The sequence below is a fragment of the Streptomyces sp. 351MFTsu5.1 genome (assembly GCF_000383655.1).
Classification (GTDB): domain Bacteria; phylum Actinomycetota; class Actinomycetes; order Streptomycetales; family Streptomycetaceae; genus Streptomyces; species Streptomyces griseorubiginosus.
Genome location: NZ_KB911780.1, coordinates 1 through 57,671, shown reverse-complemented (window position 1 = coordinate 57,671; position 57,671 = coordinate 1). Strand labels below are relative to the sequence as shown.

The following is a 57,671-nucleotide window of genomic DNA, read 5'->3' as shown; positions in this document are numbered from 1 at the left end:
TGTCCGCCGTGCTCGTCACCACCGCCTGTACCGGCCAGGCCTCCTCCGGAGCCGACGACGACGCGTCCAAGGAGACGACCATCAACTTCTGGCACGCCTGGAGCGCGGACTCCGAGGTGGCGGGAGTGAAGGCGCTGGTCGCGGGCTTCGAGAAGGCGCACCCCAACATCCACGTCAACATCGTCGGCAACATGACCGACGACAAGATCAACCAGGCGCTGCGCACGGGCGGCCCCAAAGCCCCGGACGTCATCTCGTCGTTCACCACGAACAACGTGGGCAAGTTCTGCTCCTCGGGCGCGCTGGCCGACCTGAACCCGTTCTTCAAGAAGTCGGGCATCGACCCGGACACCACCTTCCCGGCCGCGATGAACCAGTACACGCAGTTCGACGGCGACCGCTGTGCCGCGCCGCTCCTCGGTGACGCGTACGGGCTCTACTACAACAAGACGGCGTTCCAGAAGGCCGGGATCACCAACCCGCCCAAGACCTGGTCCGAGTTCGCGACCGACGCGAAGAAGCTGACGATCCCCCAGGGCGAGTCGTACAAGCAGCTCGGGTTCATGCCGGACTACCACGGCTGGGAGACCACGACCGAGCACTACCTGGGCCAGTTCTCACCCACCTACTTCGACAAGGCGGGCAAGTCCACGATCGCCACCGACCCGGCCGTCGCCGCCGCCTTCACTCTCCAGAAGAAGCTCGTCGACGAACTCGGCGGCTACAAGAAGCTGGAGAAGTACCGCTCCGGTCTCGGCGACGAGTGGGGCCCCAAGCACCCCTTCCAGACCGGCCAGGTGGCCATGCAGCTCGACGGGGAGTGGCGGCTGGGCATGGCCGTGGACGCCAAGCCGGGCTTCGAGATCGGCGTGGCCCCGCTGCCCGTCCCGGACGACCAGGCGGACCAGTACGGCAAGGGCTACATCACCGGCACCATCGCCGGCATCGCCGCCAACAGCACCAAGCAGAACGCGGCCTGGGAGTTCCTGAAGTACATCACCACGGACACGGACGCCGTGGTCGGCTTCTCCAACGCCATCCACAACGTGCCCTCGACGCTCGCGGCCCTGAAGTCACCGAAGCTGAAGTACGACCCGCGCTTCAAGACCTTCCTGGACATCGCCGCGAACCCGCACTCGACGACCGCCCCGTCCTCGATCAACGGCGGTGTCTACCTCACCACCGTCCAGGACCTCGGCTACGCCTACGAGAGCGGCAAGGTCACCGATCTGAAGAAGGGCCTCGCCGACGCGGCCAAGCAGATCGACACGGACATCGCGCAGGCGAAGTAATGGCTGCGACGATCACCCTCGCCTCCAAGCGCCGCAGGTCGGCACTGCGGACCATCGCCTTCATGTCGCCCTGGCTGATCGGCTTCTCGGTCTTCTTCGCCTACCCGCTGATCTCCACGGTCTACTTCTCGTTCATGCACTACGACGGCTTCAGGCCGCCGACCTGGAGCGGGACGAAGAACTGGACGTACGTCTTCGAGGACTACCCCTTCTTCTGGCCCGCCCTGCGCAACACCCTGTGGCTGGTCGTGGTGATGGTGTCCCTCCGGGTCGTGTTCGGCCTCGGCGTCGGCATGCTCATCACGAAGATCAAGACGGGTACCGGCGTCTTCCGCACCCTCTTCTACCTGCCCTACCTGGCCCCGCCCGTCGCGGCCACCATGGCCTTCGCCTTCCTGCTCAACCCCGGTACGGGACCGGTCAACTCGATCCTGGAGAAGGTCGGCATCCCGGCACCGGGCTGGTTCAACGACCCCACCTGGTCCAAGCCAGCCCTCACCCTGCTCGCCCTCTGGGGCATCGGCGACCTGATGGTCATCTTCATGGCGGCACTGCTCGACGTGCCGCAGGAGCAGTACGAGGCGGCCGAGCTGGACGGGGCGTCGGCGTGGCAACGGTTCCGGTTCGTCACCCTTCCCAACATCTCACCGATCGTGATGTTCGCCGTGGTCACCGGCGTGATCCAGACCATGCAGTACTACACACAGCCGTTGATCGCCGGAAAGGTCGCCTCCGGGGTGATCCAGGGCGCGGGCACCCAGTTCGAGCCCGGCTACCCGGACAAGTCCACGCTGACCCTCCCCCAACTTGTCTACAACCTCGGCTTCCAGCGCTTCGACTACGGCTCCGCGTGTGTCGTCGCCCTCGTCCTCTTCGCCCTGTCGATGGTGTTCACCGCGTTCCTGATGCGGCGCCGGGGCGGTCTCATCCAGGCAGGTGACTGACCATGACCCAAGTACTGGACCGGCCGGTGGAGCTGAAGTCGCCGGCCTCGCCCGCCGAACGCACGGCCCGCCGCAAGGCCCTGCTGGAATGGGTGGCGATCCACTCCCTCGGCATCGCCGCCGCGCTCTTCTTCACGCTGCCCTTCGTGTTCGTGTTCCTGACCTCGCTGATGAGCGACAACCAGGCCCTCAGCCGCGATCTGATCCCGCACACCTGGGAATGGGGCAACTACCGGCGGGTCTTCGACACCCCGGGCTTCCTGACCTGGTGGCGCAACACGCTGGTCTACGCGGGACTGGGAACAGTCCTTACAGTCGTGTCGTCGGTCCCGGTGGCGTACGCGCTCGCCAAGTTCCGCTTCCGGGGCCGCAATCTCTCCCTGATGCTGGTGATCTCGATGATGATGCTGCCGCCGCAGGTCGTCATCATCCCGATGTACCTCTTCTGGGCGAAGCAGCTGGGCCTGTCGGGCACCCTGTGGCCGCTGATCGTCCCGATGGCGTTCGGGGACGCGTTCTCCATCTTCCTGCTCCGGCAGTTCCTGATGACGATCCCCAACGAGTACGTGGACGCGGCGAAGGTCGACGGCTGCGGCGACCTGCGCACCCTGCTGAAGGTCGTCGTACCGATGGCCAGGCCGGGGATCGCGGCCGTGGCGCTCTTCCAGTTCTTCTACGCCTGGAACGACTACTTCGGCCCGCAGATCTACGCCTCGGAGAACCAGAACGCCTGGACGCTCAGCTACGGCCTGGAGTCCTTCAAGGGCATGCACCACACCGACTGGAACCTGACCATGGCCGCGACCGTGCTGGTCATGGCCCCCGTGATCCTCGTGTTCTTCTTCGCACAGAAGGCGTTCGTCGAGGGCGTCACGCTGACCGGAGTGAAGGGTTAGACAAGCCATGAAACTCACCGTGGTCGGCGGAGGCTCGACCTACACCCCCGAACTCATCGACGGCTTCGCGCGGCTGCGCGACACCCTGCCCGTCGAGGAACTCGTGCTCGTCGATCCGGCCGCCGAGCGCCTGGAGCTGGTCGGCGGCCTCGCCCGGCGCATCTTCGCCCGGCAGGGGCACCCCGGCCGGATCACCACCACCCGGGACCTGGACGCGGGCGTGGACGGCGCCGACGCCGTGCTCCTCCAGCTGCGCGTCGGCGGCCAGGCGGCCCGGCAGCAGGACGAGACCTGGCCCCTGGAGTGCGGCTGCGTCGGCCAGGAGACGACCGGCGCGGGCGGCCTCGCCAAGGCGCTGCGCACGGTGCCGGTCGTCCTCGACATCGCCGAACGGGTCCGCCGCACCAACCCGGACGCCTGGATCATCGACTTCACCAACCCCGTCGGGATCGTCACCCGCGCCCTCCTCCAGGCCGGCCACAAGGCGGTCGGGCTGTGCAACGTGGCCATCGGCTTCCAGCGCAAGTTCGCCCGGCTGCTCGGCGTCAGCCCGGCCGACGTCCACCTCGACCACGTGGGCCTCAACCACCTCACCTGGGAGACGGGGGTACGGCTCGGCGGCCCCGAGGGCGAGGACGTGCTGTCCAAGCTGCTCTCCGAGCACGGTGAGGCGATCGCCGCCGACCTGCGCCTGCCGCGCCCGGTCCTGGAGCGGCTCGGCGTGGTCCCGTCGTACTACCTGCGCTACTTCTACGCACACGACGAGGTCGTACGGGAACTCGGCACCAAGCCGTCCCGGGCGGCCGAAGTGGCCGCCATGGAGGCGGAACTGCTCCGGATGTACGGCGATCCGGCCCTGGACGAGAAGCCGGAGCTGCTCGCCAAGCGCGGCGGCGCCTTCTACTCGGAGGCGGCGGTCGACCTGGCCGCCGGGCTGCTCGGCGGCGGGGGCAGCCCCTACCAGGTGGTCAACACCCTCAACCGGGGCACGCTGCCCTTCCTGCCCGACGACGCGGTGATCGAGGTGCAGGCGGCGGTGGGCCCGAAGGGTCCGACCCCGCTGCCGGTACCCACCGTGGACCCGCTGTTCGCGGGCCTGATGGCCAACGTCACCGCCTACGAGGACCTGGCGCTGACGGCCGCCCTGCACGGCGGGCGCGAGCGGGTCTTCAAGGCGCTGCTCGCCCACCCCCTCGTCGGCCAGTACGCGTACGCCGAGGGCCTCACCGACCGACTGATCGCACACAACCGGGAGCATCTCGCGTGGGCCTGACCGCATGCGTCCTCGCCGTCGACGCGGGCAACAGCAAGACCGACGTCGCGGTCGTGGCGGACGACGGACACGTCCTCGCCACGGCCCGCGGCGGCGGGTTCCGGCCGCCCGTGGTGGGCGTCGAGCCGGCCGTGGACGCCGTCGCCGACGCGGTGGGGCGGGCCTTCGCCGCGGCCGGGGTGAGCGCCGTCGGGCACGTCTCGGCATGTCTCGCCAACGCCGACTTCCCCGTCGAGGAGGAGCGGTTGGCGGCGGCCCTGCACGCGCGCGCGTGGGGCGCGAGCGTGGAGGTCCGCAACGACACCTTCGCGATCCTGCGGGCCGGCGTCACCGAACCGCGCGGGGTCGCCGTGGTGTGCGGTGCGGGCATCAACTGCGTCGGCATGCGCCCCGACGGCCGTACCGCCCGCTTCCCCGCGCTCGGCCGGATCTCCGGCGACTGGGGCGGCGGCTGGGGGCTCGCCGAGGAGGCCCTGTGGCACGCGTCCCGCGCGGAGGACGGACGGGGCGTCGACACCGACCTCGCGCGTGTGCTCCCGGCCCACTTCGGGCTGCCGTCCGTGTACGCCCTCGTCGAGGCGCTGCACCTGGAGGACATCGCCCCCGCCCGCCGTCACGAGCTGACTCCGGTGCTGTTCGCCACGGCCGCGGCGGGCGACCCGGTGGCCCGCTCCCTGGTCGACCGCCTCGCCGACGAGGTGGTGGCCATGGCGACGGTGGCGCTGACCCGCCTCGACCTCCTCGACGAGGAGACGCCGGTCCTGCTCGGCGGCAGCGTCCTGGCGGCCCGGCACCCCCAACTCGACGACGGCATCAGGGAACTGCTCGCCGAACGGGCCCCCAAGGCGGTACCGCGGGTGGTGACCGCCTCCCCCGTCCTCGGCGCCGCCCTGCTGGGCCTGGACCGGGTCGCGGCGCCCCCGGCGGCCCAGGCGCGGCTGCGGGCGTACTACGAGGCCTGAGCGAGCACCGCGTCGGCGACCTCGGAGACGGACCTGTCCGTCCCGACGTCGACGCGGGCCAGGCCCAGCCGGTCCAGGGCGGCCATCATCAGCGACTGGTACCGCACGCTCCGGGCCAGGAACTTGTCCATCAGGAACCTTTCCTGTTCCGACGCCTCGTCGTAGCGCCCGCCCGCACGGATCCGGGCGCGGACGACCGCCTCGTCGGCGGTGAGCCACACGGCGGCGGTGTACGGGACGTCCAGGGCCGCGACCCGCTCCGGCCAGAGCGCGGAGCCCTCCAGGACCAGGCCGGGACCGGCGGGGTGCTCGGCGTGCTCGGCGATCAGCTCCTCGATGCGCGGCCACAGGCGCTCGTAGTGGGCGAGGACCGAGTCGGTCAACTCGTCGACGGGCAGCGTCGCGTAGTGCTCCGCCACATGCGGCGGCACCTCCCGCTCCGGCGTGCGCCAGGGCCGCCCCGGGTGTCTCGCCAGCAGGTCCGTCGACCGGTGCTCGAAACCGAGCCGCTCGGCGACCGCCCCGGCGACCGTGGACTTACCGGTATTCGACGTTCCGCCGATCAACACCACTCGCACCCCGCGCACGACGGCGACCCTACGCGCCCCCCAGGGGGAACCGAACCGATTCCGGCGGCGTATTCATGGGCAAGGGGTGGTGCGGGGGGCGCGACCGGGCGGGCGATCCACTGCGATCCGATCAAGATCGAGTGAAGCCCGGTGCGGATGTCGGTCCCGGCAGCGATACTTGCGGCGACGGATGACCATGGGGGAGGTCAAACAGTGACACACCCGCCGAAGAGCAGCACGGCACCACCGGGTTCCGGGGTGCCCACGATGCCGTCCGTGCCACCGCAGCCGACGGGGCCGTCACCCGTCGTGCCACCACCGCCGCCCGTACCGGCGGCCGAGGTGCCCGTCCGCCGCCGTACGGCCTTCGCCGAGGGCTTCGACCAGCTGCGCGCGGCCGCCACCACCGAACCGGGCCGGCTGCGGATCATCGGCGCCGGGCTCGCCCTGCTCGTCGTCCTCTTCGGCGCGGTGACCGCCTGGCAGACCAACGACCGGGCCGTGGCCGCGGACGACGTGCTGCACAAGAGCCAGCCGCTCAGCAGCGCCGCCGCCGACATCTACCTGTACCTGGCCGACGCCAACACCACGGCCTCCAGCGGATTCCTCAGCGGTGGCCAGGAGTCGGCCGCCTCCCGCGACCGCTACGAGAGGGACATCAGCAAGGCCGCGGCCGGTCTGGTCGAGGCGGCCTCGAACTCCGACCCGGGCTCCCCGGCCGCGAAGACCGTGGCCGAGCTCAACACCCTGCTGCCGGAGTACAAGGGGCTGGTGGAGCAGGCCCGTGTGTACAACCGCCAGGGCTTCCCGGTCGGCGGCGCCTATCTGCGCTACGCCAACGAGAAGATGCAGCAGCAGATGCTTCCGAAGGCGCAGAACCTCTACACCAGCGAGAACCAGCGGCTGCGCGCCGACTACGCCGGCGCCACGCCCTACCCGTGGGCCGCGATCGGCCTCGGCGTCCTCGCGCTCGCCGGCCTGGCCTGGGCCCAGCACCGCAACTACCGGCGCACCAACCGGGTCCTCAACCACGGCCTGGTCGCCGCCACCGCGACGGCCACGGTGGTCCTGCTGTGGCTGGTCGTCGGCCACGGCTTCGCGCGCGCGGGCCTGAACGCCTCCTACGACCACGGCGTGCGCTCGCTCAACGTGCTGCACGACGCCCGGATCGCCTCCCTGAAGGCACGCGGCAACGAGAACCTCACCCTGGTGTCCCGCGGCGCGGAGACGAAGGTGGTGACGGACGCCCAGGGCAAGGAGACCACCTACGACGCCTACGACTACGCCTTCAACCAGAACATGGACGCTCTCGGCAAGGGTCTCGCCACGGCGTCGAAGCTGGCCGACGACACCGTGGGCAGGAAGCCGGTCACGGAGGCCGAGGGCAACATGGCGGTGTGGAAGCAGCGCCACAGGACCGCCCGCGACCGGGACAACGACGGCAACTACAAGGCGGCGCTGGACCAGGTCATAGGTGACAAGGGCGCGACGCGCGAGTGCTTCGACAGCGTCGACCACAACCTCGACCTCGCCCTGAAGCACGAGGAGAAGGAGTTCAGGCGGTCGGCGGACGACGGCCTGGGTGCGATGACCGGCCTGTCCGCGGGAGCCGCCGTCCTGGCCGTGCTGGGCGCCGCCGGCGCGGTCCTCGGCATCGGGCGCAGGCTGTCGGAGTACCGGTGAGAGGGGGCGTGACGATGCGGATACGTGGACGGGTGCGGACCGGTCTCGAGGGCTGGGGCGGCGTCGGAGCGATGGCGGCCGTGTGCGCCCTGGTGCTCGCCCTCGCCCTGCTGCTGCCGCTGGCCCGCTCCCAGGGCGACGGCGGCACCGGCGGCTCCGAGCTGGCCCACGCCCAGCAGGCGGCGGACGGCAAGGCGTGCGACGACCCGGCGAAGAAGGCGCACCCCGAGTACCAGACCCTGTCCCCGTCGGGCCAGGACGGCGCGACCATAGAGAGGATCAAGGCCCGCAAGGGCGCGCAGCGCAAGCTGTGGGTCGGGATCGACCAGAACAGCTACCGCTGGGGCTACCGCAACCCCAACGGCGGGCCCGGCGCCGACCTCGAGGGCTTCGACATCGACCTGGTGCACCGGATCGCGCAGGACATCCTCGGCGACCCGAACGCCGTGCTGTTCAAGGCGATCCCCACCAACCAGCGCATCCCGGCGATCCAGAAGGGCTACGTGGACATGGTCGTCCGCACGATGACGATCAACTGCAAGCGCCTGGACGACGTGGCGTTCTCCGCGCCGTACTTCAAGACCGGTCAGCAGGTCCTCGCCCCCAAGTCCTCGGCCGTCAAGGGCTACGACGGCACCCTGGCCGGGAAGAAGGTCTGCGTGGCGGCGGGCTCGACCGCCTTCTCCCAGCTGGAGGACGACGAGGGCACGAAGAAGTACGTCGCCGCGAAGGACATCAGGACCGTCCCCAACCAGCTGGACTGCCTCGTCCGGCTCCAGCTCGGCGAGGTCGACGCCGTGGTCACGGACGGCGCGCTGGGCGCCAGCCAGGCCGCCCAGGACCCGACGGTCGAGCTGAAGGGCACCGCCCCCTTCACCACCGAGTACTACGGCGTGGCGATGAAGAGCGACGCCGACGATCTGGTGCGGCGGGTCAACCAGATCCTGGTGGACTACCGCAAGGACACCGCCGACGGCTGGCAGGCCTCGTACGACAGGTGGCTGTCCGCCACACTGGACAAGAGCTCGGCGGAGTCGCAGCCGCCGCCCCCGAAGTACTTGCGCAAGAGCTGACGAACGGCCGAAGACGAACAACCACTGGGCAACCCTTCAGCAGCGAGAGGTGATCGATGGGCGTCACGGGACCCCCCGGGCCGGTGATGGACCGGGACGAGGTGGACCGTGCGCTGGCGCGGCTCGGCGCGGAGCACGAGGCCATCGAGACCTCGCTCCTCGCTCTCCAGGACCACGCGGGCCGCAGACTCCTGGAAGGTGCCGACCTCACCGGCGTGACCAAGGAGCGCTGGGAGTCCGCCGACGCCTCGATCACCCTGCTGTGGGCGTACTTCGACGCGTACTCGGACGCCCTGCGTGCGGCCCGCGAGATCCGCTCCCGGCGCCGCTGGTCCAGCCGTGAGGACCTGGTGGAGCTGACCGAACTGCTGCGCGGCGAGGGGGTGACGGTCGCGGGCTCCGCCACCGCCACGGCCAACGCGCCCACTCTCCAGGGCAGTTCGAGCAAGCTCAGCGAACAGTTCACGCTCGTCACCCTCGTGGAGCGGATGAACGAGCTGTACGCCACGAGCCTGGACATCGTCGTCGCCGCCGACGCGGTGTGGTCGGCGCTGCCCGCCCGCATAGACCTGCTGTCCGCCGAACTCCAGCGCACCCGCAGGCTCGCGCACTCCGTCGGCGTCCGCCCCGGCGAACACCCGGCCGGCGACGACCTGGAGCGCATCACCCGCACCCTGACCTCGCTGCGCGAGCAGGTGATCTCCGACCCGCTCGCCTTCTGGCAGCGGGCCCAGGGCAGTTCGGCGCCGGGCGGCGGCCGGCCGGACACCACGGCGTACGACCGCGAGGCGCGGGCCCTGGAGGAGGTGCGCCGGGAGATCGACGCCGTGCTCACCGTCCGGCAGGACGCGGAGGCCCGCCTGGTCAAGCTGCGGGACGTGCTCTCCCGCGCGGACCGCACGCTCGCCGAGGCGCGTACCGCGCGCGGGGAGGTCCTCGCCAAGATCGCCGCCACCGAGGTGCCGGTCGTCAGCGGGCCGCCGACCGCACTCCAGGAGCAGTTGGCGACCGCCGCCGAGTACCGCAGACACGCCCAGTGGCACCGCCTGTCCCCGCTCCTGGAGTCCCTCGAGCAGAAGGCGGAGGACGAACTGCTGCGCGCCCGCGAGTCGTTGACGGCCGTCACCGCGCCGCTCGCGGTCCGCGCGGAGCTGCGCGGCCGGCTCGACGCCTACAAGGCGAAGGTCGCCCGGCACGGCCTGGCCGAGGACCCCTTCCTGATCGAGCGCTACGACGCGGCCCGACGGATGCTGTGGAGCGCGCCCTGCGACCTCAGGGTCGCCGAACAGGCCGTGCTGCGGTACCAGCACGCGGCGGCCGAACTGCTGAGCCCGCCTCGGGTGCCACAGCAGAGCGGTCCCGAGGACAGCAGGGGGGAGTCGACGTCATGAGTCAGGAACAGCAGCCATGCCAGCGGCCCGGCTGCGAGGGCACGTACGAGGACATGGGCGGCGGGGAGCTGTACTGCGACACCTGCGGCCTCGCGCCGGTGGTCTCGGGGAGCGGCCGCGCCGGCTCGGTGCCCAGCGGCACCACGGGCGAGGGCGGGGACTCCCGGAGCAGCGGCGGTTCCCGCCCCACCGGCCGCGGTTCCTCACGTACGTCGTCGCACTCGTCGAAGTCCCGGCGCTCGGTGTCGGGACGGCTGTCGCGCTCGGTCTCGGGGAAGTCCACGGGCCGTTCCGTGTCGGTGCGCAGCTCCGGCTCGTCGGCGGGTTCGACCGGGCGCGGCCGGCTCGGCGCGGGCCTGGTCGAGGTGCCCGGGGTGCCGCGGCCCGACCCGCGGGTGATGGTCCTGGAGAACCCGGAGGTGCCCGAGCGCAAGCGGTTCTGCTCGCGCTCCGACTGCGGGGCGCCGGTGGGCCGTTCGCGCGGGGACCGGTCCGGACGCACGGAGGGCTTCTGCACCAAGTGCGGCCACCCGTACTCCTTCGTGCCGAAGCTGCGGTCCGGCGACATCGTGCACGGCCAGTACGAGGTCGCGGGCTGCCTGGCGCACGGCGGCCTCGGCTGGGTCTACCTCGCCGTGGACCGCGCGGTGTCCGACCGCTGGGTGGTCCTCAAGGGCCTGCTGGACACCGGCGACCAGGACGCGATGGCGGCGGCGATCTCCGAGCGGCGCTTCCTCGCGGAGATCGAGCACGCCAACATCGTGCGGATCTACAACTTCGTCGAACACCTCGACCAGCGCACCGGCTCCCTCGACGGCTACATCGTCATGGAGTACGTCGGCGGCAAGTCGCTCAAGGAGATCGCCAACGGCCGCCGCTCGGCCGACGGCAAGCGGGACCCGCTGCCGGTGGAGCAGGCGTGCGCGTACGGCATCGAGGCCCTGGAGGCGCTCGGCCACCTGCACAGCCGCAACCTGCTGTACTGCGACTTCAAGGTCGACAACGCCATCCAGACCGAGGACCAGCTCAAGCTCATCGACATGGGCGCGGTGCGCCGGATGGACGACGACGAGTCGGCCATCTACGGCACGGTCGGCTACCAGGCCCCCGAGGTCGCGGACGTCGGCCCGTCCATCGCCTCCGACCTCTACACCGTCGGCCGCACCCTCGCGGTCCTGACCTTCGACTTCCAGGGCTACACCAACGTCTTCGTCGACTCGCTGCCCGACCCCGACCACATCGAGGTCTTCCGCCAGTACGAGTCCTTCTACCGGCTGCTGGTGCGCGCCACCGACCCGGACCCGGCCCGTCGTTTCGCCTCGGCCCAGGAGATGGCGGAGCAGCTGACGGGCGTGCTGCGCGAGGTCGTCTCGCTCCAGACCGGGCGGGCCAGGCCTTCCCTGTCCACCCTCTTCGGTCCCGAAGTACGGGTCACGGACACGGAGTTGTGCCCGAGGCTGGAGGAGGACGTGTCCCGGCTCGGGGCGCGGGTGGCCCCGCAGGGCCGCTGGGGTCGCAGAACGGCCGCGGGACGTCCCGCCCTTCCCGCGAGCACCGCGAGCCCCGCAGGCAACGGGAGCACCGCGGGCGCCCCCGCCTCCGAGCGCCCCGGCGCCCCCGCCCCCAAGGCGCTCGTCAAGCCGGTCGACGCGCCCGCCGCCGCGCTGGCCCTGCCCGTCCCGCACGTCGACCCCACCGACCCCAACGCCGGTTTCCTCGCCGGGCTCATGACGACCGCGCCCGCCGAGCTCCTCGGCGCCCTCTCGGCCGCGCCGGCCCCGTCCGCGGAGACACGGCTGCGGCAGGTGCGGGCCTGGCTGGAGAACGGCGACGCGCACACCGCCGACGAGGCGTTGCGGCACCTGGAGGACGAACGGCCCGACGACTGGCGCGTGGTCTGGTACCGGGGCGTCGCGGCCCTGGTGACCGGCGACCACGAGGCCGCGGCCCTGGCCTTCGACGCGATCTACGACGCCTTCCCGGGCGAGCCCGCGCCCAAGCTCGCCCTCGGCCTGTGCGCGGAGGTGCTGGGCCAGCTCGACAACGCCGCCGAGTACTACCGGCTGGTCTGGTCGACCGACCCCAGCTATGTGAGCGCCGCGTTCGGCCTGGCCCGCGTCCACCTCGCCACCGGGGACCGCCGTAGTGCCGTACGGACGCTGGAGTCGGTCCCCGAGTCCTCCATCCACTACACCGCCGCCCGGGTCGCAGCCGTCCGCGCACGGCTGCGAGGCCGCACCGCGACCGCGGGGGACGTACCCTTCCTGGACGACCTGACCGCCGCCGCCGGGCAGGTCGAGGCGCTGGACGCGTACGGACTGGATCCGGCGCGGCGCGAGCAGTTGTCCGCGGAGGTGCTGGGCTCGGCCCTGGACTGGATACTCTCCGGTGGCCAGGATCCCGGGTCCCCCGCCGCCGGGGGACGGGCGCTGCTCGGCAGCGGACTGGACGAGCGAGGACTGCGCTTCGGCCTGGAGCGTTCGTACCGCACGCTGGCCCGGTTGGCGCGGGGCGGCGAGGAGAGGATCGACCTGGTGGAACGAGCAAACCGTTACCGCCCCCGGACGTGGGTGTAGTTGATGTCGCAGATGCCCCAGCTGTCCGCCTGCCCGAGCTGTGAGGAGCCCCTCGAGTCGGGTGACCGTTTCTGCGGTGCGTGCGGATACGACCTGTCCGCCGTGCCGGCACGGCCGGACGACAGCCCGACGCTCGCCATGAACGGCGTCCCGCCGGGAGCCGCCTGGCCCGGGGAGGTGCTCCCCGCGGCGGAGGTCCACCGGCCGGCCGGCCCGCCCGGCTCCGGCCCGTCCGGCCACCAACTGCCCGCGCCGCCCCCGCAGTCGGGGCCGGTCGTGGGATCGCCCGTCTCGCCCGTCACCGGGGTGCGCTTCGACCGGGCTCCGGAGCCGGACGAGTACCCCCTCCAGGCGCCGGACCCGCGGGTGGCCGCGGGCGGGGCCACCCCTGCCGAAGGAACCAAGGTGTGCGTGGCCTGCCGGGCCGGCCGCGTCGACGACGACGGCTACTGCGAGAACTGCGGGCACGCCCAGCCCCGTGAGCGCGACCACATGGAGCAGGAGACCGGGCCGATCGCCGCGGTGAGCGACCGCGGTCTGCGCCACCACCGCAACGAGGACGCGTTCAGCCTCGGCACCGCGGTGCTGCCCGACGGCGCGCCCGCGACCTTCGCGGTCGTCTGCGACGGCGTGTCCTCGGCGACCCGCCCCGACGACGCCTCGCTGGCCGCCTCCCGGGCCGCCGCCGAGGCCCTTCAGGCGGCCCTGCCCCAGGGCACCCACCCGCAGCAGGCCCTGCACGAGGCGATCGTCGCGGCCTCCCGCGCGGTCAACTCCCTGGCCGGCGAGCCCGCCACGGCCCGCGAGCACCAGCCGCACCAGAACGCCCCGGCGTGCACGATCGTCGCCTCGGTCGTCACCCCGAGCCTGCTGGTCGTCGGCTGGGTCGGCGACAGCCGGGTCTACTGGGTGCCCACGGACCGCAGTTCACCCCCGGCCCGGCTCACCGAGGACGACTCCTGGGCCGCGCAGATGGTCGCCGCGGGCCTGATGAACGAGGCCGAGGCGTACGCCGACGAGCGCGCCCACGCGATCACCGGCTGGCTGGGCGCGGACGCCTACGAACTGGACCCGCACACCGCTTCCTTCAAGCCGGACCGGCCTGGTGTGGTGGTGGTGTGCACCGACGGTCTGTGGAACTACGCGGAGGCGGCGGAGGAGATGGCGGAGGCCGTGCCGGCCGATGCCGCCGCGCGCCCGCTGCACAGCGCCCGGGTCCTGGTGGGCCACGCCCTGGACGGCGGGGGCCACGACAACGTAACAGTGGCCGTCGTGCCGTTCCCGACCCCCTCGCAGGGGGCAGGATCGGCCTGAGGCCGAAAGCACGCACGGGGATGCCTCGCGGGCCGGAGGGGACCGGTCCGCCATCAGTCAGCACTCCGACGTGGGGTGCGCGAGGGGGATTTGAGTAGGCATGGCCAATTTCTCGAAGTCGAACGTGCCGCAGTTCTCGCTGGACGTCTACCAGAACGAGTACCTGCCCGAGGGCGGCCGCGAGGTCAACGCGATCGTCACGGTGACCGCGACCGGCGGCGGCACGATCGGAAGCGCGGCCGCCGCGCCCCATCTGTGGTCGGCGGGCCAGGGCCCGTCCGCCGCGGTGGCGCTGATGGTCGACTGCTCGGGCTCCATGGACTACCCGCCGACGAAGATGCGCAACGCCCGTGACGCCACGGCCGCCGCGATCGACACCCTGCGGGACGGGGTGCACTTCTCGGTGATCGGCGGCACCCATGTGGCCAAGGAGGTGTATCCCGGCGGCGGCAGGCTCGCGGTCGCCGACGCCACCACCCGCGACCAGGCCAAGCAGGCCCTGCGCAAGCTCAGCGCGGGCGGCGGTACGGCCATCGGCACCTGGCTGCGGCTCGCCGACCGGCTGCTGTCCTCGGCGGACGTCGGCATCCGGCACGGCATCCTGCTCACCGACGGCCGCAACGAGCACGAGTCGCCCGAGGACCTCAAGGCCGCCCTGGACGCCTGTGCCGGTCGTTTCACCTGTGACGCACGGGGCGTGGGCACCGACTGGGAAGTGAAAGAAGTCACAGGGATCGCCTCCGCCCTGCTCGGCTCGGCCGACATCGTCGCCGACCCGGCCGGGCTGGCCGACGACTTCACGCAGATGATGGAGGCGGCGATGGGCAAGGAGGTCGCGGACGTCGCCCTGCGGGTGTGGACCCCGGTCGGCACCACGATCAAGTTCGTCAAGCAGGTCGCGCCCACCGTCGAGGAGCTCACCGACCGCCGTACCGAGGCCGGTCCGCGCGCCGGGGACTACCCCACCGGCTCCTGGGGGGACGAGTCCCGTGACTACCACGTGTGCGTCGAGGTCCCGGCCGCGAACATAGGCCAGGAGATGCTCGCCGCCCGCGTCTCGCTGGTGGTCCCGCAACCCGACGGCACGGTCCGGAACCTGGGCGCACCGGGTCTCGTACGGGCCGTGTGGACCGACGACATGGTGGCCTCGACCTCGATCAACCCCCAGGTCGCCCACTACACGGGCCAGGCCGAACTGGCACAGGCGATCCAGCAGGGGCTCGATCTGCGCAAAGCGGGCGATATCGATGGAGCAACGGCCAAACTGGGCCGGGCCGTTCAGCTCGCGAACGACTCGGGGAACGCCGATACTGCGAAACTGCTTTCGAAGGTGGTCGACGTGGTCGACGCCACGACAGGTACTGTGCGACTGAAGGCGAAGGTCGAGGAGGCCGACGAGATGACTCTCGAAACCCGGTCGACAAAGACAGTTCGTGTAAAGAAGTAGACAGTTCCCGACAGCCACCGACGTAGAAGTTCCCTGATCCGAGAGGGGGAAGCGCCGACATGCCGACCTGCCCGAACGGACACCAGTCGGGTTCCGACGACTGGTGCGAGGTCTGCGGTCACCGCATGGCCGGTGCCGTGCCTCCGCCCCCTCCGCCGCCGCCCGGTCAGGGTGGGGGCGGCTACGGCTTCCCGCCGCCCGGTGGCCCCGGCGGTCCCGGTGGCCAGCCCGGTGGACGTCCGCATCTGTCCTCCGTGCCGGACCCGGAGCCGGAGCTCTGCCCGCAGTGCCGTACGCCCCGGGAGGGCGGCGCGCCCTTCTGCGAGGAGTGCCGGTGGAACTTCCTCACGAACACCGCGACCTCGTACACCCCGGCCGCCCCGCGTCCGCCGGCCGGTTCCGGGGGCCCGCCCTCGCACTTCCAGCAGCAGCCGGCCCCGGGCCCGTCCTTCGGCGGCGGTGACTCCTACGAGTACCAGGGCTCCCGCCCGTCCCAGGTGAACCGCCCGGCGGAACCGATCCCCTTCGGCTCTGAGCCGTCGGGCCGCTCGGGTCCGGGTGGTCCCGGTGGACCTGGCGGCCCCGGTGGTCCGGGCTCGTCCGGCCCCGGTGGTCCCGGCGCTCCGGGTGGCCCGCAAGGCTTCTCCGGCGACCCGTCCCGCCCCGGCGGACCTGGTGGCCCCGGCGGGCCCGGCTCCTCCGGTCCTTCCGGTTTCCCGGGCGGCCCCGGCGCTCCCGGCGGCTCCGGATCTTCCGGTTTCCCGGGTGGTCCCGGCGGCCCAGGCGCGTCCGGCCCTGGTGGGCGGCAGGGCTTCCCGGGTGACTCCGGACGCCCCGGCGCACCCGGCCCCTCCGGTTTCCCCGGCGACCCCGCCCGTCCCGGCTCCTCCGGTCCTTCCGGTTTCCCCGGCGACCCCGCCCGCCCCGGCGGTCAGGGCCCGTCCGGTCCGGGCGGCCCCGGCGGTCCGGGTGGTCCCGGCGGCGGCCCCGGCGGTTACGGCTACCCGCAGCCCGGCTCCCCGCAGGCCCCCTCCGGCCCGGGAGGCCCCGGCGGCCCCGGTTCGTCCGGCCCCGGTGGTCCAGGCGGCCCGGGTGGTCCCGGCGGTTACGGCTACCCCCAGCCCGGCTCCCGCCAGGCCCCCTCAGGGCCGGGCGGCCCCGGTGCCCCCCAGGGCTTCGGCGGCGGCCCTCCCACCCAGCCCGGCCCGGGCTCCCAGGGCCCCGGTGGTCCGCAGGGCTTCCCCGGTGGCCCCGGCCCCGGCGCCCCCGGCGGTCCGCCGAACTTCGGTGCCGACCCCTCCCGCCCGGTCCCGCCGCCCCCCGGTCCCGGTGGCCCGAGCGGTGCCCCGCAGGGCTTCCAGGCGCAGGGTGCCTCCGCCCCGCCCGCCTTCCCGCAGGAGACCGGCCGTCCGCAGCAGGGCGGTCCGTCCTTCGGCGGTGACGACTGGGTCATCTCCCCGCCGTCCTCCACCGCCCCGGGCGGCCCTGGCGGTCCCGGCAACGGCCCGGGCGGTCCCGGCGGTTACGGCTACCCCCAGCCCGGCGCCACCCAGGCCCCGCCCAGCCCCTCCTTCCCGCAGCAGGGCCCGGCGACCTGGACGGCGACCATCGGCCCGGACCGCGACTACTTCATGGCGATGATGCAGCGCTCAGGACCGGAGGCCGCGGGCCTGAACCTGCCCGCGTACTCCCCCGAGCAGCAGCGCACGCTCACCGGCAACCAGGTCACCATCGGCCGTCGCCGGCACTCCACCGGCGACACCCCCGACGTCGACCTGTCGGTGCCGCCGGAGGACCCGGGTGTCTCGCACCAGCACGCGGTGCTGGTGCAGCAGCCGGACGGCTCGTGGGCGGTCGTCGACCAGAACTCCACGAACGGCACCACGGTCAACGGCGCCGAGGAGCCGATCACCCCGTTCGTGCCGGTGCCCTTGCAGGACGGCGACCGGGTCCACGTGGGTGCGTGGACGACGATCACGATCAGGCGCGGCTAGAAAAGGCAAGCGCGTCACCGGAGGGGCCAGACGTACGGTCCCTCCGGTGAGTCCAGCCAGGCCCACTCCCGCTCTCCGGCGACCGTGACGCCGTAGCGGTCCCGGGGTGGCCGGCCCTCGCGTTCCCACAGCGCGTACGCCTCCTGTGGTTCGAGGCCGGCCCGGCTCAGCTCCAGCAGGAAGCGGTACAGCTCGCTCTCCCGGGCCGCGCGCGGCACCCCGCCCGGTTCGACCGGGCGCGTCTCGTGCCGCTCCGCTCCTCGCAGGGGCACGAAGTAGGCGGGTGTGGGCAGGAAGCGGCCCTCGGCGTGCCCGGCGTCCCGGACGGTCAGGGCGATCAGTCCGGTGGCGAGCGGGGTCAGGATCCGTGCGCCGGGCCGGCACTGGGCGAGCCAGGCGAGCGGGACCCACGGCAGGGTGCAGGTGACGATGATCCGGTCGAAGGGGGCGCGTTCGGGAACCCCGCGTGCTCCGTCGCCGGTCACGACGACGGGGTGGTGGCCGGCCGCGGCCAGGTGCCGTCGGGCCGCCTCGGTGATCTCCGGTTCCAGGTCGACCGTGGTCACGAGGTCGTCGCCGAGCCGGTGGGCGAGCAGGGCCGCGTTGTAGCCGGTGCCCGCGCCGATCTCCAGGACGCGGTCGCCGGGCCGCACCCGCAGCTCGGTCAGCATCATCGCCATCAGCGAGGGCTGGCTGCTGGAGGAGAGCAGCTCGCCGTCGCGCAGCCGGGTGGCCAGCGGGGCGTCGGCGTAGGCCCCGCGCACCCACCTCTCCCGGGTGCGCGGATCCGGGCTCTCGCCCCAGCGCCGCTCGTGGCCGCCCCTGACGCCGACGTAGTAGTACGGCACGAACAGGTGCCGGGGCACCGCCTCGAAGGCCTCCCGCCACACCGGGTCGGCGGCCCATGCCCCGCTCGCGTCGATCTCCCGCACCAGCGCCGCCCGTGCGGAGGCGGCGAGTTCGGCGAGGTCGCGGTCGAGAGCGTGCGCGCTCATACCTCCACTCTGCACCCTGGGCACCGGAGGTCCTAAGCCTCAAGTCCTCGTCCGGCCCGTCTGAGACCATGGATGACGTGAAAGAGATCCGGCGCGGCACGCTGCAGACGCAGACCTTCTACGAGCAGGTCGGCGGGGAGGAGACCTTCCGCCGCCTCGTCCACCGTTTCTACGAGGGAGTCGCCGAGGACCCGGTCCTGCGGCCCATGTACCCCGAGGAGGACCTCGGGCCGGCCGAGGAGCGGCTGGTGCTGTTCCTGATGCAGTACTGGGGCGGGCCGACGACGTACAGCGACAACCGCGGCCACCCGCGGCTGCGGATGCGTCACGCACCGTTCACGGTGGACCGCGCGGCGCACGACGCCTGGCTGAAGCACATGCGGGTCGCGGTCGACGAGCTCGGGCTGTCCGAGGCGCACCGGACACAGCTGTGGGACTACCTGACGTACGCGGCCGCTTCGATGGTGAACACCGCGGACTGAACACCGCGGACTGAACACCACCGACCCAGCACCCCGACTGATCACCACCGGCTGATCACCTCTGCGTGACCAGCGTTCACTGATTGCCGGATTCCGGTCGCGGGGCGCCGGATTCCGATCACAATCGGGTCAAGTCCCGGCTACAAGCGCTTACCCGTGACCTTCGCCTCTGACATCCTCGCCCGGAGGTCACAACACGGGCGGGGGGCCGCGTGACGGGGTTCGGGGGAATCGCACGTCTGGTGTTCCTGCGTGCGCGGGCGCACCGGCTGCTGCTGGCGGCCGCACTGCTCACGGTCCTGCTCACCACAGCGGTCCTGTCGACCCTGACCGCCTACTCGGGCGCGATCGGCGACGCGGCCCTGCGGCACGCCCTGGGAGACCGGCGGAACGCCGCCGACACCGCCCTGGTCGTCAAGGCGGGTGTGCCCGAGGACCGTCGCAAGGCCGCCGACACCGTCGTACGCCGAGTGGCGCGGCAGACCTTCGACGGGCTGCCGGTGACCGTGCGGACCCTGCTCAGGTCCGGCCCGTACGCGCTGCCCCGGTCGTTGCAGCCGGAGGCCGAGCGGTCCGGGGACCCCGATCTGACCCATTTCGCCGCGCTGGACCGCAGCCGGGTGCGGCTGACCGAGGGGCGGCTGCCGCGGCAGGCCGACGGGCAGGTGGAGGTGGCGCTTCCGCAGGCCGCCGCGCTCGCCCTGGACCTGCGCCCGGGTGCCCGCTTCACCCTCACCGACCGACTGGGCGGCCCCCCGGTGCGGGTGACGGTGACCGGCCTGTACCGGCCCGTGCGCATCGACGACCCGTACTGGCTCCTCGACGACCTGCACGGGCGGGGCGTCAACAAGCTCGACTTCACGACGTACGGCCCCCTGCTCGCCGATTCCGGCGCGCTGACCGACGGGACGGTGAGCGTCGGGACGTCGGGCTGGCTGGCGTCGGCCGACTTCGCGACGGTGACGACCACGCGCACCGACGCCCTGCGCGAGGCTGCCCTCGCCGGGAACGCGGCCCTGCGCAAGGAGCCCTCGCTCGGCGGCGCCACGACCGCGTCGACCGCCCTGCCCGAGGTGCTCGACCGCACGGACCGCTCCCTGCTGCTGTCCCGCTCCACCCTCCTGATCGTCGCCCTCCAGCTGGTGCTGCTGGCGGGCTGTGCCCTGCTGCTGGTGGCGGGGCTGCTGAGCAGTGAACGCGCCGGTGAGAGCAGGCTGTTGCTGGCGCGCGGCGGCTCCCGCGGCCGGATCGCGGGCCTCGCCGCTCTGGAGGCGCTGCTGCTCGCCCTGCCCGCACTGGTCTGCGCCCCGCTGCTGGCGGGCCCACTGACCCGGCTGCTGGCCGGGCGGGGCCCGTTGGCCCGGATCGGGCTGCATCTCGACGTGCCGAGGGACGGCCGGCCGGCGGTGTGGCTGGTGACGGCGGGCGTCGCGCTCGGGTGTGCCCTGGCGGTCACCCTGCCCGCGCTGACCTCGTCGTTCGCGCGTACCCGTGCCCGGACACTGCCAGGGCCGGTACGCGCGGGCGCCGACCTCGGGCTGCTGGTCGTGGCCGGGGTGGCGTACTTCCAGCTCAGCCGACAGACCTCCGGTGCCGTGACCGACGACCGTTCCGGTGTGCTCGGCGTGGACCCGCTGCTGGTCGCGGCGCCCGCGCTGGCGCTGCTCGCCGGGACCGTGCTGACGCTGCGGCTGCTGCCGCTGCTGGCCCGGCTCGCCGAACGCCGGGCGACGCGCGGGCGCGGACTGAGCGCGGCCCTGGCGGGCTGGCAGATCGCCCGCCGTCCGATGCGCGGCGCCGGCCCGGTGTTGCTGCTCGTGCTCGCGGTGGCGCTGGGCATGCTGGCGATCGGACAGGGCGCGTCCTGGAACCGTTCGCAGTCCGACCAGGCCGACTTCCGTGCCGGGGCGCCGGTGCGGGTGCTGGCCGCCGGCAACACGGGGCTCGGCCGCACCGACGAGTACGCGGCCGTCCCGGGCGTACGCCGGATCGCGCCCGCCGCCCGGTCCGAACTCCCGCTGTCCGGCAGCCGGGTGGCGACGGTGCTGGCCCTGGACACCTCGCGCGCCTCGATGCTGATCCGTCCCGACCTGCACTCCGGGCCCTTCCTCCAGGGGCTCGGCCCCAGCGGCGCGACAACGGGCGTACCGGTGCCCGCGGGCACGACCCGGCTGCGGCTGACGGTGGCCCTCAGCGGTTCCGACCCGAGTACCGCCGTCCAGGTCGCCGTCACCCTGGAGGACCGCTACGGCACTCCCTACCGGATCCTGATCGGCCAACTCCCCGGCGACGGACGGCCCCACGCGCTGGACGCCTTCCTGCCCGGGAACCCGCTGACCCTCACCGACCTGGAGCTGGTCGTCCCCGTCCCGCACGGCAGCGCCGAGCAACACCGCCTCACCGTCAGCGAGTTGAGCGCCACGAGCACCGACGGGAAGACCCGCCCCCTGCCGTTGCCCACCGACTGGAAGGCCACCTCGCAGAGCGAGGGGGTGGCCTCGACGCCGAACGACAAGAACAAACCCGCCCCGCCCAGGCTGAGTTCGGGATCCGGGCGGCTGGTGGCGGCCTACGGCACCGGATTCATCCCGTCCGACGACAGCTGGAGCGTGGGGGTGCTCACGGTCCGGATGAAGGCCCCGCAGCCCAAGCCCGCCGAGGTCACGGCCGTGGCCACCCAGCAGTTCCTGGACTCGGCGGCCGCCTTCGTCGGGGGGCGGCTGGACGTGCCGCTGGCCGGTGAGACCGTGTCGGTGCGCATCGTGCGGACCGTGGCGGAGCTGCCGACCGCCACGGAGAACGGCGGCGCCCTGCTGCTCGATCTGCGGTCCGTGAACCGGGAGTTGCAGGCACGGTACGGCGAGAGCGTGGAGCCGACCGAGTGGTGGCTGTCGACCCGGCCGGGCGCCGCGGACCGGGTCGCCGCGGCCCTGCGGGAGCAGCCCGACATCGACCCCACGCAGGTCGTGGTGCGGGACGAGATCGCCGGGCAGCTGCGCGACGACCCGTTCGGGGCGGGCCCCGAGGCCGCGTTCACGGCGGCGGCCGGAGTGGCGGCGGCGCTGGCGGCGGTCGGGTTCGCGGTGAGCGCGGCCGGGTCGCTGCGGGAGCGGGGCGCGGAGTTCGCCGTACTGCGTGCCCTCGGGTCCCCGCGCCGGCGGCTGGCCCGGGCGGTCGCCCTGGAGCAGAGCGTCCTGGTGCTGCTGGCGCTGCTGGCGGGCGCGTTGCTGGGCGCGGTGCTGACCCGGGCGGTGATCCCGCTGATCGTGCTCACGGACCAGGCGACCCGGCCGGTCCCCACGGTCCTGGTCCAACTCCCCCTCGGGCAGGCGGCCGCACTCCTGGCGGCGGTGGCCCTCGCCCCCCTCCTGGTGACGGCGGCACTGTCACTACGCCGAACGGATCCTGCGCGGGCGCTGCGCGAGGGGAGTGAGTGAGATGAAGTGGTTCAGGCGGAGCGACGCCGACACCAAGCCGTCCGGAACGAGCGACACCGGCACCAAGCCGTCCGCGACGAGCGACACCGCAGCGTCCACCGAAACCGACAGCACGCCCCCCGGGCCGGGCGGGCCCGCGGCCTTCCGGGTCCATGTCCCCTGGGTCCGTACCCGGCTGCGGTCCGCGACCGGCGCCGCCTGTGCGCTCGCGCTGCTGGTCGCGCTGACGGCGTGCCTCGCGGCCGCGTTCCCGCGCGCGGTCGACCGGTACGAGGACTCCGGGCTGCGCCGGGCCGCCGAGCAGGCCCGCCCCGACCGGACCGTCATCGAGGTGTACGCCCCGCCGCCCTCCCCGATGGACTCGTCCGCCCTGCGCGAGAACGCGCTGCGCCCGGACGCGCTGGCCGCGCAGGACGCCGAGGTCCGCGCCCTGATCCCGGGACCGCTCGTCATCGACCGGGGCCAGTCGGCGTACGGCGTGCGCAGCACGGACGACGTCCCGGTCCTGGACCCCTGGCTGCCGCGGCCGACCGGAGACCCCGCGCGGATGGCACTGGTCGCGCAGTCCGGCCTCGCCGCCCACTCCTCCGTCGCCCAGGGGCGGTTGCCGCGCGCCGACGGCCAAGTGACCTCGACGACCGACCGGTTGGAGGCCGCGGTCAGCACGGAGACGGCCAAGGCCCTGCACATCAAGGTCGGTTCGGTGCTGCACGCCGGCATCTACACCGTCCGGGTCACGGGCATCGTCACCCCGCGCGACCCGCAGGGTGCCTACTGGTCGACCAAGACCGTGCTGCGCACTCCGGCCGTGATCCGCGAACCCCTGCCGTCCACCGCCATGTACTGGGTCGGCGCCCTGCTGCTCGCCCCGGACGCCGGGCCCGCCCTGCTCGCCCGTGACGGAAGGCCCGAGCGCTACTGGCAGCTGGCCCCCGATGTACGGGCCCTGCGGGCTCGCGAGATCCCGGCGCTGCGGCACGCGATCTCCTCCCTGGAGGCCGGTCCCGCGCTGCGGGAGGTCCGCCGCGGGATCGACGGCCCGTCCACCGAGCTCTCGGAGATCAACGGCAGCACCGAGGTCACCACCGATTTCGACGACGTCCTCATCGCCTACGAACGGATCCGCGACAGCGTCGCCCCGCTCGTCGCCGTCGCCGCGTTCGGCACCGGCACGGTCGCCGCCGTCGTCCTGCTGATGGCGGGCGGGCTGACCGCCGAACGCCGGCGGGCCGAACTCGCCCTGCTGCGCGCCCGGGGTGTCTCCCTGCGCGGTCTCATGGCCCGGCTCCTCGCCGAGACGGCCGCCGTCGCCGTCCCGGCGGGCGCCCTCGGCCTCGGCGCCGCGCTGCTCGCGGTTCCCGCGGACCGTGCCGGCGCCGCCGCCTGGGCCGCCGCAGCGGTCACCGCCGTCGCCTGCGCGGCCCTTCCCCTGCGGGCGGCCGCCGCCCACCGTGTGGTCCGCGTGCACACCGGTCGTGAGGACGTCGCATCCGTACGGCCGTCCCGGCGCCGTACGGTCGTCGAGCTGACGCTGCTGGTGCTGGCCGCGGGGGCGGTGGAGTCGCTGCGGCGGCGCGGCGCCTCGGGCTCGGCGGGCGATCTCGTCTCCCTGGCACCGGTGCTGCTGGGGGTGATCGCGGCGCTGCTCCTGGTCCGCGTGTACCCGCTGCCGCTGCGCGGCCTGGCCCGGCCCGCCGCCCGGCTGCGCGGCGCGGTGGCGCACCTCTCCCTGGCCCGCGCGGGCCGTACCTCGGCCTCCGCCGTGCTGCCGCTGCTCGCCCTGCTGACCGCGCTGACCACGGCGGCCTTCGGCGGCTCGGTCCTCGCGGGCGTGCGGGAGGCCCGCGACCAGGCCGCCCTGTTCTCGGTCGGCGCCGACGCGCGCGTGGAGTCGGCGGCACCGCTTCCGTCGGGGCTCCCGGACCGGCTGCGCCGTACGCCGGGAGTGAGCGGCCTGTCCGCGATGAGCGTCACCGACGCGAAACCGGGCGACGGGGCGCAGCCGCTGCCGCTCGTCGGGGTGGACCCCGCCGACTACGCTGCCCTGTCGGCACGGACCGGCCTGGGCGCCTTCCCGCAGGGCGAGTTGAGGGCAGCGGCCCCCGGCGCGGCGACCCCGGCCCTGGCCTCCCGGGCCACCGCCGAGACCTATGGCACGCGGCCCTTCCCGGTCCTCTTCCCGGACGGCAGCTCCCTCACGGTCCGCATCACCGACGTCCTCGACGGCACCGCCGCGGTCGCGGGCCCGGACTTCCTGATCGTGAACCGGGCGGCCCTGAGCCCGGAGGCGGCCCGGCCGACCGGGCTGCTGCTGACCGGTGAGCACCTGGACGCAAGGGCCCTGCGCGAGGCCGCCCCGAAGACCGCGACCGTGCGCCTGCGGTCCGAGGAGCGGGCGGCCTACGTCGACTCCCCCCTCCAGACCGGCGCCGAGCGCGTCTACACGGCGGCGGTGGCGGCCGGCACGGGATACGCCCTGCTCGCCCTCCTCCTGTCCCTGCTGCGCACGGCCCCCGAACGCACCGCCCTGCTGGCCCGCCTGCGCACGATGGGCCTCACCCGGGCGGCCGGCCGACGCCTGCTGATCCTGGAGTCCCTCCCCCAGGCGTTCCTGGCCGCCCTGGGCGGCACCCTCACGGGCTGGGCCACGATCCGTCTGCTGTCCCCCGGGATCGACCTGACCGCCGTCGCCCTCCCCACGGCCGAACCAGGTTCCGGTGCGGTGGAGTTGCGCATGGACCTGCTCTCGCTGGCGCTGCCGGCGGCGGCCGTGCTGCTGCTGGCCGTCGGGGTGGGGGTCGGTCAGGCCTGGTGGTCGGGGCGACGGGGGTCGGTGACGGAACTGAGAGCGGGTGACGCCCGCTGAACCGCTGCGACAGCCCCTTGAACAGCCCTGATGCCGGACCGCAGTCCAGGAGAAGGCCCATGACCACGAACCCCACCCTCACGGATCTGGCCCAGCGGGCGACCGCCGCCCGCAACCGCCCGAGCTACGGCCACGACGCCCTGATCACCTGCGACCGGCTCGTCCGCATCTTCACCACGGACGGCGTGGAGGTCCAGGCCCTCCAGGGCCTCGACCTCCTGGTGCGCGAGGGTGAACTCCTCGCCCTGGTGGGCGCGTCCGGCAGCGGCAAGTCCACCCTCATGAACATCCTCGCCGGCCTCGACACCCCCACCGCGGGGGCGGCCCGGGTCGCCGGCCACGACCTGCTCACCATGACCGCGAAGGACCGCCTGGCCTACCGCCGCAGGACCGTCGGCTTCGTCTGGCAGCAGACCTCCCGCAATCTGCTCCCCTACCTCACCGCGGCCCAGAACATCACCCTGCCCATCCAGCTCTCCGGCGCCCGGACATCCCGCCGCGCCCAGACCGAACGGGCCCTGGAACTCCTGGAGTTGCTGGAGATCGCGGACTGCCGCAACCGCCGCCCGCACCAGATGTCCGGCGGCCAGCAGCAGCGCGTGGCGATCGCGGTCGCGCTGGCCAACAACCCCGCGGTCCTGCTGGCCGACGAACCGACCGGCGAACTCGACTCCCACACCGCGGAACAGATCTTCGCCGCGTTCCGCACGGCCAACGAGCGGCTCGGCACGACGATCGTCATCGTCACCCACGACCAGGCCGTGGCCTCGGAGGTCCGCCGCGCGGTGGCCATCAGGGACGGCCGTACGGCCACGGAGGTCCTGCGCCGCAGCGAGGTGGACGCGACCACGGGCCACGAGACCGTGGTGGCGCGGGAGTACGCGATGCTGGACCGCGCGGGCCGCCTCCAGCTCCCGAAGGAGCACACGGAGGCGCTGGGGATGCGTGACCGGGTGGCGCTGGAACTGGAACCGGACCACATCGGGGTGTGGCCGGACGACAGCGACCGGGACTGAAGGGCGGCGTGGCGGTCAGCGCACGCTGACGCCGAGCGTCCCGAGTCCCCCTTGCCGTACGGCTATCGAGCCGTAGGGCGTGCGCAGCCGCAGCCACGCTCCGGAGGAGAACAGCCCCGACTCACCGCCGGGCCGCAGGAACCCGAGCGACTGGGCCGCGTGCACGGCCCGCACGGGAAGCCGGGTGTCCGCCACGGTCCGGGACCAGATCTCCCGCCCGATGCGGTCGAGTTCGGCCCTGGTACGCGCCTCGGGCCCCAACTCCTCGGTACGGGAGCGGAATTCGGCGATTCCGGCGAGGACGAGCGCGCGCAGCGCCTCGGGCGCCGGGAGGCCGTTCACCGGCTGCCACCCGCCGCGCGGCGGCAGCACCCCGGCCCAGGGCGGACCGGTCACCGCCGCCGGCACGACCGCCGTGCCCGCGCTCTCGTCGACGGACTCCAGGAGCTCGCCGGCGGACACGGTCACGTCCAGGGAGGCGTCGAGCCCGTTCTCGTACGGCTTCGCGAGCCGCACCGCGCGGATCGCCAGCACCTCGAAGGACGGCGGCCGTCCGAAGACGGCGAGCGCGGTGCCGGTCCCCTGGAGGCGCACCGCGGCCGAGCGGTCGTAGTGGAGCAGCCGGGTGAGGAAGGCGGCGAGGTCGGCCGCCTCCGACTCGTCGGCGAGGTGGAGCACCGTCATGCGGCGACGGCCTCCTCCTTGTCCTCGTCCCGGTACCCCTCCAGGAACTCCCGTTCCTCAGCGGTGATCCGGCGCGGTCGCTGCGCCTCGAAGTCGAACGGCACGACCACCGTCGAGGCCTGTACGTAGACCAGGTCGTCGTCCTTCACCTCGTAGGAGATGGTGAAGGACGCCGCCCTGATCTGCGAGACCCACAGCTCGATGTCGACCGGGTGGTGCCGGTGGACGAGCTGCCGCTTGTAGTCGATCTCATGGCGTGCCACCACGGACCCCTGCTTGAAGTCCTTCTCCGGGCGGAACAGGAAGTCGATACGGGCTTCCTCCAGGTAGCGGAGGAAGACCACGTTGTTGACGTGGCCGTACGCGTCCATGTCCGCCCAGCGCAGCGGGCAGTGGTAGATGTGCCGCAAGATCAGCCCCGGGTCAGCTTCTTGTAGGTGGCGCGGTGCGGACGCGCGGCGTCCGCACCGAGCCGCTCGATCTTGTTCTTCTCGTACGACTCGAAGTTGCCCTCGAACCAGAACCACTTGGACTCGCCCTCGTAGGCGAGGATGTGCGTGGCCACCCGGTCCAGGAACCAGCGGTCGTGGGAGACGACCACGGCCGCGCCCGGGAACTCCAGGAGCGCGTTCTCCAGCGAGCTGAGGGTCTCGACGTCGAGGTCGTTGGTCGGCTCGTCGAGGAGCAGCAGGTTGCCGCCCTGCTTGAGGGTGAGCGCCAGGTTGAGGCGGTTGCGCTCACCACCGGAGAGGACACCGGCGGGCTTCTGCTGGTCCGGGCCCTTGAAGCCGAACGCGGACACGTAGGCGCGGCTCGGCATCTCGACCTGGCCCACGTTGATGTAGTCCAGCTCGTCCGACACGACCGCCCAGAGGGTCTTCTTCGGGTCGATGTTGGCGCGGCTCTGGTCGACGTACGAGATCTTGACGGTCTCGCCGACCTTGATGGAGCCGGAGTCCGGGGTCTCCAGACCCTGGATCATCTTGAAGAGGGTGGTCTTGCCGGCGCCGTTGGGGCCGATGACGCCGACGATGCCGTTGCGCGGCAGGGTGAAGCTGAGGTCGTCGATGAGGAGCTTGTCACCGAAGCCCTTGCTGAGGTTGTTGACCTCGACGACGATGCTGCCGAGCCGCGGGCCCGGCGGGATCTGGATCTCCTCGAAGTCCAGCTTCCGCATCTTGTCGGCCTCGGCGGCCATCTCCTCGTACCGCGCGAGACGGGCCTTGGACTTGGCCTGCCGCCCCTTGGCGTTGGAGCGGACCCACTCCAGCTCTTCCTTGAGCCGCTTGGCGCGCTTGGCGTCCTTCTGGCCCTCGACCTTGAGACGGGTCTGCTTGGTCTCCAGGTACTTGGAGTAGTTGCCCTCGTAGCCGTGCAGGCGGCCGCGGTCGACCTCGCAGATCCAGCCGGCCACGTTGTCCAGGAAGTACCGGTCGTGGGTGACGGCGACGATGGTGCCGTCGTACTTGGCGAGGTGCTGCTCCAGCCAGTTCACCGACTCGGCGTCGAGGTGGTTGGTGGGCTCGTCGAGGAGCAGCAGGTCGGGGGCCTCCAGCAGCAGCTTGCACAGCGCCACACGCCGCTTCTCACCACCGGAGAGGTTGGTGACCTGCCAGTCGCCGGGCGGGCAGCCGAGGGCGTCCATGGCCTGCTCCAGCTGGGCGTCGAGGTCCCACGCGTTGGCGTGGTCGAGCTCCTCCTGGAGCTTGCCCATCTCGTCGAGGAGCGCGTCGCTGTAGTCGGTGGCCATCAGCTCGGCGATCTCGTTGAACCGGTCGAGCTTGCCCTTGACCTCGGCGACACCCTCCTGGACGTTCTCCAGGACGGTCTTCTCCTCGTTGAGCGGGGGCTCCTGGAGGAGGATGCCGACGGTGTAACCGGGCGCGAGGAACGCGTCACCGTTCGACGGCTGGTCCAGCCCCGCCATGATCTTCAGGATCGTGGACTTACCGGCACCGTTCGGGCCGACCACACCGATCTTCGCGCCGGGCAGGAAGTTCAGCGAGACGTCGTCAAGGATGACCTTGTCGCCGATTGCCTTGCGCGTCTTGCGCATGGTGTAGATGTACTCAGCCAAGAGAAACCGTCCGGCAGCTTGAAATCTGGCAGTGGGCAGATACACCCCATCTTGCCTGAGGTCCAGCGTTGGGTGGTAACCCGTTCGGTCGGGGGGCTGTGACCTGGGGGTTCGCCGCGGCCGACGGTGGACGGCCGGCCGGTGCCGGGCGTCGCCGAGTGCCGAGGTGCCGCAGGCCCGGGAGATCAGGACGACCAGGACCCTCCCCGCTGCCGGACGGATCCGCCGGGACAGCCGCCTACCCGTCCGCGCTCCTCCGCACCGCCAGCCACACCGCGGCCCCCACGGCGACCGCTCCCGCGCCGACTCCCGCGGACTGCATCAGGCCGCGGTGTCCGCGCCACGACAGCACCGACCAGGTCGACTGCGCCGAGAACAGGGACCCCATGCTCAGCCATGACCCAGTGGAGATCACGGACAGGGCCGAACCGATCGAGCCGACGGACAGGGCGCTGCCGATCGAGCCGACCGAGAGGGCCGAGCCCACGGAGCCGATGGAGAGCACCGAGCCCACCGAGCCGATCGACAGCACCGAGTCCTGCGACCACAGGGACAGCACGGAGTCCGAGGACGGGTGACGCGCCGCTGACGCGGTTGACTTCGTCATGCGGGCCATTCTGCCCGCGACGGCGCGTCGCGGTCAGTCGTGCGTCCGGTTCTGCTTCCTGCCCGTGACGACCAGGAACGTGCCCCCGATCACGACCAGCCCGATCGCGGTACCGGCGATCAGCGGCGTCGTCGCGGAGCCGCCGGTCTCGGCGAGGTTGACGTCGGCGGAGGGCGCCGCCACCGTGGCGGGGCTCGGCTCGCTGAGCGTCTGGGTCGTGGTGCCCTTCTCGGCGCTCCGGGTGCGGCAGTCCAGGACTCCGGTGAAGCGCTCCGAGAGACCGTCGGGCCCCTTGATGGTGAAGTCGTACGCCTGGTCCTCCTGGAGCGGGACCGTCACCGTACGGGTCTCCCCGGCCGCGATGGCGTACTGCGTGCCCATGAGCTCGAACCCGAACTCCTGGTCGCCCTGGTTCGTGGCCGTGATGTCCAGGCCGCCCTTGGTGCAGTTGCGGGCCGCGGACAAGGCGGGGACGGCACCCTGCTCCGCCCAGGTCGCGCTCGCCGTCGCCGAGACCGTCGACTCGCTGGAGCCGGCCAGGATCTGGGTCTGGCTCCGGCTCTCCGAGGCGAAGGCCCGCCCGACCGGCACGGTGGTGGAGGCCTGCACGGTCAGGCCGGCCGAGCCCGCCGCCGCGTCCTCGGGGACGTCGAACCAGAGCTCGCTGCCGTTGCCCGCGGAGGTCACCGGCCTGCCGTCCTTGTCGACGATCCGCACCCCGCTCATCGCCGCGTCGGCCGGCGGCGTGACCGTCGTACCGGCCGCGTTGGTGTGCACGGTCACGGGGCCGATCAGCCCGCCGGGCCGGCCGGAGACCGCGGGCGGGTCCAGCGTCAGTGAGGCCGCCGGTTCCGCGAGGTCGCGGGCGCTCTTCTCCAGGTAGTCCGCGAGCTTCTCGGCCTGCGGGTCGACGGCGTCCACGTTCGCGGCGTCCGAGTAGCGCCAGATCGCCACCTGGGTCCCGGCCGCCGCGTCCTGCTCGGTCAGGCCCGCGGAGACACCGGCCCGGGCGGCGAGCGCCGCGAGGTTGTTCACCTGGGGATAGGAGTTCTGGAGGATCCAACGGATCTTCCCCGCGTTCTTGTTGGCCCCCAGCGAGGTCCCGCTCCAGTCGGTCTCGTGGTACTTGGCGTCCTTCTGCGTCGGGTTGTAGAGGTCGACGCAGTAGGTCTGCAGGGTGCCCCCGCCCTCGACGGACATCTCGAACAGCCCGGCGGGCACCGGGAGATCGCCGTCGGTGTCGTGGATCACCGCTTCGCCGTAGGTCTTCAGGCCCCCTATGGTCGCGGTCGCGCCTCTCTGGTCCTGTGCCGTCCCGTCCGCGGCGGCCGTACCGGCGGCGGCCACCGCCATACCGGCCGCGAGCAGGCCGGAGACGAACGTGGCGGCCGCGAGGCGAGCCGCTCCCCGTCCGCGCACGGACAGCGCAGAGAACGCAGAAAACACGGAATACCCCTTCGGGCAGGACCCGTTGACGAGCGGGGTGGCGGTCCCACCAGCAGAATCAGTAGCCCCGAGAGCTGTGTTCGGCATCCTAGGGACGCGGTCGTGCCGCTCTTCCCGGGATGCGGTCGGAAGATCGATCCGACTCGGAATCGTTATCGCCAGGCCCTTTCACCGGCAGGGCTTATCGACAAGTCGACCAGAAGAGTCCGGAACGCATTCGCCGATAAGCCGTACTTCGGCCGGAGTGCCGACATCTGCCCGATGTCACGTCACCGCGACGGCCTCCCGCCGGCCCTCGGTCTCGGCGGCGGCCTCCCGCCGGTCCTCGGTCTCGGCCGGCGGTGTCTCCCAGGAGGGCTCCGGCCGCGCGGGCGCACCCGGCCCCGCGGTCTCCGCGCGCTGGGTGCGCCGGAAGGCCGAGGTGCCGCGGGCGAGGTCGTGGCCGATCGCCACCGCGTCGATGTCGGCCGAGGTCCAGGACGGCTGCCCCTCGCGTACCTCCGCCCGGATCTTCAGCCGGCCCTGGACGACGACCGGATCGCCCACGTTGACGGACCCGGACACATTGGTGGCGAGCTGGCGATTGGCCCACACCGTGAAGAAGTTGGTGTGTCCGTCCGTCCACTCGTTCTTCTCGCGGTCCAGATAGCGCGCGGTCGCCGCCAGCCGGAACCGCACCGACGCGCCCGTCGCCAGCTCGCGGTACACCGGCTGTGTCGCCACGTTGCCCACCGCGCAGATCATCGTCTCGTTCATCGCGGACATCCCTCCCGGACATGCGTACGGGCCCGTCCCGTACGGCTGTTGCCGTCTGTGCGGGGACCGCGTCACCGCGATCGCCGCGAAGCCAGACTGCCTCCGCCGGGCCGAGCCCGCTGCGCCCTGTGGACCGTCCACGGGCTGTGGAAAACCTCACCACCCGATCGAGGGACCTCGTCCACGCGAGAACCCTGCCACCCCGCCCCTGCCTGTCACCCCACCCCTGCCGGCCTGCCTGCCACCCCACCCTTGTCACCCCACCCCGACGACCCTCCCGTACTGCTCCCGCACCTCCCGGTACCGCAGCAGCTCGGCCGCCACCGGATCCAGCACCCGGGCCCGCCCGCACCCGGCGGCCGCCTCCCGCAGCCGTCGCTCCGCCTCCACGCCGTAGCGTCGTGCGGGCCCCCGCGCCGCCATCCGGCAGCTCCACTCGACGAGCGGGCCGCCGACGATGCCCAGCACCATCAGCAGCACCGGAACTCCCAGGTTCGGCGCCATGACCCCGACGATCTGGCCCACCAGCCAGGCCCCGCCGACGATCTGGAGCAAGGTCATGGACGCCTGCGCCAGCACGGCCGCCGGCCACCAGCCCGGACGCGGCGGCCTGCCCGGCGGCAGCCCGGCCCGGGCCGTTAGCTCGTCCAGCGCCTCGGACAGCCCCTGGGAGCCCCGTACGGCCGCCTCGCGCACCGCCAGCGCCCACGGCGCGGGCAGTCCCGCCGAGGCCCGGTCGGCGAGCGTCCGTACGGCCTGCTCGACCCGTTGCCGCGCGGTCGCCTCCTCGTCGGCCGGGGCGCGCAACGGCAGCCGTCCGGTGGCGGGTTCGCGGCGGTCCTGGTACCAGCGCCACAGCCGCAGCCACGGGGTTCCGCACGCGCGGTTGGCGTTGCGCAGCCAGGCGCGTTCGGCGGCCTCGCCCGCCGCGGTGGCGCCGACCGCGTCCGCGAGACGCGCGGCGAAGTCGTCGCGCGCCTCCTCGCTCAGGCCGGTGCGCCGTCCGGTCGCGTAGACGGGCCGCAGTCGCCACGCGGCCGCGTCCACGTCGGCCGCGATCCGCCGCGCGGGAGCCCCGCGTTCGGTGACGAACTGGCCGAGCGTCTCCCGCAGTTCACCGACGCCGTCCCCGGTGAGCGCGGACAGCGCGAGCACCGTGGCACCGGGTTCGCCGTACTCGCCGAGCGCGATCCCGTCCTCGTCGAGCAGTCGCCGCAGGTCGTCGAGGACCTGCTCGGCGGCCTCCCCGGGCAGCCGGTCGATCTGGTTGAGGACGACGAACATGACCTCCGCGTGACCCGCCATGGGCCGCAGATAGCGCTCGTGCAGGATCGCGTCGGCGTACTTCTCGGGGTCGACGACCCAGATGACGGCGTCGACGAGCGCCAGGATCCGGTCCACGTGCTCGCGGTGCTGGACGGCGGCCGAGTCGTGGTCGGGCAGGTCGACCAGGACGAGGCCGCGCAACTGGGCCTCCGACTCGGCGCTCTGGAGCGGGCGCCGCCGCAACCGGGGCGGGATGCCGAGCCGTTCGATGAGACTTGCCGAGCCGTCGCTCCAACTGCACGCGATCGGGGCCGCGGTGGTGGGCCGGCGCACGCCGGTCTCCGAGATGGCCACTCCGGCGAGCGCGTTGAACAGCTGCGACTTGCCGCTGCCGGTCGCGCCCGCGATGGCGACGACGGTGTGCTGCCCGGAGAGCCTGCGCCGGGCGGCGGCCTCGTCCAGGACCTGCCCGGCCTCGGCGAGCGTCCGGCTGTCGAGCCGGGTCCGTGAGAGCCCGATGAGCTCCCGCAGGGCGTCCAGACGCGAGCGAAGGGAGCCGTCGTACGCCAGCGGGGCGGCGGGCGGCGCATTGTGCCCGCGGGCCTCCACGACGGCGGCCTGCTCGCTCTCGGCGGTGACCCGCCGCGCGATGAGCCCGTCGTCCCAGGCCTCCCCGGAATCGCCGTCTGCGGCCGCCCCGGCGTCGGCGGCCCCCAGGGAGCCACTTTCGGTCTCCGCTCGCGCCTGAGCGGCCTCTGTGGGCCCGCGCGAACCCTCCTCGCGCGCGAGACCGGCCCGGGCCCGCGCCCTGCCCGCCCGCTCCTCGCCCACCGCCGGGGCCCGCTTCGGCCCCCTGCCCTCCGCCTGCCCGTCACCGGCCTCCACGCGCGTGTGCTCCCTCTCGCTCCCGGAGTTCTTCCCGCCCCCGGCCGTGACCGGCGTCTCGTCCACCCCGTCCTCGCTCCCAGTGCCCTCGGGTTCGGTGTCCTCGGGCACGGCGTCCCCCGAGTGCCGCGCGTGATCCGCCCGCTCCGGGTGGTCCGCCCGCTCCGTGTGGTCCTGATCCGTGTGGTCCTGATCCGTGACGGCGGTCATCGGTCACCTCTCCTTCTGCAGTACGGACAGCGCGGCGATGAGTTCGGCCTGTGGTTCGGGGTGCACTTCGAGTGCGTCCAGCGGGGCGAGCCGGCGCTCGCGTTCGGCGTGCACGACCCGGTCGAGGTGCTCGGCGAGCAGCCGTCCGCCCCGGTCCCGCAGCCGCAGCGCACCATGGGCGCCGATCCGCTCGGCGAGCCCCTCGCCGGCGACCCGGGCCCGGCGCCCGCCCAGCAGCGCGGTGGCGACGAGGGCGGCGACGGTCTCGGGGTCGGGCGCGACACCCCGGTCGAGGCCGCGGACCTCTTCCTCCGCGTACTCCTCCAGCTCCCGCCGCCACCGCCGTACGGCCATCCCGATCCGGTGCTCGGCGCTCTCCGGGGTCGGGTCACGGTCGGTCAGCTCCGGTGCCGTGGCCGCCGGTTCCCGCCGCCAGGCCTCGGCGACCCGCTCGTCGGCGGCGGTGACCGAGCACAGCAGGAGGGCGCCCAGGCTCTCCACGAGGGCGTCCAGGAGCTCACTGGCGGTGCAGTCCAGGGGGAAAGCCCGCCAGCGCTTGAGGGCGTCACCGGCGAGCACGGCCCCGGCCTGGAGCCGCCCCCGCACGCGCGCGTACTCGGTGTCGTACGCGCTCTCGACGGCGGTGGTGAGCCGCAGCGCGGCCGCGTACTGGGCGGCGGCGGCACTGGCGAGTTCGGGCATCCGGGACTTGAGGGAGGCGAGGACGCCGTGGGCCGTACGGGCGACGGTGTACTGCCGGGCCGCCGGGTCCTGCACCTGGTGGACGAGCCAGGTCCGCAGCGGCGCCACCGCGGTGGCGGGCAGCAGTCCGCCGCCCCAGGCCGACTCGGGCAGCTCGGGCACCGTGAACCGGGGCACCTCGCCGAGGCCGGCCTTGGTGAGCAGGGCGCCGTACTGCCGCGAGACCTCGGAGACGACCTGGTGCGGCACCCGGTCGAGGACGGTCACCAGCGTGGCGTCGTACTCCTTGGCGGTGCGCAGGAGGTGCCAGGGGACCGCGTCGGCGTAGCGGGCGGCCGTGGTGACCATGATCCAGACGTCGGCCGCGCAGATCAGCTCGGCGGCGAGGACGCGGTTGTCGGCGACCAGGGAGTCGATGTCGGGCGCGTCGAGGAGGGCGAGGCCGGGCGGCATGGTGTCGGCGGTCTCGATGCGCAGCACGCGCGCGGGGTTCTCGCCGGGCAGCAGGAGGTCGTCCGCCGCTTCTTTGTGGGGCGCCCACACGCGGGTGAGGTCGGGCAGGACGCGCATACCGCTGAACCAGTGATGGTCCTCCGGGTGGCAGACCAGCACCGGTGTCCGCGTGGTGGGGCGCAGCACGCCCGCCTCGCTCACCCGGCGGCCCACAAGGGAGTTGACGAGGGTCGACTTGCCGGCGCCGGTGGAACCTCCCACGACGGCCAGCAACGGCGCGTCGGGATCCTTCAGCCGGGGCACCAGGTAGTCGTCGAGCTGGGCGAGCAGTTCGTCGCGGTTGGCACGCGCGCGTGGGGCCCCCGCCAGGGGCAGCGGGAAGCGTGCGGCGGCGACACGGTCGCGCAGGGCGGAGAGTGCGTCGAGCAGCTGAGGCCGTACGTCCAAGGTCACCACATGTGAAGAATGCCCAATTTTAGGGGAATTCTGAAGCATATGAGCATGTCTGCGCGCCGACCGGACCCGAGGGACGAAAGGGATGACTGGGACGCGGGCGCAGCCCAGGCATAACGAGTGCACAACACCCGGTGCGCGAGGCGGCAAAAGCGATGCACGATTCGTACCTGCCTGCGATTATCAGGACCGCTTCACTGAACCTCCACATCGAGCCACGGAGGCGAAGCAACAGGGACAAGGTCGTGGGAGCCCTATCCTTGTCCCCGGCACCGTCACGGACCGGCCCACACCCGGGCACCCAAGACAGAGGCCACCACACCCGGCCCCCGTAGCTCAGTGGATAGAGCAGGCGCCTTCTAAGCGCTTGGCCGCAGGTTCGAGTCCTGCCGGGGGCGCTCACACCTTCTGACCACCTAGTTTGGGCAGGGGGTCTTTTCATGTCCGGCCCTCCATCGGTATGAGACCAAGCGCCTTGGGCCGTGCCGCTCAAAGGCCAGTGACGGAAGAGGCTCCCGCGTGACCGCGAAGAAAAGTCCGGAAGAGGTCGTCTCGGTCCCCGTCGGACACGTCGTCGGCGGACGGGACGACGTGGTGGACGACGACTGGGGCAAGGAGACCGCCGTCATACGGCTGGACTCCGACCGGTTCGGGCCCGACGCGCTCGCCGGACTCGACGCCTTCTCCCACCTGGAGGTCGTCTACCACTTCGACCGCGTCCCGGTGGAGAAGGTCGAGACCGGCGCCCGGCACCCCCGCGGCAACACCGACTGGCCGCTGGTCGGCATCTTCGCCCAGCGCGGCAAGAACCGCCCCAACCGTCTCGGCGTCTCCCGCTGCCGGCTCCTGCGCACCGACGGTCTCGACCTCCACGTCCAGGGCCTGGACGCCGTCGACGGCACCCCCGTCCTCGACATCAAGCCCTACATGGCCGAGTTCGGCCCCCAGGGCCCCACGGACCAGCCCGCCTGGGCGACCGAGATCATGCGCGACTACTACTGACCGTGCCTCGTACCACTGTCAGTACCGCGGCGTAGAGTCGATCATCCTGACCGGACATCACGACGGGGGACGACCGACATGCGTCTGCGCTGTGCCGTGCTCGACGACTTCCAGCAGGTGGCGACCACCCTCGCCGACTGGTCGCCGCTCGCGGACCGGGTCGAAGTCGTCTCCTACGACAGTCACTTCGCCGACGAGGACGCACTGGCCGCCGCTCTCGCCGACGCCGACATCGTGGTCACCCTGCGCGAGCGCGTCCCCTTCCCCGCCTCCCTGATCGCCCGCCTGCCCCGGCTGAAGCTGCTCGTCGCCTCCGGCATGCGCAACACCGTCATCGACTACGACGCCGCCGAGGCGCACGGCGTCACCGTCTGCGGCACGGCCAGCTCTTCGACCCCGCCGGTCGAGCTGACCTGGGCGCTGCTCCTCGGCCTCGCCCGCGGGATCGTCCAGGAGAGCAACGCGCTGCGGGCACAGGGCCCCTGGCAGTCCACCGTCGGCGCCGACCTGCACGGCCGCCGGCTCGCACTGCTCGGCCTCGGCAAGATCGGCAGCCGGGTCGCCCAGGTCGGCCTCGCCTTCGGCATGCGGGTCAGCGCCTGGAGCCAGAACCTCACCCAGGAGCGCGCGGACGAGGTGGGCGTCGAACTCGCCCCGTCCCTCCAGAACCTCCTGGCCACCGGCGACTTCGTCTCCGTCCACCTGGCCCTCGGCGACCGCACCCGGGGTCTGCTCGGCCCCGCCGAACTCGCCCTCCTCAAGCCCACCGCCCATCTGATCAACACCTCGCGCGCGGCGATCGTCGACCAGGACGCCCTCCTCGCCGCACTGCACGAGGGCCGGATCGCCGGAGCGGCCCTCGACGTCTTCGACACCGAGCCCCTGCCCGCCGACCACCCCCTGCGGACAGCCCCTCGCCTGCTCGCCACCCCGCACCTCGGCTACGTCTCGCAGGCCAACTACGCGACGTACTACGGCCAGGCGGTCGAGAACATCGAGGCGTACCTGGCGGGTTCACCCGTCAGACGACTCCCCTGAGGCCTGACTGGTAAGCGGCATGCGGTAGATCCCCTCGCTCCGGTGCAGGTGGTGCAGATCCACCAGGCAGCGCCGGAGCGTCACATGGTCGATCTCGTCGCTGTCCTCGCACCAGGCCCGCAGCCTCTCGTCGACGACCCGCTCCGGGTAGGCGGCACCCGGCTCGAAGGTCTGCTCGGCGATGTGCCGCAGCACCAGCTTCTTGCGGTTCCACTGGGCGGGCAGCCGGACCAGCCGCCCGTCCCGGACGAAGGTCCGCAGCACCGGCTCCCCCGTCACCGGTCCCGCCGCGGTGTGCTCCCGCCGCGCCGCCTCCCGCGCGTGGTCCCGGAAGAGGTCGTACGCCACCCCCAGGGCCCCGTCGGTCCCCTCGACCACCACGCCCTGCTCGCCCAGCCGGTGCAGCGCCACGGCCGTCTCCCGCGCCGACAGGCCCGCCGTGCGGGCGACCGCGGCGGGGGTGCCGGCGCCCAGCGCGACCGCGGCGAAGGCCCGCACGCGGCTCTCCTCGGCGAAGAGACGGATCACTTGGTCGACCGGTTCGGTGTCGGTAGCCATGTCCGGAGGCTAACCGCGCGCCCCTCTCCGCTCCGAGTGAATTTCCCTCGCACACGGGAGCGGAACCCGGCCCCGCTGTTCAAAAAGGGTGATCCACCGCCCGAACGCCGTTACCAGGAGTGAGTGGCCGCGTTGAAGGGGGAGTGCGACGGCGCGTCCTGCCGTCGCACCCAACGAGTCAGAAGGAGTACGTGATGTCTCGCATCGCGAAGGCAGCGGGTGTCGCCCTCGGCACCGGCGCCGTGGTCATCGGCGGCGCCGGCCTGGCGCTGGCGGACGCGGGCGCCAACGGCGAGGCCGTCGGTTCGCCCGGCGTTCTGTCGGGCAACGTCGTCCAGGTCCCGGTCAACATCCCGGTCAACGTGTGCGGGAACACCGTGGACGTGATCGGCCTGCTGAACCCGGCCTTCGGCAACACCTGCGTCAACGACGGCGGCCACAAGGGCAACCCCGGCCCGGGTGGACACGGCGGCTACGGCTACGGCGGCTGACCGTCCGTACCCCGCACAAGAGCCCCGGCACCTCGAGCGCCGGGGCTCTTGCCATGCCCGTGGGTCCCTCATCGGGCCACGGATCTCACGCGGACCGCCAGACCCCCGATCTCACGCGTACCGATAGATCCCGCTGACGTCCTCCAGCTGTTCCGGAGTCACGTCCCACGGCGGCAGCTTCTCGCCGCGGGCCACGATCCGGCGCCACTGGCCGCTCGCCGGACCCGGCGGCCTGGCCGGCTGGTAGCGGGCGCCCGCGTGCCGCCGCTGCCAGCGGTACCAGCACAGGTCGATGAAGGCGTGGTGCAACCAGAAGACGGGGTCGTTGACGGACGCGCCGCCGACCATCGCCCCGCCGACCCAGCGGTGCACCCGGTTGTGGTTGCGCCAGGCGACGCTGCCCCGCCCGGTCCCCCAGCCCTCCAGCCTGTTGCGGAAGCCGCTGGTCACCGTGGAGTCCCAGGGCGAGACGTCGTAGACCGGGTCGGCGAGCGCCCCCTCCAGTTCGCTCTTCGTCGGCAGCGCGATCGGGCTGGCGGCGCGGCCGAGGTCCCGGGTGAGGAACTCCCCGTCGGTGACACCCTCCTTGAGGGTCCAGTCGCCGGTCGCCCAGGCGAACGGCCCGGTCATCACCTGCCGGTCCGAGCGCCGGCCGTTGCCGCCGAGCAGGTCCCTGGTCCAGGGCGCCGAGGTCGCCGTACGGTCGCGGGTCCAGTCCCAGTACGGCACCGTCACCGACGAGTCGACGCGCCGCAGCGCCCGCTCCAGGTCCAGCAGGAAGCGCCGGTGCCAGGGCAGGAAGGAGGGCGCCATGTGGGCCGTACGAAGGCCGTCCTCCCCGTCCGAGTTGTAGTACTCGATGTGCGTGCGCACGAACTCGTCGTACTCGCCGCGCCGTTTCACCTCCAGCATCGCCTTCACGAACCGCCGCTTCTCGCCGGCGGTCAGTGTGCTGACGTCCTTACGCGTGTACGCCATGGTCTCCCCCCATGTGTGGCTCTGTTCCTTCACGCAGGTGCCGCCCGGGACCGAGTTCGTCGACGGCGGCGCGGGTGGCTTCGAGCGGTGTCCTGTACGACCGGTAGTGGTCGACCATGCTCAGCCAGGTGCCGTCGGCGCGGCGCATCAGGTGCAGGGGCCGGCCGTCGACGGTGACGTGCCACTGGGTGTCGCCGTCGAAGACGCGGCCCGCGCTGGTGGCGGAGGTCCTGATGCCCCGGATGCGGCGGCCGCGGTAGGTCTCGTCGAAGACGATGTCCGCGGGCGGTTCGGCCGCGCGCAGCGACCGCGTGGCGGCGGCGACCGGGACGAACGCGGCGGCCACGGCCACCGGTCCGAAGAGCCCCAGCAGTACGTCCCGCCGGCTCACCCGGGCGGGCCCACCGCGCAGGCGCCGGCTGCCGCGACTCCGCGCCGTCCCCACCGCCGTCACTTCGACACTCACGACCATCGCTGCTCCTCCGGTTCGGGTTGTCCGTACCGGTAACCGCCCGAACCCCCTCACGGTCACCGTCGAAGAGCCAGGGAGGTGAAAAGGGGTGATGGAAGGGGGTGGCGGAGGGGGGTGGCAACCGGTGGTGGAAAAGGGAGGGAGCCCGGGCAGCTGCGCCCAGGCTCCTTCGTACGGCTTGCTCCTACAGGCCCGGTCCTACAGGCCCGGTCCCGTCACCAGGTCGGCGCCCGGGACCGTCTGGAGGACGGGGGCGAGGAGGCCCACCTGGGGGAGCTTGGTGTCCGGGAGGCCGAAGTTGTCCGGGTTGGGGGCGGTGAGCGGGGCGTCCACGGTCAGACCCGGCGCGAGGGTGCGCAGGTCGGAGGCGGGAGCCTCGACACCGACGTGGTCGAAGTCGTCGCCGAGGAGGTGCGGCAGCGGGGTGCGCAGACCGGCGCCGGGCAGCGCGCCGCCGATCGGCACCTGCGGCAGCACCCGCTCCGGGATGAGCCGGCCCTCGACGTACTGCGGGCCCTCGGGCGCGCCCGGCGTCAGCAGCGGAAGCTCCGCGCCGAGCCTCGGCAGCTGCATGCCGAGGGAGTTCTCGACGCCCTCCAGCGGCACGGGGACCGGAACCGTGTCCACCGCGGCGGCGGGGGTCGCGGCGCCCACCGCGGCCGCTACGCCCGTGATGACGGCGGCAAGGGTTCCTCGGGTGGTCGACTTCATCTCAGGTACGGTGCCTTTCGGGAATCGGGATCCGGAGCAGGGAAGCTCAACGTCCTCACTCCGTAACGATTCCGGGCCGGGGACCAGTACAAGATTCCCCCGACTGCCGCAGTAGTCGCACATATGCCGATCAGCTCGTCCAGAAGTCCCACCAACGGGTCAGGACCAGCATGCCGACGATGCCGAGGTGCAACACCGGTGGCACCCAGGTGAATTCGTCCAGGAAGCTCCTCAACCCGCCCGGCGCGGGCAGGAATCGGTGCCGTACGGCGAACGACGTGACGTACCAGAACAGCACGACGGTGGCGACCCACGCCAGACAGCACCACAGGCACAGCGCGTTGATCCGGTACAGCGACTGGAACTGGAGCCAGGACACGAACCCGACGCCGAACAGGCAGCCGGCGTCGAAGGTCAGCCAGTACCAGCGGGGGAAGCGGGCTCCGGCCAGCAGGCTCATGCCGACGCAGATCACGACGGCGTAGGCGGCCAGGCCCAGCATCGGGTTGGGGAACCCGAAGGCCGAGGCCTGGTCGCTTTGCATGACACTGCCGCAGGACACCACCGGGTTCAGGCTGCACCCCGGGGTGAAGTCCGGGTCCTCGAGCAGCTTGAACTTGTCCAGGGTGATCACCCAGGACGCCAGCAGTCCGGCGGCCCCCGTGATCACCAGCAGCGCGGCGAAGGCTCTGCTGCCGCCCGCGGTCCGTTCCGCACGCTCGTCACGGCCGCGGTCCGCGGTCCGCTCCATCAGCCGCGCAGGGTGCGGGGCGCCAGCACGATGTGCGCGGCCTCGTTCAGGGTCTCCTCGGCACCCGCGAAGGCGGCCAGCGCCTCGGGGTCGACGGGCTTGCCCGGCTCGGCCTCGGGCCAGGGGCGGGTGGTGAACACGAAGTAGCAGAAGCCGCGTTCCTCGACGGCCGCGAGCCACTCCTGCGGGGGGACGCACTGGGCGTTGAAGCCCGGCATGGTGACGACGGCGGAGCCGGACTCGACGAGCAGGCTGACCGGGAGGCTGGGCCGCGCCTTGCCGTCGACGAGGTCGCCGCCGACCGGCAGGCCGTTGTTCTCCAGCAGTGCCTCCACGGCGGCCGTCGAGCCTTCCGGGCCGGCCGCGCCGTCCCCGAGGGAGTAGGCGAGGAGGTAGGGCATGTCGCCGTCGGGGGCTTCGCCGCTCCAGGCCATCACGACGAGAGTGCCCAGGTCGGGGGCGTTGAAGGGGCGGGTTTCGCTTGAGGTTGAGGTCACCGCGCGACCTTATCGACGCGCCGACCCGCCGCCGGCCGCCTTCTCACCCGACCGGGGGAGCGCCCGCGCGCGCTCCACACGAACGAGGGAAACGCCCTCGAACAGGCTGACAGGACCGGCCCCTTGAGGCGGGCACCGGTCCTGACGGCACGGAGGAGACGTCAGCTCTGGAGCGGAAGTCCGCCGAGCAGACCGCCCGAGTTCAGCGTGGTGGTCGCGCCCTTCACGGTGTTGAGCACGGAGTCCTTGTTCTCGGTGTCGAGAGCGTCCGACTGGTGCTGGAGCGGCGCCACGTCGGCAGGCTCGAGCCGGCCGCTGGTGAGCGTGTTCACAGCGCCGTTGAGGCTGGTGGGCGTGAGGTCCGCGGTGTTGTAGGCGAACGCGGGCGCGGCGGCACCGGCGAGGGCCAGGGAACCGGCAACTACAGCGGCAGCCTTCAGGGACTTCATCGGGTTCCTTCCTTTCGGCAACTCACGTCACCGGGACGAATTCGGACACCGTGCCCAACGATCTCTCCCCCGCGGGGGAAACCCCGCGCGCAGTAATTGGGCTTTCATGAAAAAGCCGTTGTGCCGGCCCGGTGGAGGCCGGCACAACGGAATTCCCTGAACAGGGAGAACGCAGAACGCGGACGCCCTACGCGGTCGGCAGGGTCGGGGCGGTCGGCAGGGTCGGCAGGCCCGGCTCGTTGGGCAGGCTCGGCAGCGCGGGCAGCCCCGGCAGGTCGGGCAGCGGCAGGCCCCCGCTCAGGAGCGTGGCCACGAGAATGTTGACCAGGTCGGTCAGGACATCGGTGACGGCCGGGACGACCTGCGTGACATCGCCGGAGGTGACCGCCGCGAGCAGCGCGTCGACCCCCTCCTTGAGGCCGGCGAGAGCGTCGGCGACGAGGTCGGCCGGGAGCTTCGCGGAGGCCACGGCCCTGGATCCGGCACCGCTGTCGGCGAGCGGGGCGACCGGGGCCAGCGGGGCAGCCGCCGGGAGCGCCGGGAGCGAACCGGTCGGCAGGGTGCCGGTCGACGTCTGCGGCAGAGTCGGCACCGCCGGTACGGCAGGCGCCGACGGGACGGCGGGCACGGCGGGCACAGCGGGCACGGCGGGCACAGCGGGCGCCGCCGGTACGGCCGGAGCCGCCGGAGCCACCGCGCCGACCTTGTCGATCGCGGCCTTCACGGCGTCTCCGAGCGTGGTCGCCTGCTCGGTGGAGAGCTGGCCGTTGTCCGCCTTCAGCACGGCGTTCAGCAGGTCGGTGACCGGGGAGAGCACGGTGCCGAGGTTGCCCAGGCTCTGGACCTGGGCGAGCAGCCCGTCCGCGCCGGGGACGGGGGCCTGTGAGCCCGTCTGGACGCGGCTGCGCGCCGACTGGTGCTCGGCCGCCACCGCGGCCGGCCCGGCGAGCCCCAGCAACAGGGCGCCGCAGAGGGCGGAGGAGGCGATACGCCGGACGGGCAGACCACGCATGGGGGTGTTCCTTTCGATGCACGAGGATCTTGGACCCACCGTGGAATCGCCCCTCGCGCTCCGCAACCGATCGGCTACGGCACGCTTCCCCGCCCGTCTCGTCAACCGCGCGTTCCTCCTGGTGAGGGCAGGATCACGCCGGGTTGACGGATCGAACACCCGATCACCCGTACGGGTGGCCGAGTCGGCGGCCGGGCGTCGGCCGGAAGAACCCCCCGGAGAACGAGAACCGGCCGGGCCCCCGTGATGGAGTCACGGGAGCCCGGCCGGCAAAGAGGGTGACGCCGACGTCAGCCGTTGGCGCACTCGTTGCCGAACGCGGGGTTCAGCAGGCCGATCACGTTGACGGTGTTGCCGCAGACGTTGACCGGGACGTGGACCGGAACCTGAACGACGTTGCCCGACAGCACGCCCGGGGAGTGGGCGGCGGCACCCTGGGCACCGGCGTCGGCGGCGGCGAGGCCGGCGCTACCCGCAACGGCGGCGGCCGCAACGGTCGTCAGGGCCAGGCCCTTCGCAATACGCGACATGGAGAGCTGCTCCTTGGGTTGACACAAACATCCGGGCGGGGATGCCCGGCGCTGTGTCAACGCGTCGCGCGCCCCGGGGTTGTGCCCCCAATGGGGTGATCTCACGAAAGGCCCGGCTGCACCATCTCGACACACTTGCCCCCTTTAGCCTGATTAATACGGATAGCGGCTAGTGTTGCGGACCTCCCGAAGCACCCCTATGGGCATCTCGTCGCATTCATAGGGTCCGTACGTTCCGGAAGGGCCACGCCGGTCATGCGCACATCCCCCGGTCCGCCGCCGCGCCGCACCCCGGCGCCGACTTCGCCCCTTCGCACCGCGACCGACACCCCGCCCGCCCCGGGGAAGGGGGCGTCCGCGCCCAGGCCCCCTCGCCCGTCGGTCGCGCGGCGCACGACGACGGCGGGGGCCGCACGGGTGACTCGCTCACTCTTTCGACGGACGGCCGGGTGGGTGGAGCCCACCCGGGGACCGTCAACCCCCGTACGGACGCACCGAATTCGACCATCGGTGAGCCCGGACCAGCGGCTGGACGGTGTCGGCCCTCCCGTTCGAACACCCTGGGGCGCGGCTCCGATGTGTTCGATCTCGGCACGGTGCCCGGGTCCGGTGGTGACCAGCTGGCCTTCCGGCTCGTTGCCCAGCGCGACGCGGCGTGGGCCGGTGTGCTCTGCGCCGCCGTCGACGCCCGTCAGTGAGGCGCGTTCCCGCCCCTCTTGAGCACCACCCGTGAGCGAGGAAACCGCGCATGCAGCAGTCAGCCACCGACCCTCGGCCACGGGTCCTGCACCTCACCCAGCCCGTGGACGGCGGAGTCGCCCGGGTGGTGACGGACCTGGCGCGGGCCCAGCTCGCGGCGGGCCTGCACGTCACGGTCGCCTGCCCGGACGGCCCGCTCACCGGCGCGCTCCGGGCCGTCGGCGCCGAGGTGCACCACTGGCCCGCGACCCGTTCGCCCGGTCGTGCGCTCCCCCAGGAGGTACGGGGGCTGTCCCGCGTGATCGGCGCGGTGCGGCCCGACCTGGTGCACGCGCACAGCGCGAAGGCCGGGCTCGCGGGCCGGCTCGCGGTACGGGGACGGATCCCCACCGTGTTCCAGCCGCACGCCTGGTCGTTCGAGGCGGTCGGCGGGCTCACCTCGGCGCTCGCGCTGCGGTGGGAACGGGAGGGGGCGCGCTGGGCGCACCGCGTGGTGTGCGTGAGCGCGGCGGAGCGTGCGACCGGCGTGCGCTCCGGGATCGCCGCCCGCTGGAGCGTGATCCCCAACGGCATCGAGCCCGAGCGTTTCCACCCCGCCGCCGTCGGGACCGTACGCGCGACGCTGCTGCCCGATGTCGATCCGGCGGCCCCGCTCGTGATGTGCGTGGGGCGGCTGTGCCGGCAGAAGGGGCAGGACGTGCTGCTGCGGGCCTGGGAGTCGATCCTCGCGCGCGTGCCCGGCGCCCGGCTGGTGCTGGTGGGCGACGGTCCCGACGCCGAGGCCCTGCGCAGCAGATCGCCGCGGTCCGTGGTGTTCGCGGGCAGCGTCCAGGACATCGTGCCCTGGTACCAGGCCGCCGACCTGGTCGTGCTGCCCTCTCGCTGGGAGGGCATGGCGCTCGCCCCGCTGGAGGCGATGGCGTGCGGGCGGCCGGTGGTGGTGACGGACGTCGACGGCGCCCGGGAGAGCCTGCCGCCCGGTCTCGCACCCCACTGCCTGGTACCGCCGGGCAGTCCGGCCGCCCTCGCGCGTGCCGTCTCCGATCTGCTGCTCGACCCGCTGCTGCGCGAGTCGCTCGGCCACCAGGGCCGTCGGCACGTGCTGGCCACCCATGACGTGAAGCACACGGCCGGGGCGGTGGCGGACGTGTACCGCGAGCTCCTCGGCGGCGAGTTCGCAGGGCGCCTCGCGCCCACCGAATACAGGGAGTCCATCCACTCGTGACCGCGGAAAGTACCGTCCCCTCGCCCGGCGGACAGCCACGGAATCTGCGATTCTCGCCTGTCTCGCTCATGCCGCCGCGCGGCACCACCACCGGCTTCCGGTTCCCGCTGCGGCGGCCCCCGGCCCGGCCCGCCTCGCCGGTGCCGCTGCTCGCGGCCGACGCCCTCGCCGCGCTGATCGGCGCCTCGGCGATGGCCGAGGCCCTGCGCCATCCGCTGCTCGCGGCGGTGCTGGTCGCCGTGTCGATGCTGCTGCGGCCGCAGCTGCCCCGGGCGGTGCCCGGCATCCTCGACGAACTGCCCACTGTCTGCGGCCGGATCGCGGTGGCGTGGCTCGCGGTCGCGGCCCTCGTCGCCGCCTACGACCCGGCCCTGGCCCTGGGCGCCGGCACGCTCACCGCCGGTTTCCTGATCCAGTCGGCGGTGGCCTGCGCGGGCCGCGGCACCGTGCACTGGCGGCGCCGCACCGCCCGGCTCGCCCGGCCGCGCGCGGCCCTCGTGGTCGGCCCCGCGGGTACCGCCCAGCGGGTGGCCGCCGCCGTGCAGCGCCATCCGCGGTGCGGGGTGCGGCCGGTGGGCATCGTGGCCGACCAGCCCGACGGCGGTGACGGCCTCCCGGTGCTGACGACCGGCGAGGAGGTCCAGCGCGCCCTCATCCAGAACGGCGTACGGGACGTCCTGACCGTCCATCCCTCCGTACGGACCGAGCAGGGGCCGCTGCTGCGGGCGCTCGCGGAGTCCGGCTGCTCGGTGTGGGAGGTGGACGCGGACTCGCCGTCGTACGAGAGCCGCCACCAGCTCGCCGGATTCTCCTGTCGCCGCCTGGACATGGGCGTACGGCGGCGCGGCAGCGCCGGGAAGCGGCTGCTGGACGTGGCCGTGTCCGGGAGCCTGCTGCTGCTGGTCAGCCCGCTGCTGCTGGTGTGCGCGGTGGTGCTCAGGCTCACCGACGGACCCGGGGTGGTGTTCCGGCAGGAGCGCATCGGCAAGGACGGCAAGCCGTTCACGCTGCTGAAGTTCCGCACCCACCGCCCGGTCGACGAGCACGAGTCCGCGACCCGGTGGAGCGTGGCGAACGAGATCCGGATGTCGTGGTTCTGCCGCTTCCTGCGCCAGACCTCGCTGGACGAGCTGCTCCAGCTGTGGAACGTGCTGCGGGGCGACATGAGCCTGGTCGGGCCGCGTCCCGAACGCCCGTACTTCGTCACGAAGTTCAGCCAGACCTACCCCGGTTACGCGGCCCGGCACCGGATGCGGACCGGCATCACCGGGCTCGCCCAGGTCCACGGGCTGCGCGGTGACACCTCGATCGAGGACCGGGCCCGCTTCGACAACGCCTACATCGACAACTGGTCGCTGTGGCAGGACGTCTGCATCCTGCTGCGCACCGCGGCCTCCCTCGTGCGCCCGACAGGGAGCTGAGCGGCATGACCCACGCGCCCCACGCCGACTCGCTGCCGGTCCGCCCGCCGGTTCTGGCCCGCCTTCGTGAACTGCCACCGGTCCTGCCGGTGTTGCTGGTGATCGCCCTGCTCGCCCTGCCCCTCGGCCCGGGCGGCGAGGGCGGCGCGGGTCCCGCCGACGCGGTCTCCGGGCTGGCGGTGCTGTCCTGCGCGCTGCGGCTGGTACGGGAGCGCAGGCGCCCGCTGTCGCGCACGGCGGTGGTGCTGCTGGGGCTGCCGGTGATCGGGCTCGCCGTGGCCGCGGCGGGGGCCTCCTCCGCCGGCGCCGGGCTCGGCGGTCTGGGCCGCTACCTCCAGATCTTCGTGCTGGTCCCGGCGGCCGTGCTGCTGCTGGTCCGCGGCCGGGCCGACTTCCGTCTGGTGGCCTGGGCGTTCGTGGGGCTGGCGGTGTGGCAGGGGGCGATCGGCGTCCACCAGTTCCTGACCGGGACCGGCGCCTCCTACCAGGGCGAGGAGATCCGGGCCGTCGGCACCTTCGGGGCGCAGGACGTGATGGGCATGGCGACCGTCGTGTCCTTCGGGCTGGTGTGCGCGGTGGGGCTGGCGCTGGGGCGGAGTTCGGTGCGGCAGGGGACGGTTGCCGCCTGCTGTGCGCTCGCGCTGCTGGTCCCGCTGGCGCTCTCCTTCAGCCGGGGCGCGTGGATCGCCACGGTGGTGACGATCGTCGTCCAGCTGCTGCTGGCCGGACTGCGGCGGGCGTTGAAGGTGGGGGCGGTGGTGGCCGCCCTCGGGGTGATCCTGGTCGGCGGCTTCGGGGTCGGCTCGGCGATGCTCCAGGAGCGCGTCGACAGCATCACGCAGGTCACCGACGCACCCGACCAGTCCGTCACCGACCGGTACACCATGTGGGCGGCGGCCGTCGGCATGTGGCGTGAACACCCGCTGACCGGCGTGGGGTTGAAGGGCTTCCCGGAACACCGGGACGCGCACGCCTCGCTGGCGCTGTCCGCGGGCAGCGACACGGAGGGCGCGGGCACCGGGTTCGTCCGGCAGCCGCTGCTGTCCCCGCACAACATGTACCTGCTGATCCTCGCCGAACAGGGCCTGATCGGGCTGCTGGCCCTCGCGGGCGGCTGGCTCGCGCTGCTGGTGTGCGGTCTGCGGCGGCTGGTGCGGGTACGCCGGGGCGGCTCCGGCCTCGACTGCGCGCTGGTCGCCTGCGGGCTGCTGGTCTGGCAGTTGACCGACTTCGCGTACGCGGACATCGGGGGCCCCTCGACGGTCCTGACGGCGGTCTGCCTCGGCCTGGTGGCGTGGTGGTCGCTGGCCTCCCACGGCACCGAGGCCCCGGCCCGGCCCACTGCCCCGGTACGCGAACCGGCCGGGAAGGCCGCGACACGATGAGGGTGACGGGCCCACGGACACCCCGGGAGCCGCGAGCTTCGTCGGGAACGCCCGCGAGCGGCCGTACCGCCACGGATCCCGCCACCGCGAGCGGCCGTACGACCTCGGCCTACGGAACGGTCCACGCGGCGGCCGGCACCTGGCCACCCGCGCAGATGGCAACCCACGGATCGCCCCCCGTCACCGCTCAGAACCCGGCCGCCCCTTCCCGTACACCGAGCGACGCCACCACCCGGGGAACCGGTACCGCCCGGCTGTCCACCGCCCCCGCCCCCGCCACCCCGGACCGTCACCCGGCGCATCCCCCAGCCCACTCCACCGACCGCCCCGCCGCCCATCCCGCCGAAGGCGAACTCGCCCCCGTCTCCCGTCGGTTCCTCGCCAAGGCCACGCTCGTCACCGCCGTGCTGTCCATCGCCGGTGCCCTGCTCGGGCTGGTCCGGGACCAGGCGCTGGCCCGGCTGTTCGGGGCCGGGAGCGAGACCGACGCGTTCCTGGTCGCCTGGACCGTGCCGGAGTTCGCGTCCACGCTGCTGATCGAGGACGGGCTGGCGTTCGCGCTGATCCCGGCGTTCAGCCTGGCGCTGGCCCGGCGGGCGCAGGGCGCCCCGGGTGACCCGGTCCGCGCACTGGTCGCGTCGACCCTGCCCCGGCTCTGCCTCGCCTTCGCCGCCGTGTCCGCGCTGATCGCCGGCACCGCGCCCTACCTGGTCGAGGCCCTGGCCCCCGGCCTGCCCGACCCCGCGCTCGCCGTCGACTGCACCCGGCTGACCGCGCTGTGCGTGCTCGGCTTCGGGCTCACCGGCTACTTCAGCGCGGCCCTGCGCGCCCACCGCCGCTTCGTGGCCGCGGCGGCGATCTACGTGGCGTACAACACGGGCATCATCGCCGCGATGTTCGTCCTCGGCGGGCACTGGGGGGTGCGCTCGGCGGCGCTCGGGGTGGCGGTCGGCAGCGGCCTGATGGCTCTGATCCAACTGCCGTCCTTCGTGCGCCAGTTGCGCCGCAGGAAGGTCGAGCAGACGCTGCCCGTCGAGGGGGACGGGCAGCGTGCCGTGACCGCCGCCCTGGTCGCGACCGTGCTGCTCTTCGCACTGTGCCGGCAGTCCCAGGTCCTCATCGAGCGGTTCCTCGCCTCCACGCTGCCCGCCGGCGCCATCTCGCACCTGAACTACGCGCAGAAGGTCGCCCAGATCCCCATGACCCTGTCGCTGATGCTGTGCACGGTCACCTTCCCGGTGGTCGCCCGCGCCCTCGCCGACGGGGACGTGGAGCGGGCGCGCGGCCGGGTGGAGCGGGACCTGGCGCTCGCGGCCTGCGTGGTGCTGCTCGGCGCCGCCACCGTGATCGCGTGCGCCCCGCAGATCATCGAACTCCTCTTCCAGCGGGGCGCGTTCACGGTCCGGGACACGGCGGCCACCGCGGACGTCATGCGGGTGTACGCGCTCGGGCTGCTCGGCCAGACCCTGACCGGCGCGCTGGTGCGCTCGTACTTCTCGGCGGGCCGCCCCAGTTGGTACCCGGTCTCCGCGATGGTCGCCGGGATCATCGTGACCTCCTGGGCCGGCGCCTGGACGGTCGGCCCCTGGGGCGTCCTCGGGATCGCCGCCGCCAACGCCGCCGGGATCACCGTCACGGCCGCGCTGCTGCTCGCCGGGATGCGCCGCCGCAGCGTCCCGATCCGCACCCGGCAGGTGCTCGCCGAGCTGAGCCGACCGGCACGGGCGGCGGTGGTCGCGACCCTGGCGGGCGCCTTCGTGGCGAGCCGCCTCGACGACCCGTTGACCGGCCTGGCCGCGGGCGCCGCGACCGTGCTCACCGTGTTCCTCCTGCTCGCCCGGGCCCTGGGCGCCCAGGGTCTCGCTCCGGTACTCCAGTCCGTCCACTCCGTCACACGAAGGCTCACTCATGGCCGCAGCCACTGACTCCACCCCGTGGATCGCGATGTACCACTCGGTGGGCGACTGCTCCGAGGACCCCTACCGCGTCACCGTCACGCCCGACCGGCTCGACCGCCAGCTGTCCTGGCTGAGCCGCCGCGGGCTGCGGGGCGTCTCCGTGTCCGCGCTCCTGGCCGCGCCCACCCGCGCCGGCCTGGTCGGGCTCACCTTCGACGACGGCTACGCCGACTTCCTCGACCACGCCCTGCCGGTCCTCACGAGCCACGGCTTCGGCGCCACCCTCTTCGTGCTGCCCGGCAGACTCGGCGGCGACAACGCCTGGGACCCGCTCGGCCCGCGCAAGCCCCTGCTCACCGCCGACGGCATCCGCGAGGCCGCCGAGGCCGGCGTCGAGATCGGCTCGCACGGGCTGACCCACCTGGACCTGACGCAGGCGGACGACGTCACGCTCAAGTCCGAGATCGTCGAGAGCCGGCCCCTGCTGGAGGAGTTGACCGGCACACCGGTCGGCGGCTTCTGCTACCCGTACGGCACGCTCGACCAGCGCGTGGTGGACACCGTCCGGGACGCCGGGTACCGCTACGCCTGCGCCATCGACCCCGGCGTGATGACCGGCCCCCTCGCGCTGCCCCGCGTCCACATCGGCCAGCAGGACACCGCCGTACGCCTGTTCCTCAAGCACCGGTTGCACCGGCTGCGCCGCCGTCCCGTCGAGGGGATCTGAGGTGCGGGCCCTGCATGTCATCACCGGTCTCGGCGTGGGCGGTGCCGAGCAGCAACTGCGGCTGCTGCTGCGGCACTTGCCCGTCGACTGCGAGGTCGTCACGCTGACCAACCCGGGCGCGGTGGCGGACGGGCTGGTCGCCGACGGCGTACGGGTGACGCACCTCGGGATGGCCGGGAACCGGGACCTGGGGGCGCTGCCCCGGCTGGTGCGGCACATCCAGTCCGGCGGCTACGACCTCGTGCACACCCACCTCTACCGGGCCTGCGTCTACGGCCGGCTCGCGGCGCGGCTCGCGGGGGTGCGGGCGATCGTGGCCACCGAACACTCCCTCGGCGACTCGCAGATGGAGGGCCGCAGGCTCACCAGGGGGGTGCGCGGCCTGTACCTGGCCAGCGAGCGCCTCGGCCGGTCCACGGTCGCCGTCTCCCCCACGGTCGCCGCCCGTCTCAGGCACTGGGGCGTGCCCGCGCCCCGGATCGCGGTCGTACCGAACGGCATCGACCTGGACCGCTTCCGCTTCGACCCGGCCCGCCGGCTGCGCGCCCGGCAGGCTCTCGGGCTGCCCGAGACGGCGTACGTCATCGGGGGCATCGGGCGCCTGCACCCGGGCAAGCGGTTCGACGTCCTGATCCGCGCCCTCGCCCAGCTCCCCGAGATCTTCCGGCTGGTGCTGGTCGGCGGCGGGCCCGAGGAGCACGGTCTCCGGCGCACCGCGCACGCGGCGGGCGTGTCCGACCGGGTCCTGTTCACCGGCGAACGGCCCTACGTCGCGGACGGCTCCCCGGGCCCCGACCTGCCCTCCCTCACCTCCGCGATGGACGTGCTGGCCTCCCCCTCCCCGGAGGAGGCCTTCGGGCTCGCGGCCGTGGAGGCGCTGGCGGCCGGGCTGCCCGTGCTCTACGCCTCCTGTCCGGCGATCGAGGACCTGCCGCCCGAGAGCACGGGCGCGGCCCGCCAGATCGCCTGCGACCCCACCGCGTTCGCCCGCGCGGTGGCGGCCACCCGCGCGCACGACACCGGTCCGCGCACCGCGCCGGAGGCCGCCCACCACTACAGCATCACTCGCAGTGCCGCCCAGCTGATGGACGTCTACGCGGCCGCCGTGGCCGTTCCTTCCGTGTCCCCGTCACCCCAGGGAGCAAGTTCCTCATGACCGCCACCGACCTTCCCACCAGCCCCCGCCGCCCCTCCCCGCTGGGCCGTGTCAAGGCCCTTCCGCCCTGGTCCCTGATCGCCGCGGGAGCCCTCGCGGGCGGGCTGCTCGGCGGGGTCTACGGCCTCGCGAAGCCGCCCGCGTACACGGCCACGGCCTATGTCGTCGCCGTACCGACCGAGAAGTCGGACTCGGCGTCCGCGCTGGGCTTCGCGCAGGCCTACGGCCGGGTCGCCACGCAGGTCGCGGTGCTCGGCGACGCCCAGGTGTGGGCCGGGGTGCCGGTGCGCACGCTCAAGTCGAGTGTCCAGACGGCGACTTCGCCGGACGCACCGATGGTCTCCATCACTGCCACCTCCGACCGGCCCGACCTGGCCGCGGACATGGCCAACGCGGTCTCCCGCGCCCTGACCCGGCACGCGAACGACACCAAGAGCGCCACCAACGTCGAGCTCCAGCAGTTCGCCCGCGCCACCAGGCCCACCGGTCCGTCCTCCGCCTCCCCCGCGGTGACGGGGCTGGTCGGCGCGAGCGCGGGCGGGCTGCTCGGCGGGCTGGTGCTGCTGGCCCGCCCCCGGCGCACCGGCCGGGACCAGGGGCGCCCGGCGTCGGTGCCGGCCCCCGCCGTGGCCGCCGAAGCCCACGGACAGCTGTGACGTACACGACCCATCTGGTCACCGACGAGCGGGCCTTCGCCGCACTCGGCCCCGAGTGGGACGGGTTGTACCGCCGGTGCGAGGCCGCGACCCCGTTCCAGAGCCACGCCTGGCTGCACTCCTGGTGGCTGTCGTACGGCAGGCCCGGGCGGCTCAGGCTGGTCCTGGTCCGGCACGAGGGCGAACTGGTCGCCGCCGCCCCGCTGATGCGGGTGGGCCGGCCGGTGCCCTCCCTGGTGCCGCTGGGCGGGGCGATCTCCGACTACGGGGACGTCCTGCTGGACGACGGGCGGGGCGAGGAGGCGGTGGCCGCCCTCACCGACGGCCTCGCCCGGGCGGCCCGCACCGCGCTGGTCGACTTCCGCGAGGTGCGCCCGGGCGGCGCGGCCGAGCGGATCTACGACCACTGGAGCGGGCCCCGGCGCCGGGTCGGCGACTCGGTGTGCCTGGAGCTGCCCGCCGTACCGATGGACGAGCTGGTGGCCCGGCTGCCGTCCACGAAGGCCCAGCAGCGGGTGCGCGCGAAGCTGCGCAAGCTGACCTCGCTCGGAGTCCGGCGCAGCGTCGTACCGCCGGACGAGGTGGACTCGGCGCTGCGGCGCCTGATCGAGCTGCACCAACTTCAGTGGCAGGGGCGGAAGGTGACCTCGGAGCATCTGCGGCCGCGGTTCTGCGACCACCTGGTGCGCTCGGTCGGGCCGATGGTGCGCTCCGGGGACGCGGTGGTCACCGAGTTCCGGCTGGACGACGACGTGGTGGCCGTGGACCTGACGCTGCTGTCGCGGCAGTTGGCCGGCGGCTATCTGTACGGGGCCCATCCGCGGCTGCGGGAACGCAAGGCGGACGTGGCGGTGATGCTGCTCGACGCGTGCAGTGAGCACGCGCGCGGCACGCTGAGCCTGCTGCGCGGCAACGAGCCGTACAAGCAGCACTGGCGGCCCGAACAAGTCGTGAACCAGAGACTGTTGCTGGCGCGCAGGCACACGGCCCCGCTGCTGACCGCGGTCCTGTGCGACGTGGCCGCGCGGCGGCGGGGCAAGGAACTGCTGCTGCGCTGGCACGGGTGGAGGGAGCGTGCCGGTGGCGGCAGGTCCTGAGGGGGCCTGCCGCCGGCGGCGGATGCGGCTAGCGGTTGCGCGAGTACCAGTCGAAGCGCAGGCACAGCTTCCCGCCGAGCCAGTACTCCACCCAGTCGCCCAGTTGCAGCGGCGAGCAGTTGGGCGGGGTCGTCGGGGTGGGCGGCTTCGTGGGCTCGGTGGTGGGCGGGGTGGTCGGCGGTGTCGTCGGTTCCGTGGGCTTGGTCGGCTCCGTGGTCGGCTCCGTGGTCGGCTCACCGGTCCGGCCGAACAGCACCGACCGGTAGACCTCGGACGACTTCGGGTTGTCCGAGCACTGCCACACACCGTGCGGGCAGTAGTCGGTCAACGTGTTGTACAGCGGCTTGTGCTCGTCCATCCAGGCGAGCATGCGCTTCATGTACTCGGGATTGTCCCCGTTGCGGAAAAGCCCCCATTCGGGATACGAGATGGGCTTTCCGTGGGCCTTCGCGAAATCGACATGTGCCTGAAGGCCGTAGGGCTCCTTGATCTGTTCGTCGAAGGTGATTCCGGACGGCTGGTCGTAGGAATCCATGCCGATGATGTCGACGGTGTCGTCACCCGGATAGCACTGGGTCCACGGAACGGCGTCCCGGCCGCGCGTCGGGTTGAAGTCGAACTTGAACTTCTGGCCCGGGACCGACCGCATGGTGGTGACGATCCTGTTCCAGTACTTCTTCCAGGACTCCGGGTCCGGACCGCAGCGATGGGAGTACGTGGTGCCGTTCATCTCCCAGCCGAGCACGATCACCGTGTCCGGCACCTTGAGGTCGACCAGGCGCTTCGCGAGGACGCGGTAGTGCTCGTCGAACTGGCCGGCCGCGGCCCGGCGCAGCAGGAAGCGGACCTGCTGGTCGGAGAGGCGGTCCTCGTTGCGCTCCATCATCGGGACGTTGAGGACGAACATCCGGTCGGCGCGCTTGGTGCGCCAGTCGGCCCACGCCTCCAGGAAGTCAGGCCTGCCCTCGATGTTGCTCCAGCGGTCACCGGGCAGATAGGTGTGGCCGACGCGCAGGTCGGCGTTGCCCAGCCAGCGGCTGAGCTCGGTCATCCGGGAGACGCCGTCGGGGCCGTAGTCCAGATAGGCGCCGAAGGCGGGGAGTCCCCCGGGCAGGACGGGTTGTACCGGCTTCACCGGCACCACCGGGGTGACGGGGGCCGGGGTGACAGGGACCGGAGTGACGGGATCCGGGGTGATCGCCGGTGCGGGCGTCACGGCGGGAACCGGTGGGACCTCGGGGACCGGGGTGACCGCGGAGGCCGGAGCGGGTGGATCTCCGACCGCCCCCACGGCGAAACCCGGGCCCGACGCCAGGGCGGCCGACGCGGCCACTGTCACCGCGATGAACGCCAGCCGTCCGGTACGAGCCCGTCTGTGCTGTGAGTCCATTCCTGCTCCTTTCTCCACTCTCGCGCCTGCCGGACGCTTTTTCGACTAACTGACACTCAGTCATATCAATATGAATTCCGCCACCGTGCCTACGGCTTTCGAGTGCTGCGATGGTCCGCACGAGTGAACCGACCCGAAGGAATGGCCCGTGTCGCTGTTCGACACCCGAGTCCCCGCCGTGCTGTTGCGGATCGACCGGAACCCCTTTCACCACGGCACGCTGGGTGCCGTGCGCTCGCTCGGCAGGGCGGGCGTGGACGTGCACGTCGTCGCCGACTGCGCGGGAAGTCCGGTGCGCACGTCCCGCTTCGTACGACAGCTGCATCCCCCGCCGCCGCCGGGGGCGTCGCCCGGTGACATCGCCGCCGTGCTGCGCCGGGTGGCCGCCCGGATCCCGCACCCGGCCGTGCTGATCCCGATGGACGACGCGAGCGCCGTCGCGGTGGGCACGCTGGGCGAGGAGCTGGCCCCCTCCTATCTGTTGCCGCAGCAGCCGGGCCCGCTCGCCGAACGGCTGGCGGACAAGGCGGAACTGGCCGAGGTGTGCGCGGCCGTGGGCGTGCCGCATCCGGTGACGCTGGTCCCGGAGAGCGCCGGGGAGGCGGACGCGATGGCCTGGCGGCTCGGGCTGCCGGTGGTCGCCAAGTGGAGCCGGCCCTGGCTGCTGCCGACGGAGGGCGGGCTGCGCAGCACGGTGGTGGTGCGCTCGCCGCAGGAGGCCCGCGAGCTGTATCTGCGCTCCGAGGAGGCGGGGAGCCGGCTGCTGCTCCAGGAGTTCCTGCCGCCGCAGCCGGACGGCGACTGGTTCTTCCACGGGTACGCCGACCGCGGCGGTGCGCTGCGTGCGGGCGGCAGCGGTGTCAAGGAGCGGTCCTGGCCGCGCGGTGCGGGACTGACCGCGGTGGGCCACTGGCGGCCCGATCCGCGGGTACGGGTGCTCGCCGAGCGGCTGACCGGCGCGCTGGGCTACCGCGGCATCCTGGACCTCGACTTCCGGCGCCACGGCACGGACGGCGACTTCCACCTGCTGGACTTCAACCCGCGGCCCGGTGCGCAGTTCCGGCTCTTCACCGACAGCGCCGGCCTGGATGTCGTCCGCGCGCTGCACCTGGACCTGACCCACCGGCCGCTGCCGGACGGGGTGGCGCTGCCCGGGCGGGCGTTCGTGGTGGAGAACTACGCGCCGCTGGCCGCGCTGCGCCCGGCGCCGGCCCGGCGGGAGTTCGCCTGGCACGCGGCGGACGACCGCAGGCCCGGGTGGACGATGTGGGCGCTGTGGGCGCGCCATGTGTCCCGGCGGCTGCTCGAACGGGTGCGCCGGATCAGCGCGCGGCGCGGGCAGCCTGCGGCCGCACAGGTGATCCGCCAGGGATCGGCGCCCGTGGCGTCCCTGACCGACCTGCCCCGGCTGACCGACCCGACGGGACCGGACGGGCTCACCGGGCTCTCGGACCTGCCCGGCGACGAGAGGGCGAGCAGCCGCTGAGGCACGGCCCGCCGACGGACGCGGGTGCCGGGCCGGTGCGGCCCGGCACCTGGTGCGCTCCTAACGGCGGGACGCGGCGCGGCCTCGCCGGTACAGGACGGCTCCGGCCGCGATCAGCGCGGCGCTGACCCCCGACGCGGCCAGCATGGCCTCACCGCTGCTGCCGGTGTGCGGCAGGTGCGGAGGGGTGCTGGGCGGGGTGGTGGTCGGAGGCGTGTGCGGGGGCGTGTGCGGGGGCGACGTCATGGGGGGCGTGTGCGGGGGCGACGTCACGGGGGGCGTGTGCGGCGGGG

49 protein-coding genes and 1 tRNA gene (1 of these 50 running past the window's edge) are annotated in these 57,671 nt (G+C 73.0%); 29 read left to right on the top strand and 21 right to left on the bottom strand.

Annotated features, from left to right (window positions below; translation table 11 throughout):
- The 5 genes in view from H295_RS0114730 to H295_RS0114710 are tightly spaced (at most 7 nt apart) and all read left to right on the top strand, a layout consistent with a single transcriptional unit that may run on beyond the window.
- A protein-coding gene (locus H295_RS0114730) for an ABC transporter substrate-binding protein (RefSeq protein WP_028809367.1) crosses the window boundary here: on the top strand, positions 1-1,292 show its 3' portion. Its footprint begins 52 nt before the window's first position; the window shows 1,292 of its 1,344 coding nt (coding positions 53-1,344); the start codon falls outside the window, past its left edge; the stop codon is at positions 1,290-1,292.
- On the top strand, positions 1,292-2,236 hold the full coding sequence (locus H295_RS0114725) for a carbohydrate ABC transporter permease (RefSeq protein ID WP_020136099.1): 945 nt from the start codon (positions 1,292-1,294) through the stop codon (positions 2,234-2,236). Before H295_RS0114730 ends, H295_RS0114725 begins: the two co-directional genes overlap by 1 nt.
- 2 nt (positions 2,237-2,238) lie before the next feature.
- A complete protein-coding gene (locus tag H295_RS0114720; RefSeq protein ID WP_020136098.1) occupies positions 2,239-3,132 on the top strand; it encodes a carbohydrate ABC transporter permease in 894 nt (297 codons plus the stop codon).
- 7 nt (positions 3,133-3,139) lie between these two features.
- The gene (locus H295_RS0114715; RefSeq protein ID WP_020136097.1) at positions 3,140-4,405 is read left to right on the top strand and encodes a 6-phospho-beta-glucosidase; all 1,266 of its coding nucleotides are present in this window, start codon (positions 3,140-3,142) and stop codon (positions 4,403-4,405) included.
- Positions 4,396-5,367, top strand: coding sequence for an N-acetylglucosamine kinase (locus H295_RS0114710; protein ID WP_020136096.1), 972 nt, complete (start codon positions 4,396-4,398; stop codon positions 5,365-5,367). The genes H295_RS0114715 and H295_RS0114710 overlap by 10 nt, the downstream gene beginning before the upstream one ends.
- On the opposite strand, the gene H295_RS0114705 is transcribed toward H295_RS0114710, so the two are convergent.
- Entirely contained in the window at positions 5,355-5,954 is a 600-nt protein-coding gene (locus tag H295_RS0114705) for an AAA family ATPase (protein WP_028809366.1), read from the bottom strand. The two genes, H295_RS0114710 and H295_RS0114705, sit on opposite strands and share 13 nt — an antisense overlap.
- Before the next feature lie 249 nt (positions 5,955-6,203).
- Between H295_RS0114705 and H295_RS0114700 the strand changes: the two genes are divergently transcribed.
- The 7 genes from H295_RS0114700 (at position 6,204) to H295_RS0114670 (ending at position 17,414) form a co-directional block, all read left to right on the top strand.
- Positions 6,204-7,619: a hypothetical protein gene (locus tag H295_RS0114700; protein WP_051135555.1), complete on the top strand. Its 1,416-nt coding sequence runs from the start codon at positions 6,204-6,206 to the stop codon at positions 7,617-7,619.
- Positions 7,620-7,633: 14 nt separating this feature from the next.
- Positions 7,634-8,692, top strand: coding sequence for a glutamate ABC transporter substrate-binding protein (locus H295_RS0114695; RefSeq protein WP_028809364.1), 1,059 nt, complete (start codon positions 7,634-7,636; stop codon positions 8,690-8,692).
- Between the two features lie 56 nt (positions 8,693-8,748).
- Positions 8,749-10,083, top strand: coding sequence for a hypothetical protein (locus tag H295_RS0114690; protein ID WP_020136092.1), 1,335 nt, complete (start codon positions 8,749-8,751; stop codon positions 10,081-10,083).
- The gene (locus H295_RS0114685; RefSeq protein ID WP_028809363.1) at positions 10,080-12,659 is read left to right on the top strand and encodes a serine/threonine-protein kinase; all 2,580 of its coding nucleotides are present in this window, start codon (positions 10,080-10,082) and stop codon (positions 12,657-12,659) included. The genes H295_RS0114690 and H295_RS0114685 overlap by 4 nt, the downstream gene beginning before the upstream one ends.
- Positions 12,660-13,973 carry a PP2C family serine/threonine-protein phosphatase gene (locus tag H295_RS0114680; protein WP_020136089.1) on the top strand — a complete coding sequence of 438 codons (1,314 nt, stop codon included), beginning with the start codon at positions 12,660-12,662 and terminating at the stop codon, positions 13,971-13,973. It abuts the gene before it with no gap.
- Positions 13,974-14,073: 100 nt separating this feature from the next.
- Positions 14,074-15,420, top strand: a complete 1,347-nt coding sequence (locus H295_RS0114675; protein WP_020136088.1) for a vWA domain-containing protein — start codon at positions 14,074-14,076, stop codon at positions 15,418-15,420.
- Positions 15,421-15,479: 59 nt separating this feature from the next.
- The gene (locus tag H295_RS0114670; protein WP_028809362.1) at positions 15,480-17,414 is read left to right on the top strand and encodes an FHA domain-containing protein; all 1,935 of its coding nucleotides are present in this window, start codon (positions 15,480-15,482) and stop codon (positions 17,412-17,414) included.
- A gap of 14 nt (positions 17,415-17,428) precedes the next feature.
- Here H295_RS0114670 and H295_RS0114665 read toward each other — a convergent pair whose 3' ends face one another.
- Positions 17,429-18,409 carry a methyltransferase domain-containing protein gene (locus H295_RS0114665; RefSeq protein ID WP_020136086.1) on the bottom strand — a complete coding sequence of 327 codons (981 nt, stop codon included), beginning with the start codon at positions 18,407-18,409 and terminating at the stop codon, positions 17,429-17,431.
- 68 nt (positions 18,410-18,477) lie between these two features.
- On the opposite strand from H295_RS0114665, the gene H295_RS0114660 reads away from it, so the two are divergent.
- The 4 genes from H295_RS0114660 (at position 18,478) to H295_RS0114645 (ending at position 26,210) form a co-directional block, all read left to right on the top strand.
- Positions 18,478-18,891 carry a globin gene (locus H295_RS0114660; protein WP_020136085.1) on the top strand — a complete coding sequence of 138 codons (414 nt, stop codon included), beginning with the start codon at positions 18,478-18,480 and terminating at the stop codon, positions 18,889-18,891.
- A 212-nt stretch (positions 18,892-19,103) separates the two neighbouring features.
- Positions 19,104-22,328, top strand: coding sequence for an FtsX-like permease family protein (locus tag H295_RS0114655; protein WP_028809361.1), 3,225 nt, complete (start codon positions 19,104-19,106; stop codon positions 22,326-22,328).
- Between the two features lies 1 nt (position 22,329).
- Complete coding sequence (locus H295_RS0114650; RefSeq protein ID WP_020136083.1) at positions 22,330-25,194, top strand: FtsX-like permease family protein; 2,865 nt, start codon at positions 22,330-22,332, stop codon at positions 25,192-25,194.
- 59 nt (positions 25,195-25,253) lie between these two features.
- Positions 25,254-26,210: an ABC transporter ATP-binding protein gene (locus H295_RS0114645; RefSeq protein WP_020136082.1), complete on the top strand. Its 957-nt coding sequence runs from the start codon at positions 25,254-25,256 to the stop codon at positions 26,208-26,210.
- Positions 26,211-26,225: 15 nt separating this feature from the next.
- Here the strand turns inward: H295_RS0114645 and H295_RS0114640 are convergent, their stop codons facing one another.
- The 8 genes from H295_RS0114640 to H295_RS0114605 form a co-directional block, all read right to left on the bottom strand.
- On the bottom strand, positions 26,226-26,894 hold the full coding sequence (locus H295_RS0114640; protein WP_020136081.1) for a hypothetical protein: 669 nt from the start codon (positions 26,892-26,894) through the stop codon (positions 26,226-26,228).
- Positions 26,891-27,304, bottom strand: coding sequence for an acyl-CoA thioesterase (locus tag H295_RS0114635; protein ID WP_020136080.1), 414 nt, complete (start codon positions 27,302-27,304; stop codon positions 26,891-26,893). The genes H295_RS0114640 and H295_RS0114635 overlap by 4 nt, the downstream gene beginning before the upstream one ends.
- 2 nt (positions 27,305-27,306) lie before the next feature.
- Positions 27,307-28,971, bottom strand: a complete 1,665-nt coding sequence (ettA, locus tag H295_RS0114630; RefSeq protein ID WP_020136079.1) for an energy-dependent translational throttle protein EttA — start codon at positions 28,969-28,971, stop codon at positions 27,307-27,309.
- A gap of 238 nt (positions 28,972-29,209) precedes the next feature.
- On the bottom strand, positions 29,210-29,578 hold the full coding sequence (locus H295_RS0114625) for a hypothetical protein (RefSeq protein WP_028809360.1): 369 nt from the start codon (positions 29,576-29,578) through the stop codon (positions 29,210-29,212).
- Positions 29,579-29,611: 33 nt separating this feature from the next.
- Positions 29,612-31,024, bottom strand: coding sequence for a Cys-Gln thioester bond-forming surface protein (locus H295_RS0114620; RefSeq protein ID WP_028809359.1), 1,413 nt, complete (start codon positions 31,022-31,024; stop codon positions 29,612-29,614).
- Positions 31,025-31,288: 264 nt separating this feature from the next.
- On the bottom strand, positions 31,289-31,780 hold the full coding sequence (locus H295_RS0114615) for a single-stranded DNA-binding protein (protein WP_028809358.1): 492 nt from the start codon (positions 31,778-31,780) through the stop codon (positions 31,289-31,291).
- Positions 31,781-32,035: 255 nt separating this feature from the next.
- Positions 32,036-34,141, bottom strand: a complete 2,106-nt coding sequence (locus H295_RS0114610; protein WP_020136075.1) for a YfjP family GTPase — start codon at positions 34,139-34,141, stop codon at positions 32,036-32,038.
- A 3-nt stretch (positions 34,142-34,144) separates the two neighbouring features.
- Positions 34,145-35,752, bottom strand: coding sequence for a dynamin family protein (locus tag H295_RS0114605; protein WP_028809357.1), 1,608 nt, complete (start codon positions 35,750-35,752; stop codon positions 34,145-34,147).
- 322 nt (positions 35,753-36,074) lie between these two features.
- On the opposite strand from H295_RS0114605, the gene H295_RS0114600 reads away from it, so the two are divergent.
- From H295_RS0114600 to H295_RS0114590, 3 genes are all read left to right on the top strand, one after another.
- A tRNA-Arg gene (locus H295_RS0114600) sits at positions 36,075-36,147 on the top strand.
- A gap of 121 nt (positions 36,148-36,268) precedes the next feature.
- Positions 36,269-36,751, top strand: a complete 483-nt coding sequence (locus H295_RS0114595) for an SAM-dependent methyltransferase (protein WP_020136073.1) — start codon at positions 36,269-36,271, stop codon at positions 36,749-36,751.
- A gap of 78 nt (positions 36,752-36,829) precedes the next feature.
- Positions 36,830-37,789 carry a D-2-hydroxyacid dehydrogenase family protein gene (locus tag H295_RS0114590; RefSeq protein ID WP_020136072.1) on the top strand — a complete coding sequence of 320 codons (960 nt, stop codon included), beginning with the start codon at positions 36,830-36,832 and terminating at the stop codon, positions 37,787-37,789.
- Here H295_RS0114590 and H295_RS0114585 read toward each other — a convergent pair.
- Complete coding sequence (locus H295_RS0114585; protein WP_020136071.1) at positions 37,766-38,347, bottom strand: DUF2087 domain-containing protein; 582 nt, start codon at positions 38,345-38,347, stop codon at positions 37,766-37,768. The genes H295_RS0114590 and H295_RS0114585 overlap by 24 nt on opposite strands.
- 194 nt (positions 38,348-38,541) lie before the next feature.
- Here H295_RS0114585 and H295_RS0114580 point away from each other — a divergent pair, with 194 nt between their 5' ends.
- Complete coding sequence (locus H295_RS0114580) at positions 38,542-38,838, top strand: chaplin (RefSeq protein WP_020136070.1); 297 nt, start codon at positions 38,542-38,544, stop codon at positions 38,836-38,838.
- A 111-nt stretch (positions 38,839-38,949) separates the two neighbouring features.
- Here H295_RS0114580 and H295_RS0114575 read toward each other — a convergent pair whose 3' ends face one another.
- The 8 genes from H295_RS0114575 to chpG form a co-directional block, all read right to left on the bottom strand.
- Positions 38,950-39,816 carry a tyrosinase family protein gene (locus H295_RS0114575; RefSeq protein WP_020136069.1) on the bottom strand — a complete coding sequence of 289 codons (867 nt, stop codon included), beginning with the start codon at positions 39,814-39,816 and terminating at the stop codon, positions 38,950-38,952.
- Positions 39,800-40,288: a tyrosinase family oxidase copper chaperone gene (locus H295_RS0114570; RefSeq protein WP_020136068.1), complete on the bottom strand. Its 489-nt coding sequence runs from the start codon at positions 40,286-40,288 to the stop codon at positions 39,800-39,802. The genes H295_RS0114575 and H295_RS0114570 overlap by 17 nt, the downstream gene beginning before the upstream one ends.
- A gap of 198 nt (positions 40,289-40,486) precedes the next feature.
- Entirely contained in the window at positions 40,487-40,999 is a 513-nt protein-coding gene (locus H295_RS0114565; protein ID WP_020136067.1) for a hypothetical protein, read from the bottom strand.
- A gap of 130 nt (positions 41,000-41,129) precedes the next feature.
- On the bottom strand, positions 41,130-41,750 hold the full coding sequence (locus tag H295_RS0114560; protein WP_020136066.1) for a vitamin K epoxide reductase family protein: 621 nt from the start codon (positions 41,748-41,750) through the stop codon (positions 41,130-41,132).
- Positions 41,750-42,247 carry a DUF5949 family protein gene (locus H295_RS0114555; RefSeq protein WP_020136065.1) on the bottom strand — a complete coding sequence of 166 codons (498 nt, stop codon included), beginning with the start codon at positions 42,245-42,247 and terminating at the stop codon, positions 41,750-41,752. Before H295_RS0114555 ends, H295_RS0114560 begins: the two co-directional genes overlap by 1 nt.
- Before the next feature lie 161 nt (positions 42,248-42,408).
- On the bottom strand, positions 42,409-42,696 hold the full coding sequence (locus H295_RS0114550; RefSeq protein ID WP_020136064.1) for a hypothetical protein: 288 nt from the start codon (positions 42,694-42,696) through the stop codon (positions 42,409-42,411).
- Positions 42,697-42,883: 187 nt separating this feature from the next.
- Positions 42,884-43,708 carry a hypothetical protein gene (locus H295_RS43225; RefSeq protein WP_043217506.1) on the bottom strand — a complete coding sequence of 275 codons (825 nt, stop codon included), beginning with the start codon at positions 43,706-43,708 and terminating at the stop codon, positions 42,884-42,886.
- A 290-nt stretch (positions 43,709-43,998) separates the two neighbouring features.
- The gene (gene chpG, locus H295_RS0114540) at positions 43,999-44,238 is read right to left on the bottom strand and encodes a chaplin ChpG (RefSeq protein ID WP_020136063.1); all 240 of its coding nucleotides are present in this window, start codon (positions 44,236-44,238) and stop codon (positions 43,999-44,001) included.
- 748 nt (positions 44,239-44,986) lie between these two features.
- Between chpG and H295_RS0114530 the strand changes: the two genes are divergently transcribed.
- The 8 genes from H295_RS0114530 (at position 44,987) to H295_RS0114495 (ending at position 54,502) form a co-directional block, all read left to right on the top strand.
- Positions 44,987-46,162, top strand: coding sequence for a glycosyltransferase (locus tag H295_RS0114530; RefSeq protein WP_020136061.1), 1,176 nt, complete (start codon positions 44,987-44,989; stop codon positions 46,160-46,162).
- On the top strand, positions 46,159-47,583 hold the full coding sequence (locus tag H295_RS0114525) for an exopolysaccharide biosynthesis polyprenyl glycosylphosphotransferase (RefSeq protein ID WP_028809355.1): 1,425 nt from the start codon (positions 46,159-46,161) through the stop codon (positions 47,581-47,583). Before H295_RS0114530 ends, H295_RS0114525 begins: the two co-directional genes overlap by 4 nt.
- Positions 47,584-47,588: 5 nt before the next feature.
- On the top strand, positions 47,589-48,968 hold the full coding sequence (locus tag H295_RS0114520; protein WP_020136059.1) for an O-antigen ligase family protein: 1,380 nt from the start codon (positions 47,589-47,591) through the stop codon (positions 48,966-48,968).
- A gap of 155 nt (positions 48,969-49,123) precedes the next feature.
- Positions 49,124-50,893 (top strand): murein biosynthesis integral membrane protein MurJ, encoded by a 1,770-nt coding sequence (gene murJ, locus H295_RS0114515; RefSeq protein ID WP_020136058.1) that lies wholly within the window; start codon positions 49,124-49,126, stop codon positions 50,891-50,893.
- Positions 50,877-51,593 (top strand): polysaccharide deacetylase family protein, encoded by a 717-nt coding sequence (locus H295_RS0114510; protein WP_020136057.1) that lies wholly within the window; start codon positions 50,877-50,879, stop codon positions 51,591-51,593. Before murJ ends, H295_RS0114510 begins: the two co-directional genes overlap by 17 nt.
- Position 51,594: 1 nt before the next feature.
- A complete protein-coding gene (locus tag H295_RS0114505; protein ID WP_020136056.1) occupies positions 51,595-52,749 on the top strand; it encodes a glycosyltransferase in 1,155 nt (384 codons plus the stop codon).
- Entirely contained in the window at positions 52,746-53,405 is a 660-nt protein-coding gene (locus tag H295_RS0114500) for a hypothetical protein (protein ID WP_020136055.1), read from the top strand. Before H295_RS0114505 ends, H295_RS0114500 begins: the two co-directional genes overlap by 4 nt.
- Entirely contained in the window at positions 53,402-54,502 is a 1,101-nt protein-coding gene (locus tag H295_RS0114495; RefSeq protein WP_020136054.1) for a GNAT family N-acetyltransferase, read from the top strand. Before H295_RS0114500 ends, H295_RS0114495 begins: the two co-directional genes overlap by 4 nt.
- 28 nt (positions 54,503-54,530) lie before the next feature.
- Here H295_RS0114495 and H295_RS0114490 read toward each other — a convergent pair whose 3' ends face one another.
- Complete coding sequence (locus H295_RS0114490; RefSeq protein WP_020136053.1) at positions 54,531-55,892, bottom strand: glycoside hydrolase family 26 protein; 1,362 nt, start codon at positions 55,890-55,892, stop codon at positions 54,531-54,533.
- Between the two features lie 148 nt (positions 55,893-56,040).
- On the opposite strand from H295_RS0114490, the gene H295_RS0114485 reads away from it, so the two are divergent.
- Complete coding sequence (locus H295_RS0114485; protein ID WP_020136052.1) at positions 56,041-57,378, top strand: hypothetical protein; 1,338 nt, start codon at positions 56,041-56,043, stop codon at positions 57,376-57,378.
- Positions 57,379-57,438: 60 nt separating this feature from the next.
- Here the strand turns inward: H295_RS0114485 and H295_RS45440 are convergent.
- A partial coding sequence (locus H295_RS45440) for an LPXTG cell wall anchor domain-containing protein (protein ID WP_158691049.1) occupies positions 57,439-57,671 on the bottom strand: 233 nt, incomplete at its 5' end.

Bases quoted from the DNA above. Each gene is read 5' to 3' on its own strand.
- H295_RS0114725 (WP_020136099.1), top strand. From the start codon at position 1,292: ATGGCTGCGACGATCACCCTCGCCTCCAAGCGCCGCAGGTCGGCACTG.
- H295_RS0114720 (WP_020136098.1), top strand. From the start codon at position 2,239: ATGACCCAAGTACTGGACCGGCCGGTGGAGCTGAAGTCGCCGGCCTCG.
- H295_RS0114715 (WP_020136097.1), top strand. From the start codon at position 3,140: ATGAAACTCACCGTGGTCGGCGGAGGCTCGACCTACACCCCCGAACTC.
- H295_RS0114700 (WP_051135555.1), top strand. From the start codon at position 6,204: ATGCCGTCCGTGCCACCGCAGCCGACGGGGCCGTCACCCGTCGTGCCA.
- H295_RS0114695 (WP_028809364.1), top strand. From the start codon at position 7,634: ATGCGGATACGTGGACGGGTGCGGACCGGTCTCGAGGGCTGGGGCGGC.
- H295_RS0114690 (WP_020136092.1), top strand. From the start codon at position 8,749: ATGGGCGTCACGGGACCCCCCGGGCCGGTGATGGACCGGGACGAGGTG.
- H295_RS0114685 (WP_028809363.1), top strand. From the start codon at position 10,080: ATGAGTCAGGAACAGCAGCCATGCCAGCGGCCCGGCTGCGAGGGCACG.
- H295_RS0114675 (WP_020136088.1), top strand. From the start codon at position 14,074: ATGGCCAATTTCTCGAAGTCGAACGTGCCGCAGTTCTCGCTGGACGTC.
- H295_RS0114670 (WP_028809362.1), top strand. From the start codon at position 15,480: ATGCCGACCTGCCCGAACGGACACCAGTCGGGTTCCGACGACTGGTGC.
- H295_RS0114665 (WP_020136086.1), bottom strand. From the start codon at position 18,409: ATGAGCGCGCACGCTCTCGACCGCGACCTCGCCGAACTCGCCGCCTCC.
- H295_RS0114660 (WP_020136085.1), top strand. From the start codon at position 18,478: ATGGATGACGTGAAAGAGATCCGGCGCGGCACGCTGCAGACGCAGACC.
- H295_RS0114650 (WP_020136083.1), top strand. From the start codon at position 22,330: ATGAAGTGGTTCAGGCGGAGCGACGCCGACACCAAGCCGTCCGGAACG.
- H295_RS0114645 (WP_020136082.1), top strand. From the start codon at position 25,254: ATGACCACGAACCCCACCCTCACGGATCTGGCCCAGCGGGCGACCGCC.
- H295_RS0114640 (WP_020136081.1), bottom strand. From the start codon at position 26,894: ATGACGGTGCTCCACCTCGCCGACGAGTCGGAGGCGGCCGACCTCGCC.
- H295_RS0114625 (WP_028809360.1), bottom strand. From the start codon at position 29,578: ATGACGAAGTCAACCGCGTCAGCGGCGCGTCACCCGTCCTCGGACTCC.
- H295_RS0114615 (WP_028809358.1), bottom strand. From the start codon at position 31,780: ATGAACGAGACGATGATCTGCGCGGTGGGCAACGTGGCGACACAGCCG.
- H295_RS0114610 (WP_020136075.1), bottom strand. From the start codon at position 34,141: ATGACCGCCGTCACGGATCAGGACCACACGGATCAGGACCACACGGAG.
- H295_RS0114590 (WP_020136072.1), top strand. From the start codon at position 36,830: ATGCGTCTGCGCTGTGCCGTGCTCGACGACTTCCAGCAGGTGGCGACC.
- H295_RS0114585 (WP_020136071.1), bottom strand. From the start codon at position 38,347: ATGGCTACCGACACCGAACCGGTCGACCAAGTGATCCGTCTCTTCGCC.
- H295_RS0114580 (WP_020136070.1), top strand. From the start codon at position 38,542: ATGTCTCGCATCGCGAAGGCAGCGGGTGTCGCCCTCGGCACCGGCGCC.
- H295_RS0114575 (WP_020136069.1), bottom strand. From the start codon at position 39,816: ATGGCGTACACGCGTAAGGACGTCAGCACACTGACCGCCGGCGAGAAG.
- H295_RS0114570 (WP_020136068.1), bottom strand. From the start codon at position 40,288: ATGGTCGTGAGTGTCGAAGTGACGGCGGTGGGGACGGCGCGGAGTCGC.
- H295_RS0114565 (WP_020136067.1), bottom strand. From the start codon at position 40,999: ATGAAGTCGACCACCCGAGGAACCCTTGCCGCCGTCATCACGGGCGTA.
- H295_RS0114560 (WP_020136066.1), bottom strand. From the start codon at position 41,750: ATGGAGCGGACCGCGGACCGCGGCCGTGACGAGCGTGCGGAACGGACC.
- H295_RS0114550 (WP_020136064.1), bottom strand. From the start codon at position 42,696: ATGAAGTCCCTGAAGGCTGCCGCTGTAGTTGCCGGTTCCCTGGCCCTC.
- H295_RS43225 (WP_043217506.1), bottom strand. From the start codon at position 43,708: ATGCGTGGTCTGCCCGTCCGGCGTATCGCCTCCTCCGCCCTCTGCGGC.
- chpG (WP_020136063.1), bottom strand. From the start codon at position 44,238: ATGTCGCGTATTGCGAAGGGCCTGGCCCTGACGACCGTTGCGGCCGCC.
- H295_RS0114530 (WP_020136061.1), top strand. From the start codon at position 44,987: ATGCAGCAGTCAGCCACCGACCCTCGGCCACGGGTCCTGCACCTCACC.
- H295_RS0114520 (WP_020136059.1), top strand. From the start codon at position 47,589: ATGACCCACGCGCCCCACGCCGACTCGCTGCCGGTCCGCCCGCCGGTT.
- murJ (WP_020136058.1), top strand. From the start codon at position 49,124: ATGGCAACCCACGGATCGCCCCCCGTCACCGCTCAGAACCCGGCCGCC.
- H295_RS0114510 (WP_020136057.1), top strand. From the start codon at position 50,877: ATGGCCGCAGCCACTGACTCCACCCCGTGGATCGCGATGTACCACTCG.
- H295_RS0114500 (WP_020136055.1), top strand. From the start codon at position 52,746: ATGACCGCCACCGACCTTCCCACCAGCCCCCGCCGCCCCTCCCCGCTG.
- H295_RS0114490 (WP_020136053.1), bottom strand. From the start codon at position 55,892: ATGGACTCACAGCACAGACGGGCTCGTACCGGACGGCTGGCGTTCATC.